A 56164-nucleotide genomic window follows, 5' to 3' on the forward strand; every position below is an offset into this window, starting at 1 on the left:
CGAGCGACCGCCGCTTGCTCCTTCGTCGCGGACGCGGCGGCCGCTCGGACGCGAGCCGGGCCGCGAACGGCGCATGCTCGGTCTCGCTTCGCTCGAAACCGGTGGTTGAGCTGGTGTGGTTGCGTGCGAGAGTAATCGGGGGTCTGAGTTTCGCCGATGCCGCCCCGAGATGGTCGTGGTTGTCGGGTGCGCCGGGCGAATCCGTACCCGGTCCTGCGCCGAGTGGGGGCGGTGCTACTTCGGCAGCGCCGGGACGATCGCTTCGCCGATGGTCGCGAGGCGATCGCAGGGGTTCTGGTCCGCGGTCTTGTTGACCAGGGTCAGTTGCAGCAGGCCCTGCCGGGCGGGGAAGAGTACGTCGCACATTTGGTCTTTGGCGGCCTCGTCCACGCGGAACTGGCGTCCGGTGCGTCCGGCGATGGTGACGTCCTGGAAGTCGACATTGCCCGGCTTCCGCTCGAACTCGGCCACGGACATGCTGTTGGAGAACACGCCGAGGGTGAAGTCGGCGCCCTTCCATCCGCAGATCTCCCAACCGGGCTGCTTCACCCCGCCGACGCCGACCTGCTTGCTCGCCGGGTCGAGTCCGGCGCTCGTCAGCGCGGCGTCGGGGATGCCGGTGCAGGGATCGAACAGCTGGGTGGCCGTGCCCGCGGCGCTCGCGGTCTGCGTGGTGGTCGTCGCGGGGGACCCGCCGGACTCGTCGCCGCAGGCGGCCAGTCCTAACGCGAGTGCGATCGCCAAGGGAACCAACGTAATTCGGTGCGCCATCCAGCCCTCTTGCCATCCGGTTTGTCGCGCCGGACTGTATCAGAGTCGGGCCGCGAGGTTTCGCGGCGGGCGAAGGTGGGTAGGACACAACGAGTCTCGGCATTCGTTCGCGGATGCCGGTTTTGTCGCGCTCGTAACTCTTCGTTGCCAGTGTGTTTAGAAGTCCGCACAGTGTCCGTTTTGCCCGATTCTCGCGTTGACGACGGGTAGGCCGTGTGACAGTTTCCCCTTGATTTCCGCGTGCTCGCTGTGGAGCAGGCGCGGCGGCTGATCGGAGGAGCAGAGGGTGGTGCGGTCACCTGGACGACCGGAGAATTCCGGCGGCACACCGGTTGTCCCCCTCCGCATTTCCGATGGTGAACGCCAGGTGTCCGGCAGCGGAATTGTGCGCCCGCGAACCATCCGCGGGCAGCTGGCCCGCATCCTGGTGGTGTCGCTCGTGCTGGTGCTCGCGCTGTTGGGCACGCTGGTGGCACGCGAAGTGGACGCGTACCGGAAGAGCCGGGACACAGTCGCCGCGGTGACGCTCGCGCTGGCGGTGCAGGACCTGGTGCACGAGACGCAGCGCGAGCGCGGCCTGACCAATGGCCTGCTCGGCGGCGACCAGCGCTTGCGCCAGCCGGTCGACGACCAGCGCGGTGCGGTCGACCGCGCCTTGCGCGCCCTGCGGCAGGCGGTGGCGGACGGTCCGCCCGGCGCGGAGCGGGTGCGGGAGGCCGCCCGGCCGCTGGCCGATCTGGACGCGACCCGATCCACGATCGACCAGCGGCGAGAACCCCGGCAGGCGGCGTTCCAGTACTACACCGACGCGATCGACGCCCTGAACCACCTGTCCCTCGGTCTGGATCAGGCCGCCGACCCGGTGGTCCGGCACGGGCTGCAAGCGCTGTACGCGCTGGGTGAGGCGAAGGAGCAGACGGCTCGCGAGCGCGGCTTCCTCAACGGCGTCTTCGCCGCGGATGCCTTCGGGCCGGGCGAGTACGTGCAATTCCTCGACATCCGCGCGGCCAAACTGGCCGGACTGGCCGCGTTCGCCCGCGACGCGACCGGCGCTCAGCAGGCGCGCTTGGACGCCGTGCTGGACGGCGCGGACGCGGACGCGGCCGCGGAGTCGGAGAACGTCGCGATCGCCGCGGGCGGCGGACCGCTGGCGCGCCCGGTCGATCCGATCGCCTGGTGGACCAGGATGACCGCGGTCATCGACGAGCAGCGCACCGTGCAGCAGACGGTCGGCGCCGACGTGCGGCAGCGGGCAGAGGTGTTGCGCGGCGACGCCGCGCTGGCCCTCGGCGCGTTCGTGCTCGCCGCGCTGGCGGCGATCGCGCTGGAGGTGGCGCTGGTCGTCGCCGCGGTGCGCGCGATCGTCCGGCCGCTGGCCACGCTGGCCGCGGACGCCGACGACGTATCCGGTCGGCGGCTGCCCGACGTGATCTCGGCCTGGCGCACCGGCGACGACACCCGGCCGCCCGACCCGCCCGCCCCGGTGCGACCACCGCCGGGGGCGGGCGTCGAGATCGTCGCCGTGGCCCGAGCGCTGGATCGGGTGCAGTCCACCGCCTTCGACCTCGCGTCGGAGCAGGCGCTGGTGCGCCGCAACACCACCGAGTCGATGGTCAGCCTGGCCCGCCGCAACCAGAACCTCGTGCGCCGCCAGCTCGGCCTGATCAGCGAATTCGAACGCGAGGAGCTCGATCCCAAGGCGCTGTCGAACCTCTTCGAGCTCGACCATCTCGCCACCCGCATGCGCCGCAACGCCGAAAGCCTGCTCGTGCTGGTCGGCGAGGCGAGCCCGCGCCGCTGGGCCGAGCCGATCCCGCTGAGCGACGTGATCCGCGCGGGCCTGTCCGAGGTCGACGACTACCGCAGGGTGGTGCTGCGCCGGATGGACGACGTGCTCATCGCCGGCGCGGCGGCCAGCGAACTCGCGCACATACTCGCGGAGCTGATCGAGAACGGGCTGGCGTTCTCCCCACCGGATGTCGAGGTGGAGATCTACGGGCGCGCCGGGCCCAACGGGTACTTGCTCGCGGTGGTCGACCACGGCGTCGGCATGCCCGCCGACCAATTGGCCCAGGCCAACGCACGATTGCGCGGCGAACAGGACTTCGTCGTCGCACCGACCCGCCACCTCGGCCACTACGTGGTCGGCAGGCTCGCCGAGCGGCTCGGCATCACGGTCGAACTGAGCGTCTCGCCGGTGAGCGGCATCGTCGCGCGCCTGACGCTGCCGCCCGGCATGGTCGAGACCGAGCCGGATCGGCGCGACGATCCCGCCACCTCCCACACCGCCACGGTGGGCGATACCGCTGGGTCTCCGAGCGGTTCGAGGCCACAATCGCGCGCTACCGCTACCGCTACCGCTACGACCGCCGACCGCCCACCGGCGCACGCGGTGAACGCCGGGTCGTCGCCCTACACGCAGTTCGTTTCCGCACGGACCGAGCCGACAGCGAGCGCCGGTCTCATCGAATCCCGCCGCGCACAAGAGCCATCCGGCCCGGCGCCGAGCGAACCCGCGGCGCGGCACACCAAGAACGGCTTGGTGAAACGGAACAAGAAGGCCCGCGCTGCCGCCACCGGCGCGCGGCCCGACGCGCCGCCCCGCATGGAGCCCGCCCCCGCGGTCGAGCGCTCACCCGAGGAGATCCGCAGCATGCTGTCCTCCTTCCGGACGGGACATCAGCGTGGCGCGCCCGCACGGCACGCCGCCGCGCGGGACGACCGCGTCCGCGCCGCCGACGCGGCGCCCGAATTCCAGCCCGCCGCGACCATGGCAGAGGAGATCCGGTGACCACCCACATATCGAGCGCCGACCCGCACACGTTCAATTGGATGCTGGCCAACTTCGTTCGCGAGACCGACGGTGTGCGCGAGGCGGTCGCGGTGTCCTCGGACGGCCTGCTCATCGCCATGTCCGAAGGATTGGACCGCGCCTCCGCCGACCGGCTCGCCGCCATGGTGTCCGGGCTGGTCGGGCTGGCCCGCAGCGCCTCGCGCAGCTACTCCTTCGACGGCCTGAAACTGATCATGATCGAGATGAGGCGCGGGTTCCTGCTCGTCTCCGCCATGGGCGACGGCAGCTGTCTCGGCGTGATCGCCGACAGCGGTTGCGACGTCGGTCTGGTCGGCTACGAGATGGCGGTGCTCGCCGACCGCGCTGGTGCGCTGCTCGATCCCGCGCTCATCGCCGAACTGCGTGAGTCGCTGCGGCGATGAGACACGAATTCGCCTCCGGCGAGGACCGATTCGTGCGGCCCTTCGTGGTCACCGCGGGACGCACCAGGCCGCTGCTGGACGGACTGCGCATCGAGACGTTGGTGCGGGCCGAGCCCGCAGCGCTGTCCGCGCCGCTGCGTTTCGAGCAGCGCACCCTCGTGCGGTTGTGCCAGCGGCCGCACTCCATCGCCGAGATCGGCGCCGCGCTCGGCGTGCCGGTCGGGGTCGCCAAGGTCGTGGTCAGCGACCTGGCCGCCACCGGACACGTGACCGTGCGCTCGGCCGACCAGCTCACCGCCGCCGCCATCGAGAGGATCAGGGACCTTGTCCGGGCACTCTGACATGCGAACGCCTACCATGCCGTCCTCGGTGAAAATCGTGGTCAGCGGTGGTTTCGGCGTCGGGAAGACGACATTCATCGGAGCCATCTCCGAAATCGAGCCGCTGGTGACCGAGGCGGCGATGACCGAGATGGCCGTCGGCGTGGACGACGCGGGGCATCGGGCCGACAAGACGCAGACCACGGTCGCCCTCGACTTCGGGCGCATCACCCTGGACAGCTCGCTGCTGCTGTACCTGTTCGGCACGCCGGGCCAGGACCGTTTCGTCTTCCTGTGGGACGACCTGGTCGACGGTGCGCTCGGCGCGGTGATCGTGGTGGACACCGGCCGCGTCGACGACTGCTATCCGGTACTGGACTATTTCGAGGCACGCGGCACGCCGTTCGTCATCGCGGTCAACCGCTTCGACGGCAGCACGCGTTTCGACCTCGACGAGGTCCGCGAGGCGCTCGAACTGGAGGATTGGATCCCGGTGCTGGAATGCGATGCCAGGCAGCGCGATTCGGTCAAGGAGGTGCTGGTCTCGCTACTCGAACAGGTCCTGTTGCACCGGACGGATCACCTGACCGCAAGGGACGCGGGCTGAGAATCGCCGCGAGATTGCGCCGCGACCGATGAATTCGCCGCGCGTGCGTCGTCCGTACTGTTGCCCGGCCCTGACGAACAGAAGGAGCATCATCATGAGCAACGGCGCGGACCTCGGCCTCACCCACATCGGCGTGCTGGTCGGTGACCAGGACAAGGCCTTGGAGTTCTATCGCGACGTGATCGGTCTGGAAGTGCGTGCGGACCTGCCGTTCGCCGGTGGGCGCTGGCTGACCGTCGGGCCGGCGAAGCAGCCGGGCATCGAGTTCATTCTGGAGACCCCCGAGATGGTGCCGGACGAGGCGGCCGCCGCGGCGGCGCGGGCCCGGCTGGCCAACGGGGCGCAGGGCACGTTGATCTTCACCACCGACGCCGTGGACGCCACGTTCGCCCGGCTGCGCGACGCCGGGGTGGAGGTGACGCAGGAGCCGATCTCGCAGCCGTACGGCGTCCGCGACTGCGGGTTCCGTGACCTGTGGGGCAACCACCTGCGCTTCTCCGAACTCCTCGGCTGAGCCGGGCGCGGCCGGTGTGGGCCGCGTCGCATTTCCCGGCGGGCCGGAGGACAATACTGTCTGATCATGGGTGAAACGACGAGCGAGACCCAACAGGACGCCATCCGGCCGCTGCGCGACGACATCCGGTTCCTCGGTGGCGTGCTCGGCGACACCATTCGCGACCACGAGGGGCCGGAGGTCTTCGACCTCATAGAGCGCGTGCGCATCGAAGCGTTCCGGGTGCGCCGCGAGGAGGTCGGGCGCAGCGCCGTCGCGGAGATGCTCGACGGAGTGGACATCACGGTGGCCCTTCCGCTCATCCGCGCGTTCAGCTACTTCGTGCTGCTGGCCAATCTGGCCGAGGACATCCAGCGCGACCGCCGCCGCGCCGCGCACGAGACGGCGGGCGAACCGCCGCAGGACTCGTCACTGGCGGCCACCTACCGCAAGCTGGACGCGGCGGCGCTGGACGGAACCCGGGTCGCGGATCTGCTGGCCGACGCGCTGGTGTCGCCGGTGATCACCGCGCACCCGACCGAGACGCGCCGCCGCACCGTCTTCGACGCGCAGGCCCGGATCACCGAGCTGATGCGCCTGCGCCAGCGCTACGCCGAGAACGAGCGCGAGCGCGCCGACCTCGAGCGGCGAATCCGCCGCCAGGTGCTGAGCCTGTGGCGCACCGCGCTGATCCGCTTGGCGCGCTTGCGCATCCAGGACGAGATCTCGGTGGGTCTGCGCTACTACGACCTGACCCTGTTCGACGTGATCCCGGCGATCAACGCGGAGGTACGCGCCGCGCTGCGCTCGCGCTGGCCCGGCGTCGAGCTGCTGCCGCGCCCGATGCTGCGTCCGGGTTCGTGGATCGGCGGCGACCGCGACGGCAACCCGTACGTCACCGCCGAGGTGGTGCGGCAGGCCGCCTCCCGCGCCGCGGGCGTCGCGTTCGAGCGCTACCTGCGCGATCTGGTGGAACTGGAGAAGACGCTGTCGTTGTCGGCCCGGTTGGTCGCCGTGACGCCCGAGGTCGCCGCGCTCGCCGAGACCGGGTACCCCGATCCGGCGACGCACGCCGACGAGCCGTATCGCCGTGCGCTGCACCACGTCCGGGCCCGGCTGACCGCCACCGCGCTGGCGGCGCTCGAGCAGGTGCCGCCGAACGGCCTCGATGCCGGGGCGCGGCCCTACCCGACTCCGCAGGCCGTCCTGGACGACTTGGACGCGATCGACGCCTCGCTGCGGCGCAGTGGCGACGGCCTGCTCGCCGACGATCGCCTCGCCACGTTGCGCCACGCCCTGGAGACGTTCGGCTTCCATTTGCAGAGCCTGGACATGCGCCAGAACTCGGAGGTGCACGAGCAGGTCGTCGCCGAACTGCTGGCCTGGGCCGGGGTGCACTCCGACTACGCGAGCCTGCCGGAGTCGCGCCGGGTGGAACTGCTCGCCGCCGAGCTGCGCACTCGCCGCCCGCTGCTCGGTCCGCACGCCCGGCTGAGCGAACTGGCCGTCAAGGAACTCGGCATCGTCCGCGCCGCCCGCGACGTGGTGGACACGCTCGGCGCGGCGGCGGTGCCGAACTACATCATCAGCATGTGCACGTCGGTCAGTGACCTGCTCGAAGCCGCCCTGCTACTGAAGGAGGGCGGTCTGCTCGACGCGGGGGAGCCGGACGGGCCGCCGAGTTGCCCGGTGGGCATCGTCCCGCTGTTCGAGACCATCGAGGACCTCGGCGCGGGTGCGGCCACGCTGTCGGCGGCGCTGGAGGTGCCGGTCTATCGCGAGCTGGTGGCCGCGCAGGGCATGCGTCAAGAAGTGATGCTCGGCTACTCCGACTCCAACAAGGACGGCGGGTATCTGGCCGCCAACTGGGCGTTGTACCGGGCGGAGCTGGATCTGGTCGAGGTCGCCCGCAAGACCGGCATCCGGTTGCGGCTGTTCCACGGCCGCGGCGGCACGGTCGGTCGCGGCGGCGGCCGCAGCTACGACGCGATCCTCGCCCAGCCGGCCGGAGCGGTGCGCGGCTCGCTGCGGCTCACCGAGCAGGGCGAGGTGATCGCCGCGAAATACGCCGAACCCGGTGCGGCGCATCGCAATCTGGAGTCGCTGATCGCGGGCACCCTGGAGTCGACGCTGCTGGACGTGGAGGGTCTCGGCGCCGACGCCGAGCCGTCCTACGGCATCATGGACGACCTGGCGGCCCGCGCCCGAGCCGCGTACGCGCGGCTGGTGCACGAGACACCCGGATTCGTCGAGTACTTCCGGCAGTCCACGCCGGTCGCCGAGGTGGGCGATCTGAACATCGGCAGCAGGCCTGCCTCGCGCAAGCCGACGAATTCGGTCGCGGACCTGCGCGCCATCCCGTGGGTGATGTCGTGGAGTCAGGCGCGGGTGATGCTGCCGGGGTGGTACGGCACCGGTGCCGCGCTGGAGGAGTGGATCGGCGGCGACCCGGAACGTCTGGCGACCTTGGCGGATCTGTATCGCCGCTGGCCGTTCTTCCGCACGGTGCTGTCCAATCTGGCGCAGGTGATGGCCAAGAGCGATCTGGACATCGCCGCCCGCTACGCGGAACTCGTGGACGACGTGGCGTTGCGGGAGCAGATCTTCGGCATGATCCGCGACGAACACGCGCGGACCGTCCGCATGCATGCCGCGATCACCGGCAACGATCACCTGCTGGCCGACAACCCGTCGCTGGCCGAGTCGATCCACAACCGCTTCCCCTACCTGGAACCACTGAACCAGATGCAGGTGGAGCTGCTGCGCCGCCTCCGGGCCGGGGACGACTCCGAACTGGTGAAACGCGGCATCCTGCTGACGATGAACGGCCTGGCCACCGCCCTGCGCAACTCGGGATAGCCGCCGAAGGGCCCGCGTCCGGTAGGAAGGACGTCGTGTCGATCGACGAAGCAGCCGTGGCGGCGCTGGCGGACCGCCGGATCGGTCCCGAGCACAAGGGCATGCCACCCGCGTTCTGGGGGCGGACCGTGCGCGAACTCCGCGCTGCCGCACCGGCGCTCGATCAGCTGGAGACGCCGGTGCTCACGGTCGATCGCGCGGCCCTCGCGGAGAACATCGCGGTCATGGCCGAGTGGGTGCGCGCGGCAGGCGTTCGGCTGGCGCCGCACGGCAAGACGACGATGGCGCCGCAGGTGTGGGCCGATCAGCTGGCCGCGGGCTCATGGGGCATCACCCTGGCCACCATCTGGCAGACGCAGGTGGCGCGGTCCTTCGGCGTCGCGCGGGTGCTGCTGGCCAACGCGCTGGTTGACCCGGTCGGATTGCGTTGGGTCGCGGCGGAATCGGCGCGCGATCCGTCTTTCGAGTTCTACTGCTGGGCCGACAGCGCCGAAACGGTCGCTTTGATGGACGCGCACCTGCGCACCGCCCCCGAGTCGGCGCGGATCCGGGTGCTGGTGGAACTCGGCGGCCCGCACGGCAGAACCGGCGCACGCACGGTGGAGCAGGCGCACGCCGTAGCTCGGGCGATCGCCGGCGCGTCCCGGCTGACGCTCGCCGGGGTGGGCGGTTACGAGGGCGCGCTCGCACACGACCGCACCCCGACCGGCATCCGCGCGGTGCGCGACTACCTCGGGGAACTCGCCCGGCTGCACCGGGAACTCGACGCGGCGGGGCGATATCACGGTCCGGCCGTCGTCACCGCCGGTGGGAGCGCCTATCCCGAGCTGGCGCTCGAGTACCTCGCCCCGCTGTCCGACGAGCGGGGCAGGCAAGGTGTCGCGACGACGGTCGTGCTGCGCTCGGGCGCGTATGTCATCCACGATGACGGCTTCTACGCGAGCATGTCGCCACTGGCGGCTCCCGAGTGCGCGCGGCCGCTGCGCTCGGCGATGCACGGCTGGGCACGCGCACTCTCGCGCCCGGAGCCCGGCCTCGCATTGCTCGACGCGGGCAAACGTGATCTGCCTTTCGACGAGGGGATGCCGGTTCCGCAGCGCGTCGCGGGACTGCGGGGCGGTGCGCTCGACTCGGACGCGACGGTCTCCGCGCTCAACGACCAGCACGCCTTCCTCCGGTTACCGGGCGGCGCCGCCACCGAGTTGCCCATCGGGGCGGTCGTTCGGCTCGGTCTGTCGCACCCGTGCACGGCTTTCGACAAATGGCGGCTGATCCCGGTGATCGATGACGCCGACGCGCCCTCGCCGCGAGTGGTGGATCTCCTGCACACGTTCTTCTGACGGTGGCGGCGGGCTTCGGCCGCGACGCCCGGCGCTAGTCGTTCGAAGCGATCAGCGCGCGCACCAACCGGTCCAGCACCGGACGCGGATCGAAATCCGGCGTCGGATCGACCAATTGGTGCAGGATGATGCCCTCGAGCTGGCCGACCAGGATCTGCGTCGTCGCCCGGTCCCCGCCGACGTTCGCCAGCAGGCTCGCGGCCCATTCGGTCAGCCTGCGGTGGCCGCCCCGCACGGTCTCGCGCAGCGCGGGCGAGGTCCGCGCTTCTTGGAACAGCGCGTAGCGCGCCAATGTCCGTGCGCGGTCGGTCCGCACCGCGTGGACGACGAAGGCGGCCGTGCCGTCGACGAGTTCCTCGATGGTGGCGGGGGCGGGTCGCCGGTTGAGCGCCTCCCAATCCGCGTAGTCGCGAGCTTCGAGTCGCTCGGCGATGCCGGTCAGCAGCGCCGCACGGGTGCGGAAGTAGTTGGACGCCGATCCGGCGGGCATGCCCGCGACCTCGTCCACCGCGCGGTGGGTGAGCGCTCGGATCCCGCGGGACCCGAGCAGCTCGATCGCCGCGTCCAAGACGAGTTCGCGCTTACCGGACATTCCTCGATACTACAACGGTAGTGATACCGGTTACAGTCCGGCGCGCGACACTACATACGTAGTAATGTTCCGGGAAGCCGAGTGGTCCGTAGAAAGGGGAAACGATGCCCGAGGTGGTCATCGTGGGCGGTGGCATCGGTGGTCTGGCGACCGCGGTCGCCTTCCTCCGGCAGGGCCTGCGCGTCGAAGTGCTCGAGCGGAGTGCCGAGATCACCGAGGTCGGGGCGGGGTTGTCCTTGTGGCCCAACGCCCTGCGTGCTCTCGATGTACTCGGCCTGGGCGACGCGGTGCGGGCACGGGCCGTCGAGGAGGGCGCTGCGGGTATTCGCGACCGCACCGGGCGGTGGCTGACCAGGATCGACGCCGAGAAGCTCCGGGCGGCGTACGGCAGCCCGATCATGCTGCACCGCGCCGATCTGGTGGACATTCTGCGGTCGGCCATCCCGGCGGAGGCGCTGCGCACCGGTGTCACCGTGGCCGAGGCGAGGGTGGACGGCACGGTGGTGCACTCGGCCGGGACGTCCAGCGGAGACTTCGTCGTCGGCGCCGACGGCATCCGCAGTGTGGTGCGCCGCGCCGTCTGCGGCGAGATTCGGCCCCGCTACGGCGGATACACCGCATGGCGTCTGGTCGTCACGCCGCACCAGCCGGTCACTGATATGGGCGAAAGCTGGGGGTGCGGCGAGCGTTTCGGGTACGCGCCGCTCGCGGACGGCCGGGTCTACTGCTTCGCCACCGCGAACATGCCCGCGGGCACGGCGAGCGGCGGGCTCGCCGAGTTGCGCGCGCGGTTCGGCGGCTGGCACGAGCCGATTCCCGCCCTGCTCGCCGCGGCCGGGGACGCCGAGGTGCTGCGGCACGATCTCTACGACCTGCCCGCGCTGAAAACCTTTGTGGCAGGACGGATCGCGCTCGTCGGCGACGCCGCGCACGCGATGATGCCCAACCTCGGGCAAGGCGCCTGCCAGGCGCTGGAGGACGCCGTGGTGCTGGCCAGGGTCGTGACCCGCGACGGTGACCTGACCGCCTACGACCGGGAACGCGGGCCGCGTACCCGGATGATCGCGTCTCGCTCGCGCCGGATCGGCGCGGTGGCGCAACTGTCGTTCCCGCCCGGCGTCGCGTTGCGGAACGCCTTGCTGCGGGCGATCCCCGATTCGGTGCAACTCAGGTCGTTCGCGCCGGTCCTGGATTGGCGCTGCTAGCTCGCTACGATCCGAAGTCGCGTACCGCGCGCTCGCAGCGGGCGGCCTGGGCGCGGAGCGCGTCGAGGAGTTCCGGTGGGCCGGTGAGCACGGTGAAGTCGAGATCGACCGAGGTGATCATCCAGACCAGCTGTTCGGGCGTCTCGCTGCCGACGTGCAGGCGGCAGCTGTGCTCGTCGACGGCTTCCACGACGCCCGCACCGGGCCAGACGCGTCCGGCGGCGTCGTCGGCCGATCGGTGCAGCAGCACCGTCGCCTGATGTGGCCACGAGTGGGCCGACAGCCGCATCGAAAGATATGCCACGACATCGCCTTCCGGCGGCTCCCGGGGCGTGAAGCGCGGCCCGGTCGGAATCCGCGGGGTCATCCGGTCCACCCGGAAGGTGCGCCAGTCGGCGCGGTCGACATCCCAGGCGACCAGGTACCAATGCCTGCTGAAGTGCACGAGGGTGTGCGGCTCGACGGTGCGCGGGCCGAGCGCGCCGTTGTGCGCGCGGTAGTCGAACCGGAGCCGTTCGTGGCGCTGGCACGTTTCGGCGATGGCCATGAGCGTGTCCGGATCGACCTGCGGCGCCGGTGCGCCGACGCGCAAGGTGGCGCCGCGCAGGGTGCGGATCCGGTGCCGCAAGCGCGGCGGGAGCACCTGCTCCAGTTTGGTCAGCGCGCGCAGCGATGCCTCTTCGAGCCCGGTCACGGTGCCGCCGCGCAGCCCGACCGCCACCGCGACCGCTTCGTCGTCGTCGAGCAGCAGCGGCGGCAGCGCTGTCCCCGCGCCCAGCCGGTAGCCCGCGGCGCCGCGGGTGGCATGGATCGGGTAGCCCAGCTCGCGCAGCCGGTCGACGTCGCGGCGAACGGTGCGGCCGGTGACGCCGAGCCGTTCGGCCAGTTCGGTGCCCGTCCGGTCCGGACGGGTCTGCAGCAGAGTCAGCAGGGCGAGCAGGCGGGCCGACGTTTCCAGCATGACGCCAGCATGCCCGGAAGTTAGGAACGCTCCCGTCCTAAGCCCTTCCTACCGTGGCCGATATGACTACCGAACCGGACATTCGCCCCTTCCGCATCGCCATCCCGCAAGAGCGGATCGACGATCTGCACCGGCGCCTCGCAGGCACGTCGTGGCCGAGCGACCTGCCCGGCGCGGGATGGGACAAGGGCATGCGAGTGTCCTACCTGCGACCGCTGGCCGAGTACTGGCGTACCGAATTCGATTGGCGCGCAGTGGAAGCGGAGCTGAACGAGCTGCCGCAGTTCGTCACCGACATCGAGGGGCGGCAGGTGCACTTCTTGCACCTGCGCTCTCCGGAGCCGAATGCCATGCCGCTGGTGCTCGGGCACGGCTGGCCCGCGTCGTTCGTCGAGTTCCTGGAGTTGCTCGGACCGCTGAGCGATCCGCGCGCACACGGCGGCGACCCGGCCGACGCGTTCCACGTGGTTGTGCCCTCGCTGCCGGGTTTCGCGTTCTCCGCGGTGGCCCCGGACCCGGGTGCGGGCTCGACCGAGCGGTTCGCGGAGGTGGTCGCGGCACTCATGGCGCGTCTGGGCTACCACCGCTACGGCGTGCAGGGCGGCGACGCGGGGTACTTCGTCGCCGCCCAGCTGGGCCATATCGACTCCGAGCATTTGGTAGGCCTGCACGTGAACGGCCCGATTACGATTCCGTCCTGGGACGGCGACGCCGAAAACTCCGGCGGCCCGGACGAATACGTGGCTCAGGCGGAATGGTCCGCGGCGGATCAGGCGAAGCTGGACACGATGACCGGTCCGGACAGCTACGCCCGCTACGACTACGCGACCGTGCAGGCGAACCGTCCGCAGACGCTCGCGATCGGCCTCCAGGACTCACCCGCCGGGCTGCTGGCTTGGATCGCCGACCTGTTCCGGCAGTACACCGACCCGGCGATCGAGCTGCCCGACGACGCGGTGGGCCGGGATGCGCTGCTGACCAACGTCAGCCTGTACTGGTTCACCGGAACCTTCGCCTCCTCGCTGCGGCTCTACAGCGAATCCGCGGTCTGGGGCGCGCCGACGCGGAAGTCCGACGTGCCGACCGCGGCGGCGATCTTCCCCGGCGACATGTCCGTCCGCAAACTCGCCGAAGACGCGCACAACATCGTCCGGTGGACCGAGTTCGACCGCGGCGGGCATTTCGCGGCGATGGAGGCGCCGGATCTGCTGATCGCGGACGTGCGCGAGTTCTTTCGCACGCTGCGCTGATCCGGCCCACTCGTCCACAGAGCTGACCGGGCCGGACATCACCCGGCGGCCGCGCACGGCCGGTGAGTGGTCCATCCGTCGATGGACCTCGGCGGATCCGCTTGTCCCGCCGGGCTTTCCCGGGTCGAATGTCGGTGCGGCGGCACGCTCGAGACCCGGATCATCCGTCGTACCGGAGTGCCGCTTCGAAGGCGGCGCGGTGGGCGCTGGTGTAGGCCTGTTCCCGTTCGGACCAGGCGATGCGGGAGGCGACCTGCTCGGGGCTGGTGCCGCGATGGCCGGGTTCGGTCAGCTGTGCTGTCCACCAGTGGGCGTTGCGAATCTGGCGGTCGAGCATCGCGTCGACGACGTGGGCTCGCTCGGCGGTGGTGAGGCCGTAGGCGTCGGCGAGGATTCGCACCTGGGCTGCTTGGGCGGGGGCGGGTGGTGCGTCGGGCTTCGAGGAGACGCACCACGTCCAGGCCAGGTACCCGAAGTCTTCGAGCGGATCGCCGGGGGCGGCGGTGTCGAAATCGATGAAGGCGACCGGTCGGGCGTTCCGGAAGACGGTGTTGTTGGGGCCGGGGTCGTGGTGGCAGACGACCGGTCGGCCTGCCGTGAGGCCGCTGTCGCGGGTCGCGTCGTGGAGCGAACGGAGCAGGGCCCCTGCTGCGGCGACCTGGGTGTCCGTCCAGCGCTGGAACCTGGCGGGCACCCATCCGGGCAGGTAGGTGAAGGTATCGCGGCCGGTGTCGTCGAGTCCGAGATAACGCGGTGCGCCGGCGAAACGGACTTGCTCGAGGTGCGTGAGCAGCTCGGCGACGAAGGCCGACGAGGCGGTGGTTGGTCGTCGCACCGTGTCGCCGACGCGGACCACGCCGGGGGTGATTCGTCCTCCGGTCAGGGGGACTTCAGCATCAGGTGGCATAGGAACTACTTCCCGGAGTAGCGCGCGTGCATGGCGGCTGCGGTCGCCGCGAGTCGAGCGCGCAACTGCGGTGGGTCGAGAACCTCGACGTGCTCGCCGAGCGGCAGCAGGCCGTGGGCGAGCACGTCGTAGGACTCCGACGGAACCACCACCTCGACCCAGCCTTCGGCATCGGGCGGTCCCGCCGAGGCCAGTGCCTCCGCGACCGCCGCCGGATCGTTCGTCAGCCGCAGCAGGCGCAGGTGGGTGGCGGCGATCCGGCAGCGCGCCCGCACGCGCAGCATCGAGCGCGCGAATTCGTCGGCGGCCTCGGACCAATGTGTGCGCAGATCGAATTGCGCTGGGCGGGAGAAGGTTTCGCCGGTCGGCTCGGCGGCGAGTATCCGGCCGACCCGGTACGAGCGCGGTGTGGACCCGCTGCGCGCCACCAGATACCAGGTGCCCGCCTTGAGCACCAGACCGAGCGGGTCGAGCAGGCGCTCGACCACCTTGTCGTTGCGGCGGTAGCGCACCCGCAGCCTGCGGTCGTGCCAGAGCGCGTCGGCGATCGTCGCGAGCATCGGCGTCTCGTCCGGCCGGTGGAACCAGCCCGGCGCGTCGACGAGCACCCGCTCGGCGATGCGCGTCGCCCGCCCGCGCAGTTCCGGCGGCAGCGCGGCGAGCACCTTCAACTGCGCGGTGGCCAGCACGGTCCCGAGCCCGAGATCGGCGGCGGCGCCGGGCAGACCGGTCAGCAGCACCGCGTCGGCTTCGTCGGTGGTGAGGCCGGTGAGCCGGGTGCGGTAGCCGTCGACCAGCCGCACGCCGCCGGCCCGGCCCGGCTCGCTGTAGACCGGGACACCGGCCGCCGAGAGTGCCTCGACGTCGCGGTAGACGGTGCGCACCGACACCTCCAGTTCCCTGGCCAGTTCGGGCGCCGTGAGCCTGCCCCGCGTCTGCAACAGCAAGAGCAGCTGCACCAGTCGACTCGCTCGCACGTAGGCGACACTAGCCGGAAACCTGGACAGGAGATGGCAAGTATTCGCCGTACCGTCGCCGGTATGACCACTTGGAGCCGGTTCACCGAAGACGCGCCGCACATCGCCGAGATCTTCCTGCGCAGGCACCGCGCGGCGGGCAATCTCTGCATGCTCGGCACCATCCGTTCCGACGGATATCCACGGATCAGTCCGATCGAACCGCGCGTCTTCGATGAACTCCTGGTGATCGCCGGGATGCCGGGCACGACCAAGTTCCGCGATCTGGCGCGCGATCCGCGCTTCTGCCTGCACACCGCCACGGTGGACACGAACGTGTCCGACGGCGACGCCAAACTCTTCGGCACGGTCGTCGAGCTTCCAGACCGCGACGTGCACGTTCGCTTCGCTCAGCACCTGTTCGACGAGACCGGTTTCGACATCAGGGGCCAACAGTTCGACCACTTCTACGTCGCCGATCTCACCGGCGCGTCGACAGTGGAGGTCGCGGGCGACCACCTCGACATCACCATCTGGAAGCCGGGCGAAGGCGAACGCGTGGTGCGCAAGCACTGACCCGGCGCCGCCGCCTCACTCCGGTGCCGTCAACTGGGCGGCGATCGGGCTCGGGACCGGGACACCGCGACGGCGCAGGTCTTCCAGGAATCGGCGGACGAGAGGATCGCCCGGGGTGGCGGTGAGGCAGACGACCTCGCGCACCAAGGGCGGACGCAGGCTGCGGACGGCGCCGGAGAACGTGGCCGTCAGCGCGCTGGTCGGCACGAGTGCGGTGCCGAGTCCTGCGGCGGCCAGCTGGGCGGCGGTGGTGGCCTGCCGGGTCCGGGTGGACGCGGTCAGCGCCACGCCCCTGCCTGCCGCGATTTCGTCGAGCCAGGCGCCGAGACCGTTGTCGGAGTGGTAGTGCACCACCGGTCGAGCGGCGATGTCGGCGAAAGTGACCGTGGCCGTGGGCTCTCCGGCTGCCTGCGGCGACACCGCGACGATCTCCTCGGTTCCGATCACCACGAGGTGGCCCTCCCAGCGGGACGGCCGCGGCCCGAGGGCGAGGTCGGCCGTCCCGGCGGACACCATCTCGGCCATGGCGTCCGCGCTGGACAACTCGGCCAGGACGAGGTGTACCTCGGGGCGGCGGCGGTGCCAGGCGCGCAGCACAGGCGCGAGCAGGCTCGCGGACATGCTGTCCGCGCAAGCGATCCGCAGCTGTCCTCGCGCGCCCGCGGCGACGGCGCGGCCTGCCGTGACCACCCGTTCGGCGGCGGCCACGGCGGCACGCGCGTCCGCGGCGATCGCGCGGCCCGCCGCGGTGGCCCGCACACCGCGCGGCAGCCGCTCCAGCACCGGCGTGCCGAGTTCGCGTTCCAGCGCGGCGATCTGATGCGACAGCGCGGGCTGCGACAGATGCAGCCGGCCGGCGGCTTCGGTCACCGATCCGGAGTCCAGCACGGCGACCAGGCACTCCAGCGCGCGCAAAGTAGGCATTCGAGAATTTTATGGCAAAGCGAGAAAATATCGATCTCACGACGGGATGGCCGATGGTCTCCCTGCTTGTTCCTTCTCGGTGGGGGCGACCTACCGAGGAGGCAACTCATGACAGGCACGATGCATGGCAAGAAACTCGTCATCGTCGGCGGCGCGTCGGGCATCGCGCGACAGATCGCGCGAGACGGCGCCGCCGAGGGCGCGGACGTGGTGCTCGCGGGCCGGGACGAGAATGCCGTCGCCGCCGCGCGGCGGCAGGTGGCGGCCGAGACACGTGGTCGCGCGGCGATCCATGCCCTGCGCATCGATCTCGGCGACGAGGACTCCGTCGTCCGGGCGGCCGAGGAAATCGGTGAACTGGACTATCTGGTGTCAGTGGCGGCGGCGCGCGCGAACGGTCCCGTGGCCGAGCTGGACCGCGCGGCGGTCGTGCGGTCCTTCGACGCGAAGGTGATCGGCCCGATCCTGCTCGGCAAGCACTTCGCCGCCCGGATCAGGCCGGGCGGTGCACTGCTGCTGTTCTCCGGGGTCGCCGCATGGCGGCCGGCGCCGGGCCGGACGGTGATGGCCGCGACCAACGGCGCGGTGCGTTTTCTCGCCGAGGCGCTGGCGGTCGAGCTGGCGCCGGTCCGGGTGAACGCGCTGTCGCCGGGCATCGTCGACTCGGGCGCCTGGGACGGTCTGGGCGAGCGGAAAGAGCAATTCTTCGAGGAGGTGGCGGCTCGCAATCCGGCGCGCCGGGTCGGAAGCACCGCCGACATCTCCGCCGCGGCGCTGTCGGCACTGACCAATCCGTTCATGACCGGGACGACCCTCCACGTCGATGGCGGTGGCCGCCTGGCGTGAGCGCGGGCCGTCAATCGCTCCGGCGTGGTTGCCCACCGAGTTCGGCGCGCCGACGCGCCAGGAAACTGCGCTCGGCGGCGTTCTCGGTGCGGGCGATGGCGGCGGCGTAGGCGGCGGTGGCCTCCTCGGTGCGGCCGAGCCGGGTCAACAGGTCGGCGCGGATGGCATGGAACAGGTGGTACCCCGCCAGGGGCAGGGCGTCCACCTGTGTCAAGGCCGTTGCCGGACCGTGTATTTCGGCGACCGCGACCGCGCGATTGAGCGCGACGATCGGACTCGGCGTGAGTGCGGCGAGCTGGTCGTAGAGCCGCAGGATCTGGGTCCAGTCGGTGGCCGCGGCGGTGGGCGCGTCGGCATGCACCGCGTTGATCGCCGCCTGCAGCTGGTACTGCCCCGGCCGGTTGCGGCGCAGGCACTGCCGGACGAGTGCGTGTCCTTCGGCGACGAGGTCGCGGTCCCACCGGCTGCGATCCTGCTCCGCGAGCGGGACGAGAGAGCCGTCGGCACCCGTGCGGGCGGCCCGGCGGGACTCGCTCAGCAGCATCAACGCGAGCAGTCCGGTCACCTCGGGCTCGTCCGGCATCAGCCCTGCCAGCAAGCGCCCGAGGCGGATCGCCTCGGCGCAGAGGTCGGCCCGGACCAGCCGCGCGCCGGAGGAGGCGGTGTGCCCCTCGGTGAAGATCAGATACACGACGGCGAGTACCGCGCGCAGCCGGGCGGGCAGCTCGGCGTCGGCGGGCACCCGGTAGGGAATGCGGGCATCCCGGATCTTGCCTTTGGCGCGCACCAAGCGTTGCGCCATGGTCGCTTCCGAGACCAGGAATGCGTGGGCGATCTCGGCGGTGCCCAACCCGCCGAGCAGCCGGAGGGTCAGTGCCACCCGCGCCTGCTGCGCGAGGGCGGGGTGGCAGCAGGTGAAGATCAACCGGAGGCGGTCGTCGCGCACGGCGCTCACGGGCTCCAACGGTTCGTCCTCGGCATGCAGGAGTGCGGCCTGCGCGTGCCGGTCCGCCCGGGAGGCATCGCGGCGCAGGCGGTCGATCGCCCGGTTGCGCGCGGTGGTGATGATCCAGCCGGGCGGGCTCGGCGGGACACCGTCGGCGGGCCAGCGCTGGACGGCGGCGGCGAACGCGTCCTGCACCGCGTCCTCGGCGACGCCGATGTCTCCGAACACGCGGATCAAGCTCGCCACCGCACGGCCGTAGTGCTCGGCGAACACCGCTTCGATCACCGAGCCGGTCACGGCCTCGCTCATCTATTCGTCTCGGATCGGACGGACTTCGATGGGCAGAGCGACGACGGCGGCGAGCCTGCGGCCCCACTCCAGAGCCTCGTCGAGATCGGCGGCGCGGATGACGGTGAACCCGCCGATGTGCTCCTTGCCCTCGACATACGGGCCATCGGTGATCAGCATGTCGTCGCCTTCGGCGCGCAGCACGGTGGCGGTGCTCGGCGCGTGCAGGCCCGCCGCGAACACCCAGGCTCCCGCCGCCCGCATCTCGTCGTTCAGCGCCGCGAGATCGCGCATGATCTCGTCCAGGTTGTCCGGCACGCCGTCGTCGGGCTGGTAGATGCCGAGCAGATAGTTCTTCATTCCGTCGTCCTCCCTCACGCACGCCGGTAGGTGGTGATGACGACACCGGTGCCCGTCACCACGGTGTCGACCGACCGCAGGCCGACCGGCCCCACGCCGTCGAACAGGCGACGACCGGTGCCGAGCACCAGCGGGTGGGTCAGCAATAGGTACTCGTCCACGAGATCGTGACGCATCAGAGAGCGCAACAGGTCACCGCTGCCGAGTACCACCAGGTTCCGGTCCGGCTGCCGCCGCTGTATTCCGGGCACCGCCGTCGCCGCGTCGCCGCCGAGCCAGGTCGAATTCTGCCAGGCCAGCGGCCCGCTTCCGGTGCGAGAGGCGACGATCTTCTCGGTCTTGTCCAGCGCCTCGGCCATCGGATCGCCGACCTGTCGCGGCCAGTATCCCGCGAAATCCTGGTAGGTGCGCCTGCCGAGCAGCAGCGCGCCGCGGTTGGCCGCCATATGCCTGCCCATGACCTCCGCCTGCACCGGGTCGTCGTGCCGGTGTGCCCAGCCGCCGTGGGCGAATCCGTCCCTGCTGTCCTCATCCGCCCGGCCGGGCGCCTGCATGACGCCGTCCAAGCTCAGATGCTCCACCGCGATGATCTTGCTCATCTCCGCTCCTTCCGCGACCGGCGCGGCGCCGGTCTCACCACGTACACGAACGGACGACCGGCGTATCGACAGCGAGCGCGGAATATTTTCCGCCCAATTTTCCGGCACCGTGCCATCGGGCGGACTCACTTCTCAGGCAGCAGGCGTTGGATGTCGGAATAGCTGACGATGCCCGGCGCGACGGGAGCGTCGTGCCGCACGGCGCGGGCCACGTCCACCGCGGCCGACAGCGCCGCGCGGTAGAGCAGCGATCCGGTGCTGATCCGGCGGACGCCCAGGTCTGCCAGCGTCGCGATCCCGGGGCCGGTGGCCGAATAGAGGACGTTCACCGGCAGCTCGGTCGCCGCGACGATCCGCTCGACGCGGGCCGGGTCGGCCACGCCGGGCACGAACACGCCGTCGGCTCCGGCCGCAGCGTAGCGCCGCGCACGCTCGTGTGTGGAGCCGTGGTCGAGGCCGAGCCAGTAGGTGTCGACGCGGGCATTGACGAACAGCTGCGGCGTGCGGTCCTTGATCGCGCCGATCAGCGCTGCTTGGTGCCGTGGGTCGGCCAGAGCGGAACCCGCGCGGCCGTCTTCGAGGTTGATACCCGCGATCCCGCAGGCGGCGAGCTGTCCGGCGAAATCGGCGACCGCTTCGGGCCGCTCGTCGAACCCGCCCTCGATGTCGACGGTGATCGGGATGGGCAGCCGGCCCAGGCGCCGGGCGGCGTCGAAGGTCTCCGCCTTCGTGACGCCCGCACCGTCGGCGAGCCCCGCCGCGGCGGCCACGCCCAGGCTGGTGGTGCCGATCGCCGGGAATCCCTCGGTCGCCAGCAACGCCGCCGAGGCGAAATCCCAGGCGTTCGGCAGCACCAGGGGCAGGTCGCGGTGGTGCAAAGCGCGGAAGATTTCGAACTTGGTCGGCGCGGGCGCCGCCGGAGAAGACGAAGTCATGCTGCCGTAGCCACGGGACGTTTCGGCGCCCGCCGAAACGACGACGCGCCATGATGAGGTGATGTCCGATCGAGGAGCCGAACTGGCGGGCCTGGCCGCTCTGCTCGCCGACCGCACCCGCGCCGACATCTGCCTCGCGCTGCTGGACGGACGGGCCTGGACCGCGGGCGAACTCGCGCGCCATACCGGTGTCGCGCCGTCCACCGCGACGCAACACCTGGACCGGCTGCGCGACGGCGGGTTGGTGCTCGAGCATCGGCAAGGCAGGCACCGCTACCTGCGGCTGGCCGGGCCGCGGGTCGCGGACCTGCTCGAGGCCATGGTCGCCCATCTCGGCCCGCCCGCCGCCCCGGCGACCGGGCTGCGCACCGCGACCGCCGCTGCCGCGCTGGCCCGTGGCCGCACCTGTTACGACCATCTCGCGGGTCGGTTGGGTGTGGCGGTCACCGACGCGATGACCGCGCAGGGCCTGTTGCGCGGCGACAGCGGGTTCGCGCTGACGGAGTCCGGCTCGGCGTGGCTCACCGGGCCGATGGGCGTCGACCCCGCCGCGCTGCGCGCCACGCGACGGCCGATCGTCCGTCCGTGTCTGGACTGGACCGAGCGCCGCGTTCATCTGGGCGGCGCGGCGGGCGCGCAACTCTGCCGCCGCATGATCGAGCTGGCGTGGATCAAGCGGATCGGTAGCGGGCGCGCCGTGCGCGTGACGGCGCGAGGCGAGGCCGGGCTGGCGGATACGCTGGGCATCGCGCCCGAACTACTGCGCTGACCTGCGGCGGAACAATGCGCCGTTGCTCGCGGGACCGATACCGCGAGCTCGCCGTTTCGCCTGACGACGCGGCGGGTATCTGGTGGTCGTGAACCGCTCCCGGCGACCAGGCTGTGAATGAGCTTGCATAGTCATGCATAATCATCACATGGTTGATTCCTCGGGCGGACCCGCCGTGCGGGTCGCGGTAGCCGGTGCCAGCGGGTACGCGGGCGGCGAAGTGTTGCGTCTGCTGCTGGGGCATCCGGCCTACCGAACCGGGCGCCTCGTCATCGGGGCGCTGACCGCGGGCTCCAATGCGGGTACCCCGCTGGGGGAGCTGCAGCCGCATCTGCTGCCGCTGGCCGATCGGGTGCTCGCGCCGACCACGGCCGCCGAACTGGCCGGACACGACGTGGTCTTCCTCGGCCTGCCGCACGGTCAGTCCGCGGCCATCGCCGCCGAGTTGCCCGAGTCCACCGTGATCGTCGACTGCGGCGCCGACTTCCGGCTCACCGACCCCGAGGCCTGGGAAAAATACTACGGCAGCCCGCACGCGGGCAGCTGGCCCTACGGGTTGCCCGAGCTGCCCGGCGGCCGGGAGAAGCTGCGGGGTGCGACGCGGATCGCGGTCCCCGGCTGCTATCCGACCGTCGCCAGCCTCGCGCTGGCTCCCGCCGTCGCCGCGGGCATCGTGGAGCCCACCGTGCACGTGGTCGCGGTGAGCGGCACCTCCGGAGCGGGCCGCAAGCTGGACATCGGGCTGTTGGGGTCGGAGGTGATGGGTTCGGCGCGGGCCTACGGGATCGCGGGCGCGCACCGGCATACCCCGGAGATCGCGCAGAACCTCACGGCGGCAGGCGGCACGGACGTCACGGTGTCCTTCACGCCGGTACTCGCGCCGATGCCGCGCGGCATCCTGGCCACCTGCACCGCACCGATTCGCGTCGACGCGGCGCAGGCGCGCGCGGTCTACGAAAAAGCCTATGCCGACGAGCCTTTCGTGCACCTGCTGCCGGAGGGCGCGCTGCCGCAGACCGGGTCGGTGCTCGGCTCCAACGCCGTCACCCTGCAGGTGGCCGTGGACGCCGACGCGGGCGTGCTCGTGGTGATCGGCGCGATCGACAACTTGACCAAGGGCACCGCGGGCGCCGCGGTGCAATCTATGAACCTGGCCCTCGGCTTCGAGGAGACCGAAGGACTTTCCACCGTAGGAGTGGCACCGTGACATCGACCGACACCGCCAGCGGCAAGCTGGTCCGCACCCAGGGCGTGACCGCACCGCTCGGCTTCCGCGCGGCGGGCATCGCCGCGGGCATCAAGGTCAGCGGCAAGCCGGACCTGGCGCTGGTGTTCAACGAGGGGCCGGAGTACCCGGCCGCGGGCGTGTTCACCCGCAACAAGGTGAAGGCCGCTCCGGTGCTGTGGTCGCAGCAGGTGCTGACCGGCAAGCGGCTGCGCGCGGTGATCCTGAACTCCGGCGGAGCCAACGCCTGCACCGGCCCGGGCGGATTCCAGGACACGCACAAGACCGCCGAGGAACTCGCCGCCGCGCTGAGCAACTGGGGCACCGAGACCGGAGCGGGGGAGATCGCGGTCTGCTCCACCGGGCTCATCGGTGACCGGCTTCCGATGGACAAACTGATCCCCGCCGTCACCGAGATCGTGCACGAGATGGGCGGCGGCCTGTCCGGCGGCGCTGATGCCGCGTGGGCCATCATGACCACCGACACGGTGCCCAAGGAGGCGGCGTTCCACCACCGCGACAAGTGGAACGTCGGCGGCATGGCGAAGGGCGCGGGCATGCTGGCACCGTCGCTGGCGACCATGCTGGTCGTGCTCACCACCGACGCGGCGGTGACCGCCGATCAGCTCGACCGCGCGCTGCGCAACGCCACCGCGCGCACCTTCGACCGGCTCGACGTGGACGGCTCCTGCTCCACCAACGACACCGTCCTGCTGCTGGCCAACGGCGCGAGCGAGGTCAGCCCGAGCCAGGAGGAGTTGGACGCCGCCGTGCTCGCGGTCTGCGACGATCTGGCCGCCCAGCTGATGGCCGACGCCGAGGGCGTCACCAAGCGGGTGCTGGTCACCGTCGCCGGCGCGGTCACCGAGGACGAGGCCGTGGCCGCGGCGCGCACCGTCGCCCGCGACAGCTTGGTCAAGACGGCGCTGTTCGGATCCGACCCGAACTGGGGCCGGGTGCTCGCGGCGGTCGGCATGGCGCCGGTGACGTTGGACCCGAACCGGATCTCGGTGTCGTTCAACGGCAAACCGGTGTGCATCGATGGCGTGGGCGCGCCCGGCGCACGCGAGGTCGATCTGTCCGGCGCCGACATCGAGGTGCTGATCGACCTGAACGTCGGCTCCGCGCGCGCGACCATCCGCACCACCGACCTCTCGCACGGTTACGTCGAAGAGAACTCGGCCTACAGCTCATGACCAGCGATGTGTTGCACACGCTTTCGGCGTTGGACAAGGCCCACGTCCTGGCCGACGCCCTGCCGTGGTTGCAGAAGTTCCGGGACAAGATCGTCGTCGTGAAGTACGGCGGCAACGCCATGGTCGACGACGACCTCAAGCGGGCCTTCGCCGCCGACATGGCGTTCCTGCGCACGGTCGGCGTCCACCCGGTGGTGGTGCACGGCGGCGGCCCGCAGATCAGCGCGATGCTGAAAAAGCTCGGGCTGCAAGGCGAATTCCGCGGCGGCTTCCGGGTGACCACACCCGAGGTGATGGACGTGGTGCGGATGGTGCTGTTCGGTCAGGTCGGCCGCGAGCTGGTCGGCCTGATCAACTCGCACGGCCCGTACGCGGTCGGCATCTCCGGTGAGGACGCCCGGCTGTTCACCGCGACCCGCCGCACGGTCGAGGTCGACGGCGAGCCCACCGACATCGGGCTGGTCGGCGACGTCACCGAAGTGAACCCGGATGCCGTGCTGGACCTGATCGGGGCGGGCCGAATTCCCGTGGTGTCGACCATCGCCCCGGACGCCGACGGCGTGGTGCACAACATCAACGCCGACACCGCCGCCGCGGCGCTCGCCGAGGGCATCGGCGCCGAGAAGCTGGTGATGCTCACCGACGTCGAAGGCCTGTACACGAACTGGCCCGACCGGTCGTCGCTCACCTCCAGCATCGATACGAAAGCGTTGGCCGAGTTGCTCCCACGCCTCGATGCGGGCATGGTGCCCAAGATGGAAGCCTGCCTGCGCGCCGTGACGGCCGGGGTGCCGACCGCGCATGTCATCGACGGCCGGGTCCCGCACGCCGTGCTGCTGGAACTGTTCACCGGAGAAGGAATCGGAACGATGGTGACGCCCGCCCCGCTCATCCCGAACGGGTCCGGCGCGCCGAACGGAACGAAACAATGAGCACAGCTGAACTGCAGCAGCGGTGGTCCGCCGCGCTGATGAACAACTACGGCACACCGAAGGTCGCGCTGGTCCGCGGCGCGGGAGCCGTGGTCTACGACGCGGACGGCAAGCGCTACGTCGATTTCCTCGGCGGCATCGCGGTCAACAGCCTCGGGCACGCGCACCCGGCGATTCTGGAGGCGGTCACCCAGCAGCTCGGCACGCTCGGACACGTGTCGAATCTGTATGCCAGCGAGCCGGTCGTCGAGCTGGCCGAGCGGCTGCTCGCGCACTTCGGCGACGGCGAAGGCCGGGCGTTCTTCTGCAACTCCGGCACCGAGGCCGTCGAAGCGGCGTTCAAGATCGCCCGGCTGACCGGGCGGCCCAAGCTCGTCGCCTGCGAGGAGGCCTTCCACGGCCGCACCATGGGCGCGCTCGCCCTCACCGGGCAGCCGTCCAAGCGCACCCCGTTCGAACCGATGCCGCCCGGCGTCGTGCACGTGCCCTACGGCGACGCCGCGGCGCTGGAGGCCGCGGTCGACGAGGACACCGCCGCGGTGTTCCTCGAGCCGATGATGGGGGAGAGCGGCGTGGTGGTACCGCCGTTCGACTACCTGGCCAAGGCGCGGGAGATCACCGCGCGCAAGGGTGCGCTGCTGGTGCTGGACGAGGTGCAGACCGGCATCGGCCGGACCGGGAAGTTCTACGCCCACCAGGCCGTCGGCATCGTCCCGGACGTGATCACCCTGGCCAAGGGCCTCGGCGGCGGACTGCCGATCGGCGCGGTGCTGGCCACCGGGCGGGCGGCCGATCTGCTCACCCCCGGCATGCACGGCACCACCTTCGGCGGCAATCCCGTGTGTGCCGCGGCGGCGCTCGCGGTGCTGCGCACGATCGATGAGACCGACCTGCTCTCGCACGTCGAGTCGGTCGGCAAGCGGCTCAGCGACGGCATCGAACTGCTCGAGCATCCGCTCATCGATCAGGTGCGCGGTGCGGGCCTGTTGCTGGGCATCGTGCTCACCGACGAGGTGTCCGCACAGGTCGAGGCGCGGGCGCGGGAAGCGGGCTACCTGGTCAACCCGGCCAAGCCCGACGTGATCCGGCTGGCGCCGCCGCTGGTGCTCACCGAGACCCAGGCCGACAATTTCGTCGCCGACCTGCCCGGGATCCTCGACGCCGCGCTCGCTGACGCGAAAGGAGCTGCGGCGCAATGACTTCCGTGCGGCATTTCCTGCGTGACGACGATGTCAGCCCGGCCGAGCAGGCCGAGATCCTCGCCCTCGCGGCCGAACTCAAGAAGTCGCCGTTCGCGCGGCGCCCGCTGGAGGGTCCGCGCGGCGTCGGCGTGATCTTCGAGAAGAACTCCACCCGCACCCGGTTCTCCTTCGAGATGGGCATCGCCCAGCTCGGCGGGCACGCGGTGGTCGTCGACGGCCGCGACACCCAGCTGGGCCGGGAGGAGACGCTCGGCGACACCGGCCGGGTGCTGTCCCGGTACGTGGACGCCATCGTGTGGCGCACCTTCGAGCAGTCCCGGCTGGACGAGATGGCCGCCACCGCGACGGTGCCGGTGGTCAACGCGCTGTCCGACGAGTTCCATCCCTGCCAGGTGCTCGCGGACCTGCAGACGCTCGCCGAGCACAAGGGCGACCTGACCGGCCGCGAACTGGCCTACTTCGGCGACGGCGCCAACAACATGGCGCACTCGCTGCTGCTGGGCGGCGTCACAGCGGGTCTGAACGTGACCATCGCCGCGCCCGCCGGGTTCGAGCCGCAGCCGTGGGTGGTGGAGGCCGCGCGCAAGCGTGCCGCCGAAACCGGCGCGACCGTCACGGTGACCGGCGATCCGGTCGCCGCCGCGTGGGGAGCCGACGCGCTGGTCACCGACACGTGGACGTCCATGGGGCAGGAGAACGACGGCCTGGACCGGGTGGGTCCGTTCCGCCCGTTCCAGCTCAACGCCGAGCTGCTCGCGCACGCGAAGCCGGACGCGGTCGTGCTGCACTGCCTGCCCGCGCACCGTGGCGAAGAGGTCACCGACGAGGTGCTCGACGGGCCGCACAGCGTGGTGTGGGACGAGGCCGAGAACCGCCTGCACGCGCAGAAGGCGCTGCTGGTCTGGCTGCTGGAGCGACGATCAGGGGGCTCGGCGTGAGCGGTCGGGTCAAGAGGCAGCGGAGCGGGACCGGCTCCGCTCGTGCCGGAAGGGCGCAGCGTGAGCGAGGGCGTGCGTATCACCGGCATGGCTCGTGCTCACCGTGCCCAGCGGGCGAATCCGTCCTCAGCGAGGTGCGGCGGTGAGGGCGTGTCAGCGCGTGCACCCCGCTCAGCCGCGTACGCCGATCCGGCGCCCCAGCGAGGTGCGGTCGTGAGCCTTTCGCAGTCCGAATCGGGACGAAGCAGCCCGGCCATCGCACGCACCCGCGCCGGGCGGCAGTCGCGCATCGTCGAATTGTTGTCGGCGCACTCGGTACGCAGCCAGACCGAACTCGCGGCGCTACTCGCGGCCGAGGGCATCGAGACCACGCAGGCGACGCTGTCGCGCGACCTGGACGAACTGGGTGCGGTGAAACTGCGTGCCGCCGACGGCGGCGCGGGCGTCTACGTGGTGCCCGAGGACGGCAGTCCCGTCCGCGGCGTCACCGGCGGCACCGACCGGCTGTCCAAGCTGCTCGGCGACCTGCTGGTCTCCACCGACGCCAGCGGCAACATCGCGGTCCTGCGCACCCCGCCCGGCGCGGCTCACTACCTGGCCAGCGCTCTCGACCGCGCGGCCCTGCCGTACATCGTCGGCACCATCGCGGGCGACGACACCATCGCCGTCATCGCGCGCGAACCCCTGACCGGTGCGGAAGTAGCCGCGAAGATCGAACAACTAGCCTGATCCGTCCCCGACTCCGTGCCTGATTCGTCGAACCGCCAATGACCTTCTCTCGAACTGCGTGAGTAGATCCATTGGTCTTCCCTCCCGAGGTGGGGGTACGTCGGCAGGGCTTCCGGGCAGCTGCTCGACGACTCCTGCACACATGAGCTGAGGAATTCGCTGGTCAGGGGCACATTTCTTTCGTCGTCGTACCGGGTCGCCGTGGACCGAGACGTAAGATACGGAAGTGTCAGGGTCAGCAACCGCCAATGGGGGCATGACGTGTCAGTCCGATGCCGACGAGCGGACAACGATCCTCCGCGGAACCCGACCAGTGGGGTCTGCGAAGGCGATCCGAGGTCGCCATCGGCAGCTGGTGGCAGCCGGGGGAAAGGGTCATGACCTTCTCCCCGGTACCCCGGCCGAGCAGCGGCCCGGCCGAGCAGAGATCGGCCCGTTGTGGCTGGAGTGCCGTGCACCCGCCGCTACGGCCGGTGTTGTTTGTCAACCCGAAGTCGGGCGATGGGGCGGCCGGCCGCGCGAGGGTTGCTGAACGGGCACGGGATCTCGGCATAAAGGTGGTCGTTCTCGATCCCGGCCAGAGCCTCACCGAGCGCGTCGAGGAGGCGGTGAGGCAGGGCGCGGACGCGCTGGGGATGGCTGGTGGCGACGGCTCCCTCGCGGTCGTGGCAGCGGCCGCCGCCGCGCAGGGTGTGCCGTTCATCTGCGTCCCAGCCGGGACACGTAACCACTTCGCGCTCGACCTGGGAGTGAACCGGCAGGACGTGGCAGGCGCGCTCGACGCGTTCACCGATGGGGTCGAGCGCCGGATCGACCTGGCAGAAGTGAACGGCCGCGCATTCGTGAACAACGTCTCACTCGGGATCTACGGTGAGGCGGTCCGCCATCCGGCCTATCGCGACGCCAAGGTGCGCACTCTTGTGGAGACGGCCGATCGGGTGGCCGGCCCCGGTGGAAGGGCACCGGCGCTGCACCTCGTCGACGACGTAGGCCGCCAGCACACTCAGCTCGCCGTCGTGCTGGTTTCGAACAACCCCTACGCCTTGGGCCCTCCCGTCCTGGGCAGTCGCCCGTCGCTCGAGAGCGGCCTACTTGGCATCGTCGTTCTCGACGCACCGAATGCCAGGCGGCATCCTCCAGGGCGCGCTTGGAGCGCACCGGACTTCGAGGTCTTCGCCCCCGCGCCCGTGCACGCGGGTATCGACGGCGAGTCAGTGGTGCTGAACGCGCCGCTCAGGTTCGCCATTCGCCCGGCAGTGCTCCGCGTGCGCATCTCGTCCCGGCATCCTGGCGCCTCGCCCTCCGCTCGCCCGCGACCTGCAAAGTTTCCGAGGAGCGCTTCACCGTCCGTCCGCCGGCAGGCGTCGGAGTAGGCGGCCGGGTACGACGCCTCTCCGCCTCGACGACCGATGCCTGCGGCCGCGTACGCCCGCCACCATGGCCGACGTTCCGGCTCCGAGGACCGAGCCGAGCACGACGTCACCGGGGTAGTGCACGCCGGTGTGCACCCTCGAATAGGCCACCCCACTGGCGAGCAACCGGATCGGCACTGCCAGCGCCGGGTAGTGCCGGCCCACCGTATAGGCGAACGCAAAAGCCGAGGCCGCGTGACCGGACGGGAAAGACGCGGACTCCGGCATCGGAACGAGGCGGGCGTCGAACGGGTCCGGGTCGGGTCGCTCCGGACGCCGCCGGTGGGCAAGAGGCTTGATGCCGAGATTCACGGTCGCTGACGTCGCACCGATCGCGAGCACACCCTCGAGCGCCACCTGGCGTCCACGTCCACCTCCGAGGGCGGCGATCACCGCAGCGATGCCGAGCCACAGACGTGAGTAGTTCGCCGCCTTCGAAAGCCGGCGAAAGGCATCGTCCAACTGAGGCGTGGGAGTCACCGCCACGGCTCGGTACGCCGCTCGGTCGACCGCTCCCAGTTCGCGCAACGCTTCCGCCCACGGGGACCTCGCACCCCGCTGGTCCTCGACCTTCCTTGCGATGGCGTCCCCGACCGTCTGCTGCTTGTCGATCCGCTCCGACATAGGGTGATCGTAGGTCGAGGGCTGCTACCGCCGATCGACCAGTGCGCGCGAGGCGCGACCCGATTGTGATGGGTCGAGCGCGCCGAGTTCGACGGCGCCACCGCCTTGAACGACAGGACCCGTTCGGCACGCGTCGGCGGCATCCGGCGGAAGACCGAAGGCGGCGCGATCCGGCTCGACCCGGAGATGACCTAGCCGTACGCGTTCTGCGCTCGAGGAGGCCACCCGGGATCGGCCGCCCGACGGGCGGCCCAGCGCGCACTCGACGAGGACGTCACCGCCCTGGTTCACGGTGCGGAAACGATGCAGCACCATCGAATCCCACACCCGGTGTGTCAGGTTGACCCCGGCGCAGCCCAGTGCGAAGGAGGCGAGTCGAGGCGTCGGGAGCGGTTGAGCATGGGGAGGCCGACAGTGATTTCGATCCAGCTCACTTGTCGGTCGAGCTGAAGATCCTGCGGCTGTACATGGGCACGGCTGATGGGTGCCGGCTCTCCAGCGGAGCGCGGAACCCGACCCCGATTATGAATGAGCTTGCATCATCGTGCATAATCATTTGCAGAACGACGCAGGGCCGTTAAGACTGGTCGCGAGGCGTCGGGGCCGGGCCCTTCCCACCGCTCGGACACCCGCCATACTGCTGATACACCTACCGAACCATCGAGGAGCACACAGAACATGTCCGAGCGCGTCGTACTCGCCTACTCCGGTGGGCTGGACACCTCCGTCGCGATCAGCTGGATCGGCAAGGAGACCGGCGCCGAAGTGGTGGCCGTGGCCATCGACCTCGGCCAGGGTGGCGAGGACATGAACGTGGTGCGCCAGCGCGCCCTGGACTGCGGCGCGGTCGAGGCGATCGTGGTCGACGCGCGCGACGAGTTCGCCGACCAGTACTGCCTGCCCACCATCCAGGCCAACGCGATGTACATGGGCCAGTACCCGCTGGTGTCGGCGATCAGCCGCCCGCTCATCGTCAAGCACCTGGTCGAGGCCGCCAAGTTCCACGGCGCGAGCACCGTCGCGCACGGCTGCACCGGCAAGGGCAACGACCAGGTCCGCTTCGAGGTCGGCATCGGCGCGCTCGCGCCCGACCTGAACGTGATCGCCCCGGTTCGCGACTACGCCTGGACCAGGGAGAAGGCCATCGCCTTCGCCGAGGAGAACGCGCTGCCGATCAACGTCACCAAGAAGTCGCCGTTCTCCATCGACCAGAACGTCTGGGGCCGCGCGGTGGAGACCGGGTTCCTCGAGGACCTGTGGAACGCCCCGACCAAGGACGTCTACGACTACACCTCCGACCCGACCGTCAACTTCGAGGCTCCCGACGAACTCATCGTCACCTTCGACAAGGGTGTTCCGGTGGCCATCGACGGCCGCCAGGTCAGCGTGCTGGAAGCGATCATCGAGCTGAACCACCGCGCCGGCCGCCAGGGCGTCGGCCGCCTGGACATGGTCGAGGACCGCCTGGTCGGCATCAAGAGCCGGGAGATCTACGAGGCTCCTGGCGCCATCGCGCTGATCACCGCGCACCAGGCCCTGGAGAACGTCACCATCGAGCGCGAGCTGGGCCGGTACAAGCGGCAGGTCGAGCAGCGCTGGGGCGAGCTGGCCTACGACGGCCTGTGGTTCTCCCCGCTCAAGCGCGCGCTGGACGCCTTCATCCTGGACACCCAGCAGCACGTCTCCGGCGACATCCGGATGGTGCTGCACGGCGGCTCCGCCGTGGTCAACGGCCGCCGCTCGGAGCAGTCGCTCTACGACTTCAACCTGGCCACCTACGACGAGGGCGACACCTTCGACCAGTCCCTGGCCAAGGGCTTCGTCCAGATCCACGGCCTGTCCTCCAAGGTCGCCGCTCGCCGCGACCTGAACCAGAAGTAGGCCTCAGGCGTGCCCGTGCCCGACCGAGCACCGGCACGCCGACGCGTCCCGCGAGGTCGTAGTCTCGAATCGGCGTTCGGAGTGCGCTGACCAGGGCAGCAGTGCAGCCGAAAGGCGACTTCCGAGCACCTCGGCCCCGGCGCGCGTGGCCGCTCCCGGCAGATAATGTCGAGCAACCACCGAACGGCCCGGCTGCGTCGAGCAGGAACGCACCACTCGACCTCGCGCGCCGACGCGACAACTCGTTTCTCGAGCCAACGGAACGAGTGAGTCGCAAGCCAACGACACCAACCCACCGCACAACTAATCTCGCGCATCAACGCACCAACTGATCTCGCAAGAACATGGGTAACTCACCGGGTACGCCCAAAACCCGACCGACACCCAACGCAAGACCTGAACGCAAACCCACCACCCACCCAACTGGTACGGCCTGAAGACGCGGAGAGGCGGACGAGCATGAGCACGAACCAAGGTGCGCTCTGGGGCGGGCGATTCGCCTCCGGACCGGCCGAGGCCATGGCCGCGCTGAGCAAGTCGACGCACTTCGACTGGGCGCTGGCCCCTTACGACATCCGCGCGTCGAAGGCGCACGCGCGTGTGCTGCACAAGGCAGGGCTGCTCTCCGACACCGACCTGTCCGGCATGCTCGACGGGCTGGATCGCCTCGCTGCGGACGTAGGGTCCGGCGCGTTCGGCCCCGCCGAGTCGGACGAGGACGTACACGGCGCATTGGAACGCGGCCTGATCGAACGGGTGGGCGCCGAACTCGGTGGCCGGTTGCGGGCGGGGCGTTCGCGCAACGACCAGGTGGCCACGCTGTTCCGGATGTGGCTGCGCGACGGCGTGCGCCGGGTGGCCGCGGGCGTGCTCGCGGTGGTCGACGCGCTGGTGGAGCAGGCGGCCGCGCATCCGGACGCCGTGATGCCGGGTAAGACCCATTTGCAGGCGGCGCAGCCGGTGCTGCTGGCCCATCACCTGCTCGCGCACGCGCACCCGCTGCTGCGCGACCTCGACCGGCTGCGCGACTTCGATCGCCGCGCGGCGGTGTCGCCCTACGGTTCCGGCGCGCTGGCGGGCTCCTCCCTGGGACTCGACCCGGAGGCCATCGCCGCGGATCTGGATTTCGACGCGGCCGCCGCCAACTCGATCGACGCCACCTCGGCGCGGGACTTCGCCGCCGAGGCCGCGTTCGTGCTCGCCATGATCGGCGTCGACCTGAGTCGGATGGCCGAAGAGGTGATCCTCTGGAGCACACCGGAATTCGGCTATGTCACGCTGGCCGACGCCTGGTCGACCGGCTCGTCGATCATGCCGCAGAAGAAGAACCCGGACGTCTCCGAGCTGACCCGAGGCAAGGCGGGCAGGCTGATCGGCAATCTCACCGGCCTGCTGGCCACCCTCAAGGCGCAGCCGCTGGCCTACAACCGCGACCTCCAAGAGGACAAGGAACCTCTCTTCGACTCGGTCGCGCAACTCGAACTGCTGCTCCCGGCCATCGCGGGCTTGGTCTCGACGCTGACCTTCCACACCGATCGCATGGCCGAACTCGCGCCCGCGGGTTTCACGCTGGCCACCGATATCGCCGAATGGCTGGTCCGCCAGGGTGTTCCGTTCCGGGTCGCGCACGAGGCGGCGGGTGCGTGCGTGCGTGCCGCCGAGTCCCGCGGCGTCGGCTTGGACGAGCTCACCGACGAGGAGTTCGCCGCGATCGACCCGGCGCTGACCGGGAAGGTGCGCGAGGTGCTCACCGTGCAGGGCTCCATCGCGTCCCGCAACGCCCGGGGCGGTACGGCCGGTGTCCAGGTCGCGGCGCAGCTCGCGGAGGTGCGCGAGGCGGCGGCCGCGGCGCGAGCCTGGCTGGACTGAACCCGGGCTCCGCCCGCTGTCCGCGATCCGCGACCCGGCCTATCCGACGACGGTGATGTCGGCTCCGCTGAACAGCAGATCGCTGCGGCGCCGGGGACCCACGCCGAACCGTTGCGCCGGTTCGGCCTCCGGCGTCAGCTCGCGCAACTGCCGGAGAAATACCTCGACCGCCAGCGTGGCCATGCTCTTGCCGGGACAGACATGCCTGCCGAATCCGAAGGTCAACGGCAACTTGCCGGTCCGGTCCAGCGCCAGGCAGTCGGGAAACGCCTCCGGGTCGCGGTTCGCCGCGGCGAACATCACGAGCAACGGTCCGGCGGGCAGCCGGGTGCCGCTGGAGAGTACGACCGGCGTCCTGGCCCGACGCTTCCATGCCACCAGTCCCGGATCGAGTTGCAGGATCTTCGCCGCGACCCGTGCGCCGCCGTTCGGCTCGGCGAGCAGATCCCACCAGACGCGGTCCGGATCCCCGAGCAGTCGCTGGACGCCTTGCTGAATGCTGCCGCTCACCGTGTGCACGCCTGCGGCCAGTGAATTCGCCATGGCGGATACCGCGATCCGATGGGACAGCCCGGCGTCGCGCAGTGTGCGGGCGAACCCGGTCGCCTCGCTGCCGCGGCCCGCGCGGACCGCTCTGCCGCTGACGGTGAACAGCCAGCCGAGCGCGCTCACCGCGTCGGCCAGTTCGCGTCCGCGCATCACCCGGCCGAGCAGTCCCGATTGCGCTCCGCTCCAAGCGGCCACGTTCGGCCAGTCCGATGCGGGCAAGCCGACCGCCGCACCGACGGTCCTGGCGGCATAACCGATCGACAACGCAGTCACGTCCAACGGCGAGCCGGGCTGGAATCCCGCGTCCCGCACCGCCGCGTGGAAGTGCTCGGCCATCTCGGCGGCCCGGGCGGGCCGATCGGCGGGGGAGATGGTGAAATGCCCGGAAGGCCCGGCCATGGTATTCCACACCCGCTTGTGCAACAGGTCGTCGGACAGGTTGGCGGTCGCCTTCGCGGGTGGCGGAACCAGGTGCCGGACGAAATGCGGGATGGCGCGGGGCGTCGCCGCGATGCGCGCGTAACCGACGAGGGGATCCAGCGAATTCGCGTTGGAGATGCCCGGCGTCGTCGCGTCCAGCACTTCGCGCACGTCGTCGTACTTCCAGATCATGCGCAGCCCGGACCGATGCGCGTAACTCGGTTCCGGCCACTCGTGCAAACGCCGGTACCTCTCGTCGCGTTCGGCATACGGCAACTCGTTGCAGGTCACTTCGTCGAGGGGGAAACCGGTCACCGCAACGTTCGAGCTACGCATCGGCCGAGCGTATCGGCACGTCGGCAACGGTCGCCGGTCCGCGAATCCCCGGCACTGGGAGGGCCTGTGCCAACTGCTGCCGGGCCGAGCCGGGTCGCGGCTGTGACTAGGCTGCGAAAATGACCTTGTTGCTGCTCGCCTTGGCCATCGCCTCCGAGGTGACCGCGACCGTTTCACTGAAACTGTCCGACGGATTCACCAAGCTCGTCCCTTCGATCGTCGTGGTCGTCGGCTATTGCACGGCGTTCTTCTTCCTCGCCCAGGCGCTGAAGCGAGGGATGCCGATCGGGGTGGCTTACGGCATCTGGTCGGCGATCGGCGTCGCCGCGATCGCGCTGATCGGCGTGCTGTTCCTCGACGAGCGGCTGACCCTCGTGCAGGTCGGCGGCATCGGACTCGTGATACTCGGCGTGCTCGCCTTGGAACTCGGCGGCGCGCACTGACTTCGGTTGCGAGGCATCCCGCGAGTTGTCGCGGGTCAATCCGATACGTGGACCCCGTATCCCGCGTTCCCGAGGGCGGTGAGCACGTCGTCGCGATGAGCGGAACCTCGTGTCTCCAGCGTGAGCGCCACTTCCACCTCGTCCACGGCCAACCACGTCCCGGTGCGCGAGTGTGCCACGTCGACCACGCTTGCGCCCGTCTTGCCCACCACCGCCAGCAGCGATCCCAGCGCGCCGGGGCGATCGGAAATCGTCACGCGCACGGCGAGATAGCGACCTGCCGCGCTCAGGCCGTGACCTATCACGCGGGTCAGCAGCAACGGGTCGATATTGCCGCCGGACAGGATCGCGCAGACCGGCCCCCGCAGGCCGAGTTCCTCGGGCGAAATACTCATCAGAGCGGCGACCGCCGCGGCGCCCGCCGGTTCGACGATCAGCTTCGCGCGTTCCAGGCACAGCAGCAGCGCCTGCGACAGCGCTTCCTCGTCCACCGTCACGATTCGTGAAACATGCTGGGCCACATGGCCGAACGGCACTTTGCCGGGCTGTCCGACCGCGATGCCGTCGGCCATCGTCGACATCCGCTCGACGCGGATCGGGCGGCCCGCCGCAAGCGAGCCCGGCCAGGCGGCCGCTTCCGCCGCCTGCACCCCGATGACGCGGACGTTCGGCGCCAGATGCCGCAGCGCGACCGCGACTCCCGCCAAGAGCCCGCCGCCGCCGGTGGGCACGAGCACCGTGCCGACCTGCGGCAGCTGCTCCGCGATCTCCACGCCGACGGTGGCCTGACCGGCCACGATATCGGGATGGTCGAACGGATGGATCAGCGTCGCGCCGGACCGGTCGGCGAAATCCAGTGCGGCGTCCAGCGACTCGTCGATGGTCTCGCCCACCTGGCGGACTTGCGCACCGTATGCCTTGGTCGCCGTCACCTTCGGCAGTGACGCCCCGACCGGCATGAACACCGTCGACTCGATGCCCAGCGAGGCCGCCGACCACGCGACGCCTTGCGCGTGGTTACCGGCGCTCGCGGCCACGACGCCGCGCTCCCGAACCTCCTGCGGCAAATTCGCGATTCGGTTGTAGGCCCCGCGCGGCTTGAACGACCCGGTGCGCTGCAAATTCTCGCATTTCAGCCACACTTCGGCGCCCACGCGCTCGGACAACACTCGCGAGGCCAGCAGCGGCGTGCGCCGGATCACCGGGTCCAGCAGCCGCGCGGCAGCCGCGATCCGCGGCATGTCGACCGTCTCCATAGCGCCATGCTGCCACTCGGGCAGACGAGATCAGGCGGCTCTGGCGAGGTTGTGCGCCAGCGTCCCCAAGCGCGCCAAGCGCGCGTCGCCGAGCGGGGTGATCCGGCTGCCCAGGCGATTGGTGACGAAGCCGAGCGACATCCCGGTCGCCGGGTCGGCGAAACCGCCGGAGCCGCCGAGGCCGAAATGGCCGAAAGCCGAGATGGGTTCGGCTTTGGACGGCTTCATCGGCACGCCGTGGTAACCCAGCGCCCAGGGAATACGGAAGGCCAGCACGTAGTCGGGGGTGAACACCTGCCGCCGGGTGATCTGCTCGATGGTGTCCGGGCGCAGCAGCTGATGCCCGTCCAGTTGCCCGCCGTTGGCGAGCGCGCCGTACACGCGGGCCAGCGCGCGGGCGGAGAAGACGCCGTTGAGGCCGGGCATCACCGAGTCGTGCAGGCGCGGATCGGCTACCAGCTCGGCGAAACCCACGGGGGTGGTGTCGGCGGCGGCCGCGAAGCGGGTGCGGGCGAGCATCCGCGAGCCACGCTCCCAGCTCATGCCCGCGACCGTCAGGCGCGGGAAATTGGTGGCGATACGCCCGCGCTCGGCTGCCGGGACGCGGAACCACAGTTCCTCGGCCGCGAGCGGTCGCGCGATCTCGGTGCGCAGCGCGTCGGTGAATTCCGTTCCGGTCACCCGGCGCACCAGCTCCGCGGCGAGGTGTCCGTAGGTGATGCCGTGATAGCCGCTGGTCACCTTGTGCCGCGGATCGGGCGCGGCGGCCGCGAGCGCCGCGGTGACCGCGGCGTCGTCGAAGAATCGCTCGACCGGTCCGGGCAGCAGCCCGCGCAGCCGGTGCAGCCCTGCCCGGTGGGTCAGCATCGCCCGCACGCTGATGCGCTCCTTGCCCGCCGCCGCGAACTCCGGCCAGTAGGTCGCGAGCGGCTCGTCGTAGTCGATCAGGCCGCGCTCGGCCAGGCGATGCACCAGCGTGCTGGCGATCCCTTTGCCGGTGGAGAACGCCATCGCGACGGTGTCGTGCGCCCACGGGACATCCGGATGCGCGTAACCGGCCCAGACGTCGACCACCGGCTCGCCGTGCAAGTAGACCGCCAGCGCTCCGTCGCCGTCGGACGGACGCCGGAACAGCCGGTCGAACTCCGCCACCAATCGCGCGAAGCGGCGATCTACGAATTGTCCTGCCGAATCTGTCATCGAAACCCGTGCCTGTCTTTCAGCGCCTGCGGCGTCGCGAACAATCCCATGCTAGGTGTCTCGTTTCGCTCGAGACCGGTGGCCGGGACCCGCACCCACCACGCGACCGGTCGGTACTGTGAGAAGACGTTTCCTGACCGTCACACGGGTGACCGGGAACGCAACACGCTGCCCCTAGCGTGTTGTCATGCCCCCGAGACGACGTTCGGCGCTGCTCGCGAGGTTGGTCGTCGACACACCCGGCCGCCCGCAGATCATTCTCGGCGAACTGCGCCGGGTGATCCTCGACGGGGCGGTGCCGCCCCGCACCGTCATCCCGCTGCGCGAGGTGGCGGAACTGTTCGGCGTGAGCCATATTCCGGTGCGCGAGGCGCTCAAGACGCTGATCGGGGAGGGGCTGGTCACCCACGAGCCGCACGCCGGATACACGGTGGCGCAACTGACCGCCGCCGAGTTGCGCGAGATGTACATCGTGCGGCAGACCTTGGAGACGGCCTCGCTCGCCGCGGCCGCCATGAACCACTCCGCCGCCGACCGCGCCGAACTGCTGGATGTGAACGAGGCCCTGGAACAGGCGATACGCGACGACGACCCGGCCGCCTACCACCGTGGGTCGCGCACCTTCCATGTGGCGCTGACCCGGCCGTCACGCATGTTCCGCTTGCTGCACATGCTCGAAGCGGCGTGGAACGTCACCGAGCCGGTGCAGTCGATGGTGCACATCGGCCGGGCCGACCGAGTGCGGCTGCACACCGACCACGCGTTGATGCTGGACGCGTTCCTGGCCAGGGACGTCGAGCGCCTGCTGCTCGTCGCCGAACATCACCATCGCAGGCTGGAGTCCGTGATCGCGACCTTGCCCACCGATACCGGTCTGCTCGCCCCGGAAGATATATCTGCCGCGCAATAGCCGGGCAATAACCGCGCAATGGACGGGCAATAGCCGATTCCTACCGTCGTTTCGATCACAGTTTCACCCTTCGGATGGGAAACACCATGACCGAAACCATCGCCGCGGCACCCGCTCCCGAGCGGATCACTCCCGCAGGCTACGACCCGCGGCTCACCAACGACGATCTCGCGCCGCTGCGCAAGCAGAACTGGGGCTCTTACAACATCTTCGCGTTCTGGATGTCGGACGTGCACAGCGTCGGTGGCTATGTCACCGCGGGTAGCTTGTTCGCGCTCGGCTTGGCCAGCTGGCAGGTACTGGTGGCCCTGTTGATCGGGATCACCCTGGTGTATTTCTTCTGCAATCTGGTCGCCAAGCCGAGTCAGGTGACCGGCGTGCCGTACCCGGTCATCTGCCGCAGTGCGTTCGGCGTGCTCGGCGCCAATATCCCCGCGATCATCCGCGGGCTGATCGCGGTGGCCTGGTACGGCATTCAGACATTCCTCGCTTCGGCGGCACTGGATGTCGTACTGGTGAAGCTGTTTCCGTCCCTCGCGCCGTACGCGGTGGCAGGCGACTACGGATTCCTCGGTCTGTCGCTGCTCGGCTGGGGCAGCTACCTGACGCTGTGGGTGGTGCAGGCCTGCGTTTTCTGGCAGGGCATGGAGTCCATTCGCCGGTTCATCGACTTCTGCGGGCCCGCGGTGTACGTGGTGATGTTCCTGTTGTGCGGTTACCTGATCGCGAAGGCCGGCTGGGGCGCGATCGATCTGAACCTGGGCGCGGTGCGGTACACCGGATGGGATTCGGTGCCCGTGATGCTGGGCGCCATCGCGCTCGTGGTCTCCTACTTCTCCGGGCCGATGTTGAACTTCGGCGACTTCTCCCGGTACGGCAAGTCCTTCGCCGTGGTCCGCCGGGGCAACCTGCTCGGTCTCCCGCTGAACTTCCTGCTGTTCTCGTTGCTGGTGGTGATCACCGCCTCGCTGACGGTGCCGGTCTACGGCGAGCTGATCACCGACCCGGTCGCCACGGTGGCGCGCATCGACAGCACCTTCGCGATCGTGCTCGGCGCACTGACCTTCACTGTCGCCACCATCGGCATCAACATCGTCGCGAACTTCATCTCGCCCGCCTTCGACTTCTCGCACGTGAGTCCGCAGCGCGTCAGCTGGCGCGCGGGCGGCATGATCGCCGCGGTGGGCTCGGTGCTGATCACGCCGTGGAATCTCTACAACAACCCGGAGGTCATCCACTACACGCTGGAGGTGCTCGGCGCCTTCATCGGTCCACTGTTCGGGGTGCTCATCGCCGATTACTACCTGGTACGCAAGCAACGCGTGGCGGTGGACGACCTGTTCACGATGTCCAGCAGCGGACGCTATTGGTATCGCGGCGGATACAACCCGGCCGCGGTGATCGCGACGGTGGTCGGCGCGCTGGCCGCGGTGATGCCGGTGCTGGCCAAGGATGTCACCGGTATGTACACCGCGGCACAGTACAGCTGGTTCATCGGTTGCGGCCTCGGCTTCGTGGCCTACTACGTCCTGGCCACGCGCACCCGGCCGGCGATGCGGGAGAGCGCGGCCTGATGCATATCCGTGTGGTCAACCCCAATACCTCCCGGGCGATGACCGACACGATCGAGCGGTGTGCCAGGGCCGTCGCTGGTCCTGGCACCCTGCTCGACGCGGTGACCTCGGAGATGGGACCGGCCTCGATCGAAAGTCACTACGACGAAGCGCTCAGCGTTCCCGGCCTGCTCGCCGCGATCCGGCGCGGGGAGGCCGAGGGGGTCGACGGCTACGTGCTGGCCTGCTTCGGCGACCCCGGTCTCGACGCCGCGCGCGAGCTGGCCGGGGGACCGGTGATCGGGATCGCCGAGGCCGCTATGCGTACCGCCGCTCATCTCGGTCGCGGGTTCAGCGTGGTCACCACCCTGGGCCGGACCGTCGGCCGGGCGGCCGATCTGGCGGAGCGCTACGGGATGCGGCACTTCTGCCGCGGTATCCACGCCTGCGAGATTCCCGTGCTCGCCCTCGACACCGATCCGGACGCGCGCAAGATCGTCACCGAAGCGTGCCGGGAAGCGGTCGAGGCGGACCGGTCCGACGCGATCGTCCTCGGCTGCGCGGGGATGGCCGATCTGTCCGCACACGTGCGCGCCGAGGTCGGCGTGCCGGTGGTGGACGGTGTGGCGGCGGCGACCCTGACCGTCCAATCGCTGCTCACGCTCGGTCTGCGCAAGTCCGGCCGGGGCGAATTCGCCGCGCCGCCGCCGAAGCCTTACACCGGCTCGCTGCGATCGTTCGGCGCCTGAGCGAGGCTCAGGCGGCTACCGCGATGGCGAGCTTGCGCAGTTCGGCGTCCGGGTCGGCCACGTCGACCACGAGCCGTGTGACGTCCGCGCCCGCCAAGTCGATACGGATGGCGTGTCCGTCGAATCGGGTGTCCCAGAATTCCTTGCGGCCCTTGCCGCGGAAGGTCCCGGCCGCGATCACGCCGGGGAAGAAAGTGCCGGGCGTGCGCACCCACGGCGGGCGGCGGTCGACCCCGGCCATGCCGAGCGCGGAGACGGCGGACAGGTCGAAACTCAGCTGGTCGCGCAGCGCCAGCAGCTGATGCGCACCGAGCACGTGCACCGTCACCGTCGTTCCGGTGACCTCGAATTCCACCATCACGCACCTCACTTCACCGAGAACTCGTACCTCTCAACGATGCAGAACGGTCCTGGTCACAGCCTGTGCCGTTCCTATGAGTTCTCTCAGTTTCACTCCATGTTGTTACATGGATATGCGCATCAATCGATGTCACGCACCCGTGCCGAGTGGGTCGACCAGCGCGTATGTCGAGCTACAACCGGCTCGGGAGGGAAAGCCGTCGTGAATTCGCGGGCTGGATCGAGGCAGCCGCGCCTGCGCAGTCGGCGAGATGTGTTCGGCTGCCTCGGACCAGGAGAAAACGATACGACGAATCAGGGCGCAGAGGTTCCTGTGACGTGCGCGTGTTCCGCGACGTCGAGGACACCGGCCAGCCATGGGGTGTAGGCGTCCGGGTTGTCGGCCAGCGCGTCGCGTAGCGCGTCCGGCTGAATCCACGCGAAGTCGGCGACCTCGGCCGGATCCGGTCGAGGGTTGCCGATGTCGAGGCGCCCGATCAGAACGTGATCCCACTCGGATTCGACGCGGCCGGTGCGCAGGTCCGCCGCGTGGTAGCGGTAGATCCCGGCCTCGGTGAGCGCGATCGTCAGGCCCATTTCCTCGGCCAGCCGCAGCCCCGCCGCGGCAGCGACCGGTTCGCCGGGTGCGGGGTGGCCACAGCAGGTGTTGGCCCACAGTGAGGGGAACCTGGTCTTGACCGCCGCACGCTGCTGCAAGAGCACCCGGCCCGCCGAGTCGAACAGTAAGACGGAGAACGCGCGGTGCAGTCGTCCCGGGGCCAGGTGTGCCTCGGCGACCGTGCACGCGCCGACCGCGCGGCCCGCGTCGTCGACGAGTTCGACGGGCAGGGCCTCGCGGTCGGTGTACGGCTGGGCGAGGGCGTCGGTCACCTACCCACCTTATCGGCGGCGATGAGCAGGTAGTGGAAGCTCCCCTCCTGGTACGCGGTCAGGAACGGCTTCTCGACGCCGGTGGCGAGCTCGGAATGCGTGCGCAGCTCCCAGTACGGGATGGTCGCCGCGGTGAGTTCGGTCACGGAGATGGGCACCAGGTTGTTCGCGGCCAGGGCGCGGAAGTACTCGCCGCGCGGATGGATCATGCAGCCGTAGTGCGCGTCGATCCAACTGACCGAGGACGCGCGACCGCCGGTCACGTCGTTGGAGCAGCCGGTGATGCACACGTAGCGTCCGCCCGGCTCCAGCAGGCGGGAGAACTCGCTGAACAAGTCGAAGAGGTCCACGTACATCGTGGTCTCGTTGGTCCAGATCCCGCGCATGGAACCGGTCTCGAAGCCGGTGTCGAGCATGTTGCGCAAGTGGAACCGCACCTTGTCCGCGACGCCGCGGTGAACAGCCTGGTCGTTGGCGAAGCCGACCTGATATTCGGAGATGGTCACGCCGTCGACCTGGCAGCCGAAGCGCTGGTTGGCCATGAAGCTGGTGCCACCGCGGCCCGAGCCGCCGTCCAGCAGCCGGTCGCCGGGCCGGACGTCGCCGAGGTGGTCGAGCAGGAAGTCCGCCTGCGCGGTCTCCAGCCGGTGCAGTTCGGCGACGATGCGTTCCTCGCGGGTGTCCGCCGGGCCGGTCAGCACGGACAGGTCCGGCTCGCCGATGCCGTAGTGGTGGTGGTAGAGCCCGTCGACCTCACCGAGTTTGGTGTTGACCCGGTCGTCGTTCGGGTTGTTGTTCCAGTACGCGGCGACGGATTTCTGGTAGCTGGTACGCAGAACGGTCCCGGTCTCCGGGTTGAGCATGGTCATGCGCGATCATCCTCTCTCGGTGCGGTACTGCTTCGTTGCTCTCTTACAGGTGGCTCTGGTGCGGGTCGCGATAGCGCTTGCTGTCGGCGTGCCAGGCGCGGTTGCCTCCCATCCAGGCCCACAGGCCTGCGAGGAAACGGCGGAGTTCCGGCGAGCCGAGCGCGGCCAGGGGCGCCGCTTCCCGTTCGAACCGGTGCACGAGTTCGTCGTGCACCTCGGCGGTGCGCAGCACGGCCTCGCGGCGCGAGCAGCGCTCCTCGGCGGCCAGGACGGTCGGCAGGTTGAACTCCCTGCCGTTGGAGAGATCTTCGCGCGCCATCGAATACAGGTCGTTGACCATCTGGCTGGCCAGCGCGGCGGTGGTGACCACGCGGCGCACCGCGGGGTCGGTGTACTCGGCGGCCGGTAACTCGTAGCCGCCGACCACATCGGTCGGCGCCATGCACGGCAGGAAGCTGTGCGGTTGCCGATTGGCGAGGTACTCCCACACCGGCGGCATCCGCCCCGCCGAGCGCCAGCCCGCTTCCGCTCCGAGCGCGATGAACCAGCCCGCGATCTCGGTGCGCAGCCGGGCCAGTTGCGCAGGGCGTGCGTAGCGTGCGAGGTGCTCGAAGGACGTGCGAAACGCGCGCAGGATCGGATCGGCTTCGAGAGCGGCCTCGAGCTGGGCGACGTAACGCGCGGGAAGATGGACCGGGTCCATGGCGGCGGCCGCCAATTCGAGCCGGGGACCCAACTCCGCCTCGGCGCTGGAGGGGGTGCCGTCCGGTGCCCGGTCGTCGGCATCCTCCTCGCAGTAGTAGTCGTCCACGGACCATTCCGAGACCGCGCATTTCGCCGCCGCCAGCAGCCGGTCGGCATCGTCGCAGTCCGGGTGGGCGAGCATGATCAGCCGGCCGAAATCGGCGTCGCGCAACTCCTCCAGCCGTCCCTCGTACAACCCGATGTCCCTGGCCCAGTCGATGATGCCGGTGTTGACGGCCTCGGCGAGAGCCGGATCGTCACGCAGCGGCGGCGGGCAGTACAGCGGTGGAATCGGATCCTGCCGATCGCGGCACACCGCGGCGGTGCCGGATCCGGTCGGTGCGCGTGGCACCCGTGCGGGACCGCCCGCGGCCCCCGACCCGATGCTCGGTTGCGTCCGCGTGCCCGTGCGAGGTGGCCCCGCGAGGCCGTGTAGCAGCGCCGACGGCGTGCCGAGCCCGGTGGGTCCGGTGGGAATGCGTGGCGCCGCGGGCAACGGAGTTCCTCCCGTCACCGGGGGCGGCCCCGGTGCGGTGGCGAGAACTGCGGCTGCCCCTTCGATGGCTGCTCCCGGTGTGCCGGCGCGGACAGCGGTAGGGGAGGTCGCCGCCACGGCGGGCGTCGTGGCAGCGTCCGCGCCGGTACGGGGAAGCAAAAGCGCGGCGGCGCCCAGGCCGGACGGACCGAGCAGAGCGCGCGGTGTGACCCCCGCCTGTCCGGCTCCCAACGAAACATCAGGCGGATCAGCCGCTTTCGTCGACAACAGGTCAGCCGGAGCGGTCGTGCTGGTATCAGTGAGTAGCGCGACGACGGTGGCGGCCACCTCATCGGTGGCGTGCGCCGCCGCGGCGCGGGAGAGCACCGACATGCCCATCACCCCGGTCAGTCGGCTTGCCGGGCGACCGAGACGTTGTCGAGCACGCCGAGGGCGTCGGGCACCAGCACGGCCGCCGAGTAATAGCAGCTGATCAGGTAGGAGATGATCGACTGGTCGTCGATGCCCTTGAAGCGCACGTTGAGGCTCGGCTCGTATTCGTCCGGAATCCCGGTCTGGTGCAGACCGATCACGCCCTGGTCCTTCTCGCCGGTGCGCATGGCCAGGATCGAGGTGGTCTGGGTGTCGCTGATCGGGATCTTGCCGCACGGGAAGATCGGTACGCCTCGCCACGCCGGAACCCGGTGCCCGTCCACCTCGACCGGATCCGGGTAGAGCCCGCGCTTGGTGCATTCGCGTCCGAACGCGGCGACCGCCTTCGGATGGGCGAGAAACAATCTCGTGCTGCGGCGCATGCTGAGCAGTTCGTCGAAGTCGTCCGGGGTGGGCGCGCCGGTCTCGGTGTAGATGCGCTGCTTCAGATCGCAGTTGTGCAGCAGCCCGAAGTCGGGGTTGTTGACCAGGTCGTATTCGCGGCGTTCGTAAAGCGCTTCGATGGTCAGGCGCAGCTGCTGCTCGACCTGATTCATCGGGTTGTTGAACAGGTCGGCGACTCGGGTATGCACCCGCAGCACGCTCTGCGCCAGGCTGAGTTCGTATTGGCGTGGGGCGGCGTCGTAATCGACGAACGTGCCCTCCAACAGCGGCTCGCCCGCGTGGCCCGAGACGATCGCGATGTCCGCCTCGCCTTTGTTGTTCTGCGGATGGGTGGGTGCGGAAGCCACGCGAGAAAGTTGCTCGCGCAATGCCGAAGTTCTGTCGATGAACTCTGTGAGCGATCGTCGCGGAAGGACCAACATGGTTGTTCGCGTGACCGTCTTGATGGTGACCGGCCAGATCGCCGAAGGCTCGGTCAATATCGTGTCGCCGAAGAAGTCGCCGCCGCCGAGGATGCCGAGCTTCGTCTGCTCGCCGTACTCACCCGACCCGATTTTGCTCAATTTGCCGTGCACGATCAGCAGAATTTGATCCATCGGATTGCCGAATTCCGCTACCACAATGCCCGGTTCGAGATCGCGCTGTTCGAAACGGTCCGCGAGGGCGCGCAGCACGTCCTCGTCGTCGAATCCGCGCAGCGCCGGAAGTTCTTGCAATTCCAGGGGAATGACGCGTGCGGTGGAGCCGTCGATGACGAATTCCACTTCGCCGTTGCCCACGGTGTGGGTGAGGCGGCGGTTCACTCGGTATACACCGCCGTTGACCTGCGTCCACGGCAGCGCGCGAGTGAGCCATCGCGAGCTGATGCCCTGCATCTGCGGTTCGGATTTGGTGGTGTGCGCGAGCAGGCCCGCCGTACTGGTGCTCAGGCTCCTGCGCACGTTGTTTTCCGTTTGGACTGGCATTTCAATGGTCATGCGTGTCCTCACCTCGAGACGGCCACCGAGACGTGGTGACGGGTTGTGGAGCAGGGGATTCGAGATCGTCGATAGTTCAGAGTCGCCGGGTGTTCACATCAAACAGCAGCGGGCGTGCCCGCGGAGAGCTCATCGATCGAATTTGCCTACGCGCCAGGGCGTTCCAGACGTGATCGATGGTAGACGCCGAAAGCGGCTGTGCACAGAAAAATTTCGAAGATCGTTCCGACGCGCGCCGGATGGTCACGACACGCGGTCGATTCCGGTAACGGCGGGTTGCGTCCCGAGGTTTGGTCCGAATTGCGTTCTGGTAGCGGCAGATCAGCTATGTGAGCGTTCGACTGCCTCGTCACACAAGCGGTGCCCGGCGCTCTCTCGATGTGGGCGAATCAGGCGGCCGGAGTGGCCATCGCGGCTATGCCGTGGCATCCAACGGTCGCGAGCGATGTCCCTACCCGCTGTGCTGCCGGACGTAAGCCATGTCCGAGTCGGGGGCGTGGGCGCCGCCGGGATACGGTCGAGTAGGTGACCCCTCGATCGATGTGCGCCCGTATTCCGGCGCGGCGCGAAAACGGTGGCGGGCGCCCGGCCACACCGATGGCGCTGAACTATCCGGGTTGCCGGTGGCCGGGGCTGCCGCGATGGAATGTTTCCGCGTCGATACGTGACTGTCGGGGAGCCGACTGCGGCAACCTGGCATGTGACGTGTCACAGCGGACACATAATGGACAAGTGGTGTGGGAAGCTCGTCTGAACACGCCGCCGTGTGTGATGCGGGTCACGTTCTAGGGTAGGGCCAGGAGCGATGGTGAAGTTGAATGCGAAGGTTGTGGTGGGCTCGGTACAGCGGTTGATGGCGACCGCGCAGAACGGCCTGGAGGTCATCCGCTTCGGCGGACTGACCCCTGACGTCGCGTCCTCGCCGTTCGAGGTCGTGGAACGCAGACGCATGTACCGGCTGCGGCATTACTTCCCCGACGATACGACGCCGGGGCGCCCGGTGGCCGTGCTGGTCCCGCCGCTCATGGTGAACGCCGACATCTGGGATGTGAACGCAGAAGAGGGCGCCGTCGGGATCCTGCACCGCGGCGGCATCGACTGCTGGGTGGTGGACTTCGGCTCGCCCGCCAGCGAGGAGGGCGGCTGGCAGCGCGATCTCGCCGACCACGTGCTGGCCGTCAACAGCGCGATCGACACCGTCAACGAGGCCACCGGCAGCGGCGTGCACCTGATGGGCTACTCGCAGGGCGGCATGTTCGCCTACCAGACCGCCGCCTACCGGTACGGCAAGGGCGTGGACAGCATCGTCACCTTCGGCAGCCCGGTCGACATCGTCGCGGGCATGCCGTTCGGGCTGCCCTACGGCATGGTCTCCGACGTCGCGGACTTCCTGGCCGATCACGTGGTCACCCGGTTGCCGATCACCGACTCCATGGTGCGCATCGGCTTCCAGTTGCTCGATCCGGTGAAAACGGCCAAGTCGAGGATCGACTTCCTGCTTCAGCTGCACGACCGCGAGGCGTTGTTGCCGAAGGAGCGCCAGCGCCGATTCCTCAACAGCGAAGGCTGGGTCGGTTACGCGGGCCCGGCCGCGGCGGATCTGCTCAAGCAATTCGTCGCGCACAACCGGCTGATGCTCGGCGGTTTCGTGATCCGCGATCACCCGATCTCGCTGGCCGAGCTGAAATGCCCGATCCTGGCGTTCGTCGGCGAGGTCGACGACATCGGACAGCCCGCCGCGGTGCGCGGCATCGTGCGGGCCGCGCCGAACGCGGAGGTCTACGAGGCGACATTGGTCGCGGGCCACTTCGGCCTGGTGGCCGGAAGCATGGCCAGCAAACACACCTGGCCGCTGGTGCGGCAGTGGGTGGAATGGATGAACGGCGACAAGCCGCTGCCGCCTGAGATCGTGCCGATGACCGAGCACGTGCCGAGCAATCGCCCCCGCTCGGCGGCCACCCGGGTGGTGCACACCGCCGCGACGCTGGCCGAGGCGGGCACCGGCGTCGGCAAGGCCCTCGAAGGCATCGCCAACAGCACAGTGCGCGGATCGATCGAACTGGCGGGCGAGGCGGCCCGGGCTCTGCCCAGGCTGACCCGCCTCGGCATGATCCAGCCGCACACCCGCATATCGCTCGGCCGTTTGCTGACCGAGCAGACGCGCCGCGCGCCGCAGCGGGACCTCTTCCTGTTCGACGACCGCGTGCACACCAACGCGGCGGTCAACGAGCGCATCGACAACGTGGTGCGCGGCCTGATCTCGGTGGGCGTGCGCCCGGCCATGCGGGTCGGCGTGGTGATGGAGACTCGGCCCAGCGCGCTGGCCTCGGTCGCGGCGCTGTCGCGGCTGGGCGCGGTGGCGGTGCTGCTCGCCCCGCACAGCGACCTGCGCCGCGCGATCGAGCTCACCGGCGTCGAGACGCTGATCTCCGATCCGGAGAATCTGCGGCAGGCCGCCGCGACCGACGCCAGGGTGCTGGTGCTCGGCGGTGGTAGCACGCGCGAGCTGGCGCTGCCCACGACCGACCGCCTGATCGACCTCGAGCAGATCGACCCGGCGCGGGTGCGGGTGCCCGCCTGGTACCGGCCGGACCCCGGTCTGGCGCGCGAGCTGGCTTTCGTGCTCGTCACCGGCACCGGTGATCGGCTGGAGACGAAGTACATCACCAACCACCGCTGGGCGCTGTCGGCGTTCGGCACCGCGACCACGGCCGATCTGAATCGCAGGGACACGGTGTACTGCCTTGCGCCGCTGCATCATTCGTCCGGGCTGCTGGTCAGTCTCGGCGGGGCGATCGCGGGTGGTAGCCGGGTCTCGCTGGCCCGGTCGCTCGACCCGGCGCGCTTCGCCGAGGAGGTGCACCGCTACGGCGTCACCGTGGTGACCTACACCTGGACCATGCTGCGCGACATCCTCGACGCGGAGGTGTTCCCGGACGGCCACAGCCACCCGATCCGTTTGTTCATCGGCTCCGGAATGCCCGCCGGACTGTGGCGGCGCACCGTGGAGCAATTCGAGCCCGCCCGCGTGCTCGAGTACTACGCCTCGATCGAGGGTGACGTGGTGCTGGCCAACGTGGCCGGGGTGAAACGCGGATGCAAGGGCAGGCCGGTTCCCGGCACCGCGAAGGTGGAACTGGTCGCCTACGACCCGCTCACCGAACGCATCCTGGTCGACGGATCCGGCTACGCCCGCCGTTGCGCGGACAACGAGGTGGGTCTGCTGATCGGCAAGGCGTCCGACGGCGTCGACATCTCCGCGGGCGGCTTGCGCGGGGTCTTCACGGCGGGCGACTCCTGGATGCCGACGGAGAATCTGTTCCGCCGCGACAGCGACGGCGACTACTGGCTGATGGACCGCACGGACACGGTGATCCACACCCGGCGCGGGCCGGTCTTCGGTCAGCCGATCGTCGACGTGCTCAACGACATCACCGCCGTGGACATGGAAGTCACCTACGGACTCAATGTCGACGACCATTGCATCGCGGTGGCCGCGGTGAGCGTGCGCGAGGGTTTCCACCTTGACCCGAAGGATGTCACCGAGGCGTTGCGGGTGCTGGACCCGGACCAGCGGCCCGACCTGGTGTACGTGGTGGACGACATCCCGCGCAGCCCGTCGTTCCGTCCGTCCGCCCGCGCCGTGCAGGAGGCGGGCAGGCCGGAGCCGGGACCGGATACCTGGTGGTACAACCGGGCATCGGACGCCTACGAGATCCTCACCGACGACCAAGCGCGCGCGCTGCTCGGTGACTGACGCGATATATATTGCCGAAGAGCCGGATTCATCGACCGATGGCATAGTGAGTGCCTGTGGGAACGAGCCTCATTTACCGCAACGGGACCGTCTACGAGGTCCTGATGCGCGGGTTGTACGGCAAGCACTACACGGCTCGGTATCGCGCTATCGCGGAGCTCGTCCCAGAAGGGGCGAGCGTGGTCGATCTGTGCTGCGGACCCGCGACGCTCTACACCCGCTACTTGCGCCACAAGTCGGTCGACTACACCGGGCTCGATCTGAACGAGCGCTTCGTCGCGCGCGTGAACGAAGCGGGCGGGCGGGGCAAGGTGTGGAATTTGCATTCCGGCGACGCGCTGCCCACGGCCGATTACGTCATCATGCAGGCCAGCCTCTACCACTTCCTGCCCGAGCCGCGCCCGCTGCTCGATCGGATGCTCGCTGCGGCCACCGACCGGGTGATCGTCGCCGAACCGGTCCGCAACCTGGCCACCAGCGACAATCCGGTCCTCGCCACGATCGGCAAGCGGTTCACCGACGCGGGCGACGGCGAGCAGGCGCACCGCTTCACCGAGCGAACGCTGGACGAGTTCTTCACGGCGTACGGCCCGCGGGTGGCGCGGCAGTCCCTCATCGCGGGCGGGCGGGAGAAGCTCTACATACTCACCGCGTGAGCCGGCGTGCGGGCCGGTTCACACGGTGAACGCGGTGACCGCGTCCACGACGCGGGCCACCTGCGCGTCGGTGAGATCCGGCCAGAGCGGCAGACGCACGACGGTTCCGGAGAACTCCGCGCTGCGGGCGCAGGCCCGCGGCGTGCGGCCGAGCTTGAACCCGGCCGGGCTGGAATCCAACGGGATGTAGTGGAACGGTGCGGAGATACCCTGCGCCGCGAGGTGCGCGATCAGGTCGTCGCGGCGGCGCTCGTTCGGGGTCCGCAGGTAGTACAGATGCGCGGTGTGCCCGCGATCGGCGGGCACGGACATCAGACGGACGTCGTTGCGCTCGGCCCAATCCGGCAGGGCGGCGGCGTAGGCGTCCCACACCCGGTGGCGTCCGGCCTGGATGGTGTCGAACTCGTCCAACTGCGCGTCGAGCACGGCCGCGTTCAGCTCGCTGGGCAAGTAGCTGGAGCCGATGTCCTGCCAGGAGTACTTGTCCACCGCGCCGCGCAGGAACCGGGCCCGGTCGGTGCCCTTCTCCCGGATGATCTCGGCGCGCGCCATCAGGATCTCGTCGGTGAGCAGCAGCGCGCCGCCCTCACCGCAGTGCACGTTCTTGGTGTCGTGGAAGCTCAGCGTGCCCATCGTGCCGATGGTGCCGAGCTTCCGGTCACGCCAGGTGCCGCCGAGTCCGTGCGCGTTGTCCTCCACGACGGCGAAGCCGTGCGTGTTCGCCAGGTCGAGCAGTCCGGCCATATCGGCGGCGACGCCACCGTAGTGGATGACCACCACGGCCTTCGTCCGCTCGGTGACCACGGCCGCCACCGACTCAGGGTCCAGGTTCCCGGTGGCCGGATCGATGTCGGCGAAGACGCACGTGGCGCCACGCAGCGCCATCGAGGTGGCGGTGGAGGTGAAGGCGAAGCTGGGCACGATCACTTCGTCGTCGGGCCCCAACTCCAGCAGCAGTCCCGCCATTTCCAGCGCGGATGTGCAGGAGGTGGTGAGCAGGGCGTGCGGAGCGCCCGTGATCGCCTTCAGCTTCGCGGTGGCCGACGCGGTGAACTGTCCGTCGCCGTGGCTGTGGTCGGAGGCCAGCACGGCCTCCAGATTCGCTAATTCCCGGCGCGCCCGGTACGGACGGCTGAAGATGACGCGGTCAGTGCTCAACCCGGTCGGTCCCCCTGCTGGCGGTGGTCGCGGTCATTTCCGAAGTGTCCGCCGGACGCGGTGTCGGCGTCTCGACGGTCAGATAGAGCGGTTTGCCCACCAGGATGTGCAGCGCCACGCCCAGGTACTCGGCGATGAGTCCGAGTGAGAACAGGATGGCGCCGGAGCACAGCAGCAGCACCACGATGGTGGATGCCCAGCCTTCCGGCGCCCAGCCGTCGGTGGTCAGCGCTTCGATCACGACGACCGCGGCCATCACGCCGCCGGCCAGCGCCAGGGTGACGCCGAGCAGGCTGACCAGCCGCAACCCGCGGGTCCCGCTGCACAGCACCATCTTCCAGAACAGCGAGAACAGGCGGCGGTAGTTGTAGCCGGACTCCTCCCTGCCCTCGGCGCGCAGCACCACCGGCGCCTGCGCGACGGCGCCGACCACCCAGGTCAGCGCGACGTCCAGGTAGACGCCGTTGGACGCGACCTCGGCCAGTTGCCTGCCGATGTCCCCGCGGATCAGCCGGTAGCTCTCGAACCGGGTGGAATCCGGGAACGCGAACAGCGTCGCGAGCACCAGCTTGGCTCCGCGCGAGGTCAGATTGCGCAGGAAGCCGTGCGGCCTGGTGTTGCTCGGCTTGGAGTAGACCAGATCGGCGCGCTGCGCCAGCGCCGTGTCCAGGAACGTGCTGATGAAGCGGGGATCGTGCTGGCCGTCCTCGTCCATGGTGACGATCCAGTCACCGGCCGCGGCCGACATCCCGGCGATCGTCGCGGCGTCCTGGCCGAAGTTGCGGCTGAGCCAGACGGTGCGCACGGTCGGATAGGTCCGTTGCAGTTCTTGCAGCACCACGTCGGAGCGGTCCGGGCCGTGGTCGTGCACCAGGATGATCTCGGAGACGACGAACGGGGTGCCGCCGGGAGTCTCGGTGGTGCGCGTGAGATCGTGCAGTTCGGCGACCAGACCGGCGATCGTGTCCTCGCCCCGGTACACCGGCACGACCACCGACACCGTGTGCGGCCGGTCCACGCCGGGCCGTGCCGGGTCACCGTTCGTCGCGGGGGCGCCGGAACGGAGTGTGCGGGCGGGTGGGATCGGCATCAGCTGGATCGACTTTCGATGACGGTGCGTGCCGGTACTCGTGGCAGAACTGCGGAGCCCGAACCGGTGTGGACTCTAGCACGGTGCGCCGGGTGGCCAGCGGAGCAGCTGATCATGCCCTCATCTTGGTGGCGTCCGCGACCGATGCCAAGCCGGGAGCCGCCCTGTAGGGTTTGGAACTCGTGACGGACAGTGCAGTGCTCGACTCGCCGCCGGACGCGTATTCGCGGCGAGATGTCTACCGGTGGGGGGTCATCACCGCGCTCGGAGTGGTCGCGGGTTACCTCGCTGTCCTGCTCGCCAACGCCCGGCATTTCTTCACCGACGACACCGAGTCCCAGTACACCTCGTTGTGGGTCGGCCTCGGCCGTGCGCTGCGCGCAGGCGATTTTCCGGTCATGGTGCCCGAGCACTGGATGGCGGGCAACAACACCATGGACGACGCGGGCCTGTTCAACCCGCCACAGCTGCTGATCGATCTGATCGCGCCCTCGGTGGACAACGTCGCGCTGTACGCCACCGTCGTGAAGCTGATCTTCTCGATCATCGCCGCCCTCGGCGTTTACCGCGTCTGCCTCGTCTACGGCGGGCGGCCCGCCTGGTCGGCGGTGGCGGGTATCGCGCTGCCGCTGTCGGGCTTCTTCCTGTTCTTCGACGAAGCCAGCTGGATGACCGCGCTCACCGGCACAGCGTGGATGGTGCACGCCTGGGCGGCCTCGGTCCGCTACACGCGCGGTCGAGGCGGGCCCGTTCCGGTTTTCGTCTACCTGTACCTGACCATCTCGACGCAGTACATCTTCCCCGCGGTCGAAGCGGTGCTGATGCTGCTGGCCGTGGCCGTGGGCGAGCTCGTGTACCAGCGCAAGTGGCAGCCGGTGCTGCGGCTGACGCTGGCGGCGGGCTGCGCCGGGCTCGCGGGCCTGCTGACCTTCCTGCCGAGCATGTTGTCGGCCAAGGTGACCTGGCGCGGCACCGCGCAGATCAACAACGACCAGTTCCTGACGGTGCCGTGGTCGGAGTCGCTGAACGCCAGCCTGCCCAGTTCGATGCCCGCCTTCACGTCGTGGTGGGGTTACGTGCAGCCGCTGCCGGTCACCTACATCGCCTGGTTCCTGATCCCCGCCCTGGCGTTCGTCGACTGGCGGCGAGCCAAGGAGGCGTGGCGGGAGCTCAGCGCGATCGCGATCTTCGCGATCATGATGCTGATGTGGACCGCGGGCCCCGGTTCCGTCGGGCCGCTGCGCTGGCCCGCACGCGTGCTGCCGATGCTGGCCATCGGGCTGCTCGTCCTGGTGTGCGTGCTGCTGGGGCGTTTCGGGACGTTCCGCGATCCGAAGAACCGCGGCATCGCGGCGGGCGTGCTGATCCTGCTGCTCTGGGTGCGCTCCTTCTCCGCCGACCCGCACGACGCCATCTGGCACGTCATCGCGGCCCTGGCGCTGGCGGCGCTGGTGGCGGCGGTGGTGTGGCTCGGGCGCGCCAAGGGCACCGCGGCGGCGTGCGCCCTGACCATCGTCGCGATGTTCCCGATCGCCTATTTCCAGGTCGATGCCGCGCAACCCACGCCGATGTCGTGGAATCTGCCGACGAAGCGTTCGGAGGCGATGGCCGCGTTCCCGGACTTCGCGGGCAACACCATCCAGCTGGGCGACCGCGGACTGCTGCAGCCGCAGGACAAGAGCATCGAGGCGGCCTACGGCTCGCTCGTCTTCGGTAACTACGCCCGCGGACTCGAGTTGAACTACGTCAACGGGTACACCCCCAGCGGCCATTTCTACTTCGGTGAGCTGCTGTGCATGCGCTGGGACGGCAGTGTCTGCCCGGACGCCTACCGGCGTATGTTCGCGCCGGAGCCGACCACCGGGCGGCCGTTGGTCGATCTGATGAACCTGGACCGCGTGGTGGTGCAGCGGGCGCTGTTCCCGGACGCGCCCGGCCAGCCCGCACCCGAGGGCTGGACGTGGGTCGAGTATCCCGGGCACGAGCGCTACATCGCGGTGCTGGAACGCGTCGGCGGACCGATCTCGACGACGAACGGCCGCGTGACGGCGACCCAGAAGGCGACCGCGACGTCGATCTCCGAGACCGACACCACCAGCCGGGTGCGCGTGTCCTCGGCCGAAGGCGGCCGGGTCGTGTTCGCTCGGCTGGGCTGGCCGGGGTACCGAGTCACGTTGAACGGCAAGTCGCTTCCGATCACGACGGTCGCCAAGTCCTTCATCGCCGTCGATGTTCCCGCGGGCACCCAGGACGCCGAACTGGTGCTGACCTGGCGTCCGCCCGGCTGGAAGATCGGCATCGCCGCCGCGGTGGCGGGTGTGCTCGGCATCGGCGTCCTGCAGTGGCTGTACGTCCGGTCCCGGCGCCGCGAGGAGCCGGAGGAGAGCGCCGCCACCGAGCCCGCCGAACCGGATCGCGAGTTGGCGGACGTCGTTTCGTGACGACGAACCCGCCTCCGGTCGCCGTGGGCGCCGACGCGGTGGGCGACGGGCCCGCGGCCGGACTCCTGGTGCGGGTGGTCCGGCGGCAGGAGGTCGCCTTCGCGCTGGTCGGCGCGTGTAACACCCTGCTCGGGATCGCGCTGACCGTGGTGTGGCTGGCGGTGCTGGGTGACGCGTGGCCGCCCGCCGTGGCGGTCGTGCTGGCCTACGCCGTCGGCATCGTCGTCGCTTTCGTCCTGCACCGGACGCTCGTGTTCCGGGTGCGCGGCCGGGTGCTGCGCGACTTCGCGGGCTTCGTCGTGGTGAATTCCGGTGGGCTGCTGATGAACACGGTGCTGCTGTCGCTGGCGGTCTCGGTGCTGCACCTGCCGCGGATTCCGTCGGCCGTCGTGGTGATGGGCCTGGTCGCCGTCGTCAGTTTCTTCGGCCATCGATACATTTCGTTCCGCCGCAAGCCGGAGGCGCGGACCGAGAACGCCAGCGGATGACGCGTCACCGAATGGCATCCCGGTACTGGCTTGCCGGAGCGGCACCGCGGTGACGGTAGGGTCTGGAACTCGTGGCCGAACGTAGCACCTTTCCTTCGCGCGAAGTCTGCACATGGGGCGTCATCACGGCGCTCGGGGTCATCGCGGGATACGGTGCGGTGCTACTCGCCAACGTCCGGCATTTCTATACCGACGACACCGAATCGCAGTACGCGCCGCTGTGGGTGATGCTCGGCCGGTACCTGCGCGAGGGACGATTGCCCGGCATGATCCCCGAGCACTGGATGGCGGGCAACTA

51 protein-coding genes (1 of these 51 running past the window's edge) are annotated in these 56164 nt (G+C 69.8%); 30 read left to right on the forward strand and 21 right to left on the reverse strand.

Annotated features, from left to right (window positions below):
* Window positions 1–234: 234 nt before the first annotated feature.
* Window positions 235–744 (reverse strand): DUF3558 domain-containing protein, encoded by a 510-nt coding sequence (locus tag ACIA5H_RS26900; protein WP_397078104.1) that lies wholly within the window; start codon window positions 742–744, stop codon window positions 235–237.
* A gap of 394 nt (window positions 745–1138) precedes the next feature.
* On the opposite strand from ACIA5H_RS26900, the gene ACIA5H_RS26905 reads away from it, so the two are divergent.
* From ACIA5H_RS26905 to ACIA5H_RS26935, 7 genes are all read left to right on the forward strand, one after another.
* Entirely contained in the window at window positions 1139–3562 is a 2424-nt protein-coding gene (locus ACIA5H_RS26905; RefSeq protein ID WP_397078106.1) for a nitrate- and nitrite sensing domain-containing protein, read from the forward strand.
* A gap of 41 nt (window positions 3563–3603) precedes the next feature.
* Entirely contained in the window at window positions 3604–3987 is a 384-nt protein-coding gene (locus ACIA5H_RS26910; RefSeq protein WP_355080712.1) for a roadblock/LC7 domain-containing protein, read from the forward strand.
* Window positions 3984–4328, forward strand: coding sequence for a DUF742 domain-containing protein (locus ACIA5H_RS26915; protein ID WP_355080657.1), 345 nt, complete (start codon window positions 3984–3986; stop codon window positions 4326–4328). The genes ACIA5H_RS26910 and ACIA5H_RS26915 overlap by 4 nt, the downstream gene beginning before the upstream one ends.
* A gap of 37 nt (window positions 4329–4365) precedes the next feature.
* Complete coding sequence (locus ACIA5H_RS26920) at window positions 4366–4914, forward strand: ATP/GTP-binding protein (RefSeq protein WP_379256207.1); 549 nt, start codon at window positions 4366–4368, stop codon at window positions 4912–4914.
* Between the two features lie 94 nt (window positions 4915–5008).
* Window positions 5009–5428: a VOC family protein gene (locus ACIA5H_RS26925; protein WP_397078108.1), complete on the forward strand. Its 420-nt coding sequence runs from the start codon at window positions 5009–5011 to the stop codon at window positions 5426–5428.
* A gap of 66 nt (window positions 5429–5494) precedes the next feature.
* Window positions 5495–8266 carry a phosphoenolpyruvate carboxylase gene (gene ppc, locus ACIA5H_RS26930; RefSeq protein WP_397078110.1) on the forward strand — a complete coding sequence of 924 codons (2772 nt, stop codon included), beginning with the start codon at window positions 5495–5497 and terminating at the stop codon, window positions 8264–8266.
* A gap of 35 nt (window positions 8267–8301) precedes the next feature.
* Window positions 8302–9606: an amino acid deaminase gene (locus ACIA5H_RS26935; protein WP_397078112.1), complete on the forward strand. Its 1305-nt coding sequence runs from the start codon at window positions 8302–8304 to the stop codon at window positions 9604–9606.
* 34 nt (window positions 9607–9640) lie between these two features.
* On the opposite strand, the gene ACIA5H_RS26940 is transcribed toward ACIA5H_RS26935, so the two are convergent.
* Window positions 9641–10198 (reverse strand): TetR/AcrR family transcriptional regulator, encoded by a 558-nt coding sequence (locus ACIA5H_RS26940; protein ID WP_379256137.1) that lies wholly within the window; start codon window positions 10196–10198, stop codon window positions 9641–9643.
* A 104-nt stretch (window positions 10199–10302) separates the two neighbouring features.
* On the opposite strand from ACIA5H_RS26940, the gene ACIA5H_RS26945 reads away from it, so the two are divergent.
* A complete protein-coding gene (locus ACIA5H_RS26945; protein ID WP_397078115.1) occupies window positions 10303–11403 on the forward strand; it encodes an FAD-dependent monooxygenase in 1101 nt (366 codons plus the stop codon).
* Between the two features lie 4 nt (window positions 11404–11407).
* Here the strand turns inward: ACIA5H_RS26945 and ACIA5H_RS26950 are convergent, their stop codons facing one another.
* Window positions 11408–12364, reverse strand: coding sequence for a helix-turn-helix transcriptional regulator (locus tag ACIA5H_RS26950; protein ID WP_397078117.1), 957 nt, complete (start codon window positions 12362–12364; stop codon window positions 11408–11410).
* Window positions 12365–12426: 62 nt separating this feature from the next.
* Here ACIA5H_RS26950 and ACIA5H_RS26955 point away from each other — a divergent pair, with 62 nt between their 5' ends.
* Entirely contained in the window at window positions 12427–13614 is a 1188-nt protein-coding gene (locus ACIA5H_RS26955; RefSeq protein WP_397078119.1) for an epoxide hydrolase family protein, read from the forward strand.
* 160 nt (window positions 13615–13774) lie between these two features.
* Here ACIA5H_RS26955 and ACIA5H_RS26960 read toward each other — a convergent pair whose 3' ends face one another.
* Together ACIA5H_RS26960 and ACIA5H_RS26965 are read right to left on the reverse strand one after the other, a co-directional pair.
* Complete coding sequence (locus tag ACIA5H_RS26960) at window positions 13775–14521, reverse strand: phosphotransferase (protein ID WP_397078121.1); 747 nt, start codon at window positions 14519–14521, stop codon at window positions 13775–13777.
* A gap of 5 nt (window positions 14522–14526) precedes the next feature.
* Entirely contained in the window at window positions 14527–15498 is a 972-nt protein-coding gene (locus ACIA5H_RS26965; protein WP_379256144.1) for a helix-turn-helix transcriptional regulator, read from the reverse strand.
* A gap of 63 nt (window positions 15499–15561) precedes the next feature.
* Here ACIA5H_RS26965 and ACIA5H_RS26970 point away from each other — a divergent pair, with 63 nt between their 5' ends.
* On the forward strand, window positions 15562–16053 hold the full coding sequence (locus ACIA5H_RS26970; protein WP_397078125.1) for a pyridoxamine 5'-phosphate oxidase family protein: 492 nt from the start codon (window positions 15562–15564) through the stop codon (window positions 16051–16053).
* Window positions 16054–16068: 15 nt separating this feature from the next.
* On the opposite strand, the gene ACIA5H_RS26975 is transcribed toward ACIA5H_RS26970, so the two are convergent.
* Window positions 16069–16977, reverse strand: coding sequence for a LysR substrate-binding domain-containing protein (locus ACIA5H_RS26975; protein WP_397078127.1), 909 nt, complete (start codon window positions 16975–16977; stop codon window positions 16069–16071).
* Between the two features lie 108 nt (window positions 16978–17085).
* Here ACIA5H_RS26975 and ACIA5H_RS26980 point away from each other — a divergent pair, with 108 nt between their 5' ends.
* Window positions 17086–17823, forward strand: coding sequence for an SDR family oxidoreductase (locus ACIA5H_RS26980; protein ID WP_397078129.1), 738 nt, complete (start codon window positions 17086–17088; stop codon window positions 17821–17823).
* 10 nt (window positions 17824–17833) lie between these two features.
* Here ACIA5H_RS26980 and ACIA5H_RS26985 read toward each other — a convergent pair whose 3' ends face one another.
* From ACIA5H_RS26985 to ACIA5H_RS27000, 4 genes are all read right to left on the reverse strand, one after another.
* Complete coding sequence (locus tag ACIA5H_RS26985; protein WP_397078132.1) at window positions 17834–19078, reverse strand: RNA polymerase sigma factor; 1245 nt, start codon at window positions 19076–19078, stop codon at window positions 17834–17836.
* A complete protein-coding gene (locus tag ACIA5H_RS26990) occupies window positions 19079–19417 on the reverse strand; it encodes a YciI family protein (RefSeq protein WP_397078134.1) in 339 nt (112 codons plus the stop codon).
* Between the two features lie 14 nt (window positions 19418–19431).
* Window positions 19432–20016, reverse strand: a complete 585-nt coding sequence (locus ACIA5H_RS26995) for a dihydrofolate reductase family protein (protein ID WP_397078137.1) — start codon at window positions 20014–20016, stop codon at window positions 19432–19434.
* Window positions 20017–20141: 125 nt separating this feature from the next.
* Complete coding sequence (locus ACIA5H_RS27000; protein ID WP_397078140.1) at window positions 20142–20951, reverse strand: isocitrate lyase/phosphoenolpyruvate mutase family protein; 810 nt, start codon at window positions 20949–20951, stop codon at window positions 20142–20144.
* A gap of 61 nt (window positions 20952–21012) precedes the next feature.
* On the opposite strand from ACIA5H_RS27000, the gene ACIA5H_RS27005 reads away from it, so the two are divergent.
* From ACIA5H_RS27005 to ACIA5H_RS27040, 8 genes are all read left to right on the forward strand, one after another.
* Complete coding sequence (locus ACIA5H_RS27005) at window positions 21013–21720, forward strand: ArsR/SmtB family transcription factor (RefSeq protein ID WP_397078142.1); 708 nt, start codon at window positions 21013–21015, stop codon at window positions 21718–21720.
* Window positions 21721–21868: 148 nt separating this feature from the next.
* Window positions 21869–22927 carry an N-acetyl-gamma-glutamyl-phosphate reductase gene (gene argC, locus ACIA5H_RS27010; protein ID WP_397078144.1) on the forward strand — a complete coding sequence of 353 codons (1059 nt, stop codon included), beginning with the start codon at window positions 21869–21871 and terminating at the stop codon, window positions 22925–22927.
* On the forward strand, window positions 22924–24141 hold the full coding sequence (argJ, locus tag ACIA5H_RS27015) for a bifunctional glutamate N-acetyltransferase/amino-acid acetyltransferase ArgJ (RefSeq protein WP_355080694.1): 1218 nt from the start codon (window positions 22924–22926) through the stop codon (window positions 24139–24141). Before argC ends, argJ begins: the two co-directional genes overlap by 4 nt.
* Window positions 24138–25073, forward strand: a complete 936-nt coding sequence (argB, locus tag ACIA5H_RS27020; protein ID WP_355080696.1) for an acetylglutamate kinase — start codon at window positions 24138–24140, stop codon at window positions 25071–25073. The genes argJ and argB overlap by 4 nt, the downstream gene beginning before the upstream one ends.
* Window positions 25070–26272 carry an acetylornithine transaminase gene (locus tag ACIA5H_RS27025; protein WP_356968995.1) on the forward strand — a complete coding sequence of 401 codons (1203 nt, stop codon included), beginning with the start codon at window positions 25070–25072 and terminating at the stop codon, window positions 26270–26272. Before argB ends, ACIA5H_RS27025 begins: the two co-directional genes overlap by 4 nt.
* The gene (gene argF / locus ACIA5H_RS27030; protein ID WP_379256160.1) at window positions 26269–27213 is read left to right on the forward strand and encodes an ornithine carbamoyltransferase; all 945 of its coding nucleotides are present in this window, start codon (window positions 26269–26271) and stop codon (window positions 27211–27213) included. The genes ACIA5H_RS27025 and argF overlap by 4 nt, the downstream gene beginning before the upstream one ends.
* Window positions 27214–27426: 213 nt before the next feature.
* Window positions 27427–27942, forward strand: a complete 516-nt coding sequence (locus tag ACIA5H_RS27035) for an arginine repressor (protein ID WP_397078148.1) — start codon at window positions 27427–27429, stop codon at window positions 27940–27942.
* Window positions 27943–28319: 377 nt separating this feature from the next.
* Window positions 28320–29315: a diacylglycerol/lipid kinase family protein gene (locus ACIA5H_RS27040; RefSeq protein WP_397078150.1), complete on the forward strand. Its 996-nt coding sequence runs from the start codon at window positions 28320–28322 to the stop codon at window positions 29313–29315.
* On the opposite strand, the gene ACIA5H_RS27045 is transcribed toward ACIA5H_RS27040, so the two are convergent.
* On the reverse strand, window positions 29283–29978 hold the full coding sequence (locus ACIA5H_RS27045; RefSeq protein WP_397078152.1) for a phosphatase PAP2 family protein: 696 nt from the start codon (window positions 29976–29978) through the stop codon (window positions 29283–29285). The genes ACIA5H_RS27040 and ACIA5H_RS27045 overlap by 33 nt on opposite strands.
* Window positions 29979–30656: 678 nt before the next feature.
* Between ACIA5H_RS27045 and ACIA5H_RS27050 the strand changes: the two genes are divergently transcribed.
* On the forward strand, window positions 30657–31859 hold the full coding sequence (locus ACIA5H_RS27050; RefSeq protein ID WP_355080705.1) for an argininosuccinate synthase: 1203 nt from the start codon (window positions 30657–30659) through the stop codon (window positions 31857–31859).
* Between the two features lie 459 nt (window positions 31860–32318).
* Window positions 32319–33728, forward strand: a complete 1410-nt coding sequence (gene argH / locus ACIA5H_RS27055) for an argininosuccinate lyase (RefSeq protein WP_397078154.1) — start codon at window positions 32319–32321, stop codon at window positions 33726–33728.
* A 39-nt stretch (window positions 33729–33767) separates the two neighbouring features.
* On the opposite strand, the gene ACIA5H_RS27060 is transcribed toward argH, so the two are convergent.
* Window positions 33768–35033, reverse strand: a complete 1266-nt coding sequence (locus ACIA5H_RS27060; protein WP_397078156.1) for a hypothetical protein — start codon at window positions 35031–35033, stop codon at window positions 33768–33770.
* A 119-nt stretch (window positions 35034–35152) separates the two neighbouring features.
* On the opposite strand from ACIA5H_RS27060, the gene ACIA5H_RS27065 reads away from it, so the two are divergent.
* Window positions 35153–35476 (forward strand): multidrug efflux SMR transporter, encoded by a 324-nt coding sequence (locus tag ACIA5H_RS27065; RefSeq protein WP_355080710.1) that lies wholly within the window; start codon window positions 35153–35155, stop codon window positions 35474–35476.
* A gap of 35 nt (window positions 35477–35511) precedes the next feature.
* Here ACIA5H_RS27065 and ilvA read toward each other — a convergent pair whose 3' ends face one another.
* Both ilvA and ACIA5H_RS27075 read right to left on the reverse strand, forming a co-directional pair.
* Window positions 35512–36732, reverse strand: a complete 1221-nt coding sequence (ilvA, locus tag ACIA5H_RS27070) for a threonine ammonia-lyase (RefSeq protein WP_397078159.1) — start codon at window positions 36730–36732, stop codon at window positions 35512–35514.
* A gap of 30 nt (window positions 36733–36762) precedes the next feature.
* Window positions 36763–37932 carry a serine hydrolase domain-containing protein gene (locus ACIA5H_RS27075; RefSeq protein ID WP_397078161.1) on the reverse strand — a complete coding sequence of 390 codons (1170 nt, stop codon included), beginning with the start codon at window positions 37930–37932 and terminating at the stop codon, window positions 36763–36765.
* A 187-nt stretch (window positions 37933–38119) separates the two neighbouring features.
* Here ACIA5H_RS27075 and ACIA5H_RS27080 point away from each other — a divergent pair, with 187 nt between their 5' ends.
* The 3 genes from ACIA5H_RS27080 to ACIA5H_RS27090 all read left to right on the forward strand — a co-directional run bounded on the left by ACIA5H_RS27080 (window position 38120) and on the right by ACIA5H_RS27090 (window position 41144).
* A complete protein-coding gene (locus ACIA5H_RS27080) occupies window positions 38120–38842 on the forward strand; it encodes a GntR family transcriptional regulator (protein WP_379256173.1) in 723 nt (240 codons plus the stop codon).
* An 86-nt stretch (window positions 38843–38928) separates the two neighbouring features.
* Window positions 38929–40416, forward strand: a complete 1488-nt coding sequence (locus tag ACIA5H_RS27085) for an NCS1 family nucleobase:cation symporter-1 (protein ID WP_397078163.1) — start codon at window positions 38929–38931, stop codon at window positions 40414–40416.
* A complete protein-coding gene (locus ACIA5H_RS27090) occupies window positions 40416–41144 on the forward strand; it encodes an aspartate/glutamate racemase family protein (RefSeq protein WP_397078165.1) in 729 nt (242 codons plus the stop codon). Before ACIA5H_RS27085 ends, ACIA5H_RS27090 begins: the two co-directional genes overlap by 1 nt.
* A gap of 7 nt (window positions 41145–41151) precedes the next feature.
* Here the strand turns inward: ACIA5H_RS27090 and ACIA5H_RS27095 are convergent, their stop codons facing one another.
* The 5 genes from ACIA5H_RS27095 to ACIA5H_RS27115 form a co-directional block, all read right to left on the reverse strand.
* Entirely contained in the window at window positions 41152–41502 is a 351-nt protein-coding gene (locus tag ACIA5H_RS27095) for a hypothetical protein (RefSeq protein WP_397078167.1), read from the reverse strand.
* 296 nt (window positions 41503–41798) lie between these two features.
* Complete coding sequence (gene idi, locus ACIA5H_RS27100) at window positions 41799–42374, reverse strand: isopentenyl-diphosphate Delta-isomerase (protein ID WP_397078169.1); 576 nt, start codon at window positions 42372–42374, stop codon at window positions 41799–41801.
* The gene (locus ACIA5H_RS27105) at window positions 42371–43243 is read right to left on the reverse strand and encodes a geranyl diphosphate 2-C-methyltransferase (protein WP_397078171.1); all 873 of its coding nucleotides are present in this window, start codon (window positions 43241–43243) and stop codon (window positions 42371–42373) included. The genes idi and ACIA5H_RS27105 overlap by 4 nt, the downstream gene beginning before the upstream one ends.
* A gap of 43 nt (window positions 43244–43286) precedes the next feature.
* The gene (locus ACIA5H_RS27110; RefSeq protein ID WP_397078173.1) at window positions 43287–44855 is read right to left on the reverse strand and encodes a family 2 encapsulin nanocompartment cargo protein terpene cyclase; all 1569 of its coding nucleotides are present in this window, start codon (window positions 44853–44855) and stop codon (window positions 43287–43289) included.
* 14 nt (window positions 44856–44869) lie between these two features.
* Window positions 44870–46276, reverse strand: a complete 1407-nt coding sequence (locus tag ACIA5H_RS27115) for a family 2B encapsulin nanocompartment shell protein (RefSeq protein WP_397078175.1) — start codon at window positions 46274–46276, stop codon at window positions 44870–44872.
* A gap of 805 nt (window positions 46277–47081) precedes the next feature.
* Here ACIA5H_RS27115 and ACIA5H_RS27120 point away from each other — a divergent pair.
* Both ACIA5H_RS27120 and ACIA5H_RS27125 read left to right on the forward strand, forming a co-directional pair.
* Complete coding sequence (locus tag ACIA5H_RS27120; protein ID WP_379256183.1) at window positions 47082–50033, forward strand: acyl-CoA synthetase; 2952 nt, start codon at window positions 47082–47084, stop codon at window positions 50031–50033.
* Between the two features lie 56 nt (window positions 50034–50089).
* The gene (locus ACIA5H_RS27125; RefSeq protein WP_355080806.1) at window positions 50090–50689 is read left to right on the forward strand and encodes a class I SAM-dependent methyltransferase; all 600 of its coding nucleotides are present in this window, start codon (window positions 50090–50092) and stop codon (window positions 50687–50689) included.
* Window positions 50690–50707: 18 nt separating this feature from the next.
* On the opposite strand, the gene rffA is transcribed toward ACIA5H_RS27125, so the two are convergent.
* Together rffA and ACIA5H_RS27135 are read right to left on the reverse strand one after the other, a co-directional pair.
* On the reverse strand, window positions 50708–51847 hold the full coding sequence (rffA, locus tag ACIA5H_RS27130; protein WP_379256185.1) for a dTDP-4-amino-4,6-dideoxygalactose transaminase: 1140 nt from the start codon (window positions 51845–51847) through the stop codon (window positions 50708–50710).
* Entirely contained in the window at window positions 51837–52937 is a 1101-nt protein-coding gene (locus ACIA5H_RS27135) for a glycosyltransferase family 2 protein (RefSeq protein ID WP_355080809.1), read from the reverse strand. The genes rffA and ACIA5H_RS27135 overlap by 11 nt, the downstream gene beginning before the upstream one ends.
* A gap of 269 nt (window positions 52938–53206) precedes the next feature.
* Between ACIA5H_RS27135 and ACIA5H_RS27140 the strand changes: the two genes are divergently transcribed.
* From ACIA5H_RS27140 to ACIA5H_RS27150, 3 genes are all read left to right on the forward strand, one after another.
* Window positions 53207–55378 (forward strand): hypothetical protein, encoded by a 2172-nt coding sequence (locus tag ACIA5H_RS27140; protein WP_397078203.1) that lies wholly within the window; start codon window positions 53207–53209, stop codon window positions 55376–55378.
* Window positions 55375–55866: a GtrA family protein gene (locus ACIA5H_RS27145; RefSeq protein ID WP_397078179.1), complete on the forward strand. Its 492-nt coding sequence runs from the start codon at window positions 55375–55377 to the stop codon at window positions 55864–55866. Before ACIA5H_RS27140 ends, ACIA5H_RS27145 begins: the two co-directional genes overlap by 4 nt.
* A 71-nt stretch (window positions 55867–55937) precedes the next feature.
* Window positions 55938–56164: the start of a hypothetical protein gene (locus ACIA5H_RS27150; protein ID WP_397078181.1), read on the forward strand. 2020 nt of this gene lie beyond the right edge of the window; only the first 227 of its 2247 coding nucleotides appear in the window; its start codon is at window positions 55938–55940; its stop codon lies beyond the right edge, outside the window.

This window comes from Nocardia sp. NPDC051900, from assembly GCF_044452545.1.
In the GTDB taxonomy this organism is placed as follows: domain Bacteria; phylum Actinomycetota; class Actinomycetes; order Mycobacteriales; family Mycobacteriaceae; genus Nocardia; species Nocardia sichangensis.

What these genes read in the sequence shown, in the direction of transcription:
- ACIA5H_RS26910 (WP_355080712.1), top strand. Translation starts at nt 3,604, where the DNA reads ATGCTGGCCAACTTCGTTCGCGAGACCGACGGTGTGCGCGAGGCGGTC.
- ACIA5H_RS26915 (WP_355080657.1), top strand. Translation starts at nt 3,984, where the DNA reads ATGAGACACGAATTCGCCTCCGGCGAGGACCGATTCGTGCGGCCCTTC.
- ACIA5H_RS26925 (WP_397078108.1), top strand. Translation starts at nt 5,009, where the DNA reads ATGAGCAACGGCGCGGACCTCGGCCTCACCCACATCGGCGTGCTGGTC.
- ppc (WP_397078110.1), top strand. Translation starts at nt 5,495, where the DNA reads ATGGGTGAAACGACGAGCGAGACCCAACAGGACGCCATCCGGCCGCTG.
- ACIA5H_RS26940 (WP_379256137.1), bottom strand. Translation starts at nt 10,198, where the DNA reads ATGTCCGGTAAGCGCGAACTCGTCTTGGACGCGGCGATCGAGCTGCTC.
- ACIA5H_RS26945 (WP_397078115.1), top strand. Translation starts at nt 10,303, where the DNA reads ATGCCCGAGGTGGTCATCGTGGGCGGTGGCATCGGTGGTCTGGCGACC.
- ACIA5H_RS26950 (WP_397078117.1), bottom strand. Translation starts at nt 12,364, where the DNA reads ATGCTGGAAACGTCGGCCCGCCTGCTCGCCCTGCTGACTCTGCTGCAG.
- ACIA5H_RS26955 (WP_397078119.1), top strand. Translation starts at nt 12,427, where the DNA reads ATGACTACCGAACCGGACATTCGCCCCTTCCGCATCGCCATCCCGCAA.
- ACIA5H_RS26960 (WP_397078121.1), bottom strand. Translation starts at nt 14,521, where the DNA reads ATGCCACCTGATGCTGAAGTCCCCCTGACCGGAGGACGAATCACCCCC.
- ACIA5H_RS26970 (WP_397078125.1), top strand. Translation starts at nt 15,562, where the DNA reads ATGACCACTTGGAGCCGGTTCACCGAAGACGCGCCGCACATCGCCGAG.
- ACIA5H_RS26975 (WP_397078127.1), bottom strand. Translation starts at nt 16,977, where the DNA reads ATGCCTACTTTGCGCGCGCTGGAGTGCCTGGTCGCCGTGCTGGACTCC.
- ACIA5H_RS26980 (WP_397078129.1), top strand. Translation starts at nt 17,086, where the DNA reads ATGACAGGCACGATGCATGGCAAGAAACTCGTCATCGTCGGCGGCGCG.
- ACIA5H_RS26985 (WP_397078132.1), bottom strand. Translation starts at nt 19,078, where the DNA reads ATGAGCGAGGCCGTGACCGGCTCGGTGATCGAAGCGGTGTTCGCCGAG.
- ACIA5H_RS26990 (WP_397078134.1), bottom strand. Translation starts at nt 19,417, where the DNA reads ATGAAGAACTATCTGCTCGGCATCTACCAGCCCGACGACGGCGTGCCG.
- ACIA5H_RS26995 (WP_397078137.1), bottom strand. Translation starts at nt 20,016, where the DNA reads ATGAGCAAGATCATCGCGGTGGAGCATCTGAGCTTGGACGGCGTCATG.
- ACIA5H_RS27000 (WP_397078140.1), bottom strand. Translation starts at nt 20,951, where the DNA reads ATGACTTCGTCTTCTCCGGCGGCGCCCGCGCCGACCAAGTTCGAAATC.
- ACIA5H_RS27005 (WP_397078142.1), top strand. Translation starts at nt 21,013, where the DNA reads ATGTCCGATCGAGGAGCCGAACTGGCGGGCCTGGCCGCTCTGCTCGCC.
- argC (WP_397078144.1), top strand. Translation starts at nt 21,869, where the DNA reads ATGGTTGATTCCTCGGGCGGACCCGCCGTGCGGGTCGCGGTAGCCGGT.
- argB (WP_355080696.1), top strand. Translation starts at nt 24,138, where the DNA reads ATGACCAGCGATGTGTTGCACACGCTTTCGGCGTTGGACAAGGCCCAC.
- ACIA5H_RS27025 (WP_356968995.1), top strand. Translation starts at nt 25,070, where the DNA reads ATGAGCACAGCTGAACTGCAGCAGCGGTGGTCCGCCGCGCTGATGAAC.
- argF (WP_379256160.1), top strand. Translation starts at nt 26,269, where the DNA reads ATGACTTCCGTGCGGCATTTCCTGCGTGACGACGATGTCAGCCCGGCC.
- ACIA5H_RS27040 (WP_397078150.1), top strand. Translation starts at nt 28,320, where the DNA reads ATGACCTTCTCCCCGGTACCCCGGCCGAGCAGCGGCCCGGCCGAGCAG.
- ACIA5H_RS27045 (WP_397078152.1), bottom strand. Translation starts at nt 29,978, where the DNA reads ATGTCGGAGCGGATCGACAAGCAGCAGACGGTCGGGGACGCCATCGCA.
- ACIA5H_RS27050 (WP_355080705.1), top strand. Translation starts at nt 30,657, where the DNA reads ATGTCCGAGCGCGTCGTACTCGCCTACTCCGGTGGGCTGGACACCTCC.
- argH (WP_397078154.1), top strand. Translation starts at nt 32,319, where the DNA reads ATGAGCACGAACCAAGGTGCGCTCTGGGGCGGGCGATTCGCCTCCGGA.
- ACIA5H_RS27060 (WP_397078156.1), bottom strand. Translation starts at nt 35,033, where the DNA reads ATGCGTAGCTCGAACGTTGCGGTGACCGGTTTCCCCCTCGACGAAGTG.
- ACIA5H_RS27065 (WP_355080710.1), top strand. Translation starts at nt 35,153, where the DNA reads ATGACCTTGTTGCTGCTCGCCTTGGCCATCGCCTCCGAGGTGACCGCG.
- ilvA (WP_397078159.1), bottom strand. Translation starts at nt 36,732, where the DNA reads ATGGAGACGGTCGACATGCCGCGGATCGCGGCTGCCGCGCGGCTGCTG.
- ACIA5H_RS27075 (WP_397078161.1), bottom strand. Translation starts at nt 37,932, where the DNA reads ATGACAGATTCGGCAGGACAATTCGTAGATCGCCGCTTCGCGCGATTG.
- ACIA5H_RS27080 (WP_379256173.1), top strand. Translation starts at nt 38,120, where the DNA reads ATGCCCCCGAGACGACGTTCGGCGCTGCTCGCGAGGTTGGTCGTCGAC.
- ACIA5H_RS27085 (WP_397078163.1), top strand. Translation starts at nt 38,929, where the DNA reads ATGACCGAAACCATCGCCGCGGCACCCGCTCCCGAGCGGATCACTCCC.
- ACIA5H_RS27090 (WP_397078165.1), top strand. Translation starts at nt 40,416, where the DNA reads ATGCATATCCGTGTGGTCAACCCCAATACCTCCCGGGCGATGACCGAC.
- ACIA5H_RS27095 (WP_397078167.1), bottom strand. Translation starts at nt 41,502, where the DNA reads ATGGTGGAATTCGAGGTCACCGGAACGACGGTGACGGTGCACGTGCTC.
- ACIA5H_RS27105 (WP_397078171.1), bottom strand. Translation starts at nt 43,243, where the DNA reads ATGACCATGCTCAACCCGGAGACCGGGACCGTTCTGCGTACCAGCTAC.
- ACIA5H_RS27110 (WP_397078173.1), bottom strand. Translation starts at nt 44,855, where the DNA reads ATGTCGGTGCTCTCCCGCGCCGCGGCGGCGCACGCCACCGATGAGGTG.
- ACIA5H_RS27115 (WP_397078175.1), bottom strand. Translation starts at nt 46,276, where the DNA reads ATGACCATTGAAATGCCAGTCCAAACGGAAAACAACGTGCGCAGGAGC.
- ACIA5H_RS27120 (WP_379256183.1), top strand. Translation starts at nt 47,082, where the DNA reads ATGGTGAAGTTGAATGCGAAGGTTGTGGTGGGCTCGGTACAGCGGTTG.
- ACIA5H_RS27135 (WP_355080809.1), bottom strand. Translation starts at nt 52,937, where the DNA reads ATGCCGATCCCACCCGCCCGCACACTCCGTTCCGGCGCCCCCGCGACG.